The organism is Colwellia sp. BRX10-4, assembly GCF_014077465.1.
Lineage (GTDB): Bacteria > Pseudomonadota > Gammaproteobacteria > Enterobacterales > Alteromonadaceae > Colwellia_A.
The window spans coordinates 1-52,051 of the sequence record NZ_JACGVZ010000028.1 but is presented as its reverse complement, the minus strand read 5'-3'; the positions used below and the strand labels follow the sequence as shown (position 1 = coordinate 52,051).

Genomic DNA, 52,051 nt, shown 5'->3' with positions numbered 1-52,051 from the left:
TGTTTTATGTTTTATGTTTTATGTTTTATGTTTTATGTTTTATGTTTTTCAGCCCAATATTGAGCCACTCTTTCTTCTATAATGGCAACCTTAAAGCGCCCTTTTGCCACCCCTTTGACTAATTCATTTTCTAATAGAAATCAGCGCAAATAAACTTGTCATCATCAAAATAAGTATAGCCTGCTACTGAAAAATCTAAATGCCCATAAGCCATTTCTGGTTGATTGAACTCTACTGCAACATTAAGCAATGTAACAAAGTATTCTGTTATTTCAAATAAAAGAATACTCTAACATAATCAACACCAATAATTTTATCTTCAAACCAATTTGGGCTAACAACATCGAAGCCAATTTTTCCTAATTCCAATGCGGTAACCACTATTTGACCAGTAAATAGCTGGTTTTAATAGGAATGGCTGTTTGCATCATAATAAAGCTTTTTTTCGTTTTTCAAGTCAGTAATAAACGGTGGTTTAAGATAATAAACATAGACATTAACAGCACTTTTCGACGGATTGAGAACTAAAAGAACAGCAAAAATAAAAATATAACAAGAATTTTTTTTGTTATCATCCTATATTTAAAGCTTTTTGCTTTTGATAATGTTTGGTTTTTTAATAATAGTACTTAATTTAAGTTAGCTAATAAATATTAAAAATCACAGTCAAAAGTTACCACGACTTTAGATATTATTATACCTTAACGTTATGTTATGCATATAAAAAAAGGGTTAAGAGTAAAGACTTCTTGTAGAATTTAGATTATTATCCATATGAATCAAGGACCATAAAGCGAATAATTTAGTTCATTAAAGCTATTTTATTAAAATACTCTTTAGTAAATTCAATAAAAGCGTTCAGTTTATTCGACTGGTGAATTAATTGAGGATAAATCATAAAAATGGTCTGCCCTGCTGGCATTTCACTTTCAAGTATAGCCACTAACGTTCCCTCCTTAATCTCTTGGTCGACTAAATAGTCAGGTACCCTAATTATACCTTCGCCCTTTAATGCTAATGTTTTCAGCATATGGTTATCGTTTATTTTTAACCAACCATCTACGGGCACCTCAGCGTTTAAGAATGACCAGGTTAATTGCTCTTGTCCCCTTAAACATTGGTGCGTTTTTAAATCGCTAGGCTCCTTTGGTTTACTGTATTTATCTAAATACTCAGCAGAAGCACAACAGCAATGTTTATAGGGCAAAATAGCTTTTGCAACCATATTTAAAGGCGGGGAGTTAGTGGCACGAAAAGCCAAGTCAAAATCACTACGATTTAGATCAAAACGGGTGTAACTGGTATCGATAGAAAACTCAATGGCGGGATGTAAGGCGCTAAACTTAGAAAAAATGTCGAGTAAAAATCTTTTGGTAAAGAGGCTTGGTGCTGTAATTTTTATAACACCCTCAATAGCATTGCCTTTATGACCAGCATTTCGTTCTAATTCTAAAACAGAATGACGAATTTTATTTACACCCGTTAAAACACTTTCACCTTCTGCGGTTAAGCGAACACTCCGTGTCGATCGGATCAACAAAGCAAAACCCATCTCCTTTTCCAATCGACGAATTTGAGCAGATAGGTGCCCTCTTGATATTTGTAAATTTTGTGCCGCGACCGTAAAGCTTAAATGGCGGGCAACTTCACTAAATAACATTAATCGCTCAAGTTTTTTATGCTCTTTATTCATCATCTTTTGCGCTTATTGTGTGTTATATAAAACAATGAATTTTATTTTGTTATATATTCATTTGCAAATTTTTAGTGAAAAATACGAAGTCTTGTTATTACCTGCTTTATGCTTGGCTGTGATTAATTTCACCAGTAAACGCTAATGCAGTCACTAAAGTATTACAACATAAAGTGGTAAAACAAAAGACAACAAATCAATAATTTGATTAACCAATTTAAATAAAAATAGGCATAAGAATGTTAAATATAGAAAACAAATGGGCGCTAGTAACAGGTGCTAGTCGAGGGATCGGTCTTCGTGTTGCTAAAGAGCTGGCTAAACAAGGCTGTAAACTCATCATTCATTCTCGACAATTAGCCAGTACTAGAGATTTGCTTAATGAATTAACTACAGCGGGTCATGAAGTTTATGCTGTAGCGGCTGAACTTAATTCAACCTCTCAAGTAGAGAATTTAATTACTGAAGTGAAAGCCTTAAGTAATAACCACCTAGATATACTGTATAATAATGCAGCAATCATGACGACGTATCAGCCACTCTTTGCTCCAACGGCAGAGGAGTACCTACACAGTTTTATGGTTAATAGTATCGCACCGGCTAAGTTATGTGATGCTTTTCTTCCAGGGATGCTAGCACGTAACTGGGGACGTATTGTTAATGTTTCTTCAGGCATTAGTAATCAACCTGAATTGATGGCATATAGTTGTTCAAAAGCCGCTCTTGAAAGGTATGTTCGCGATATGATGCCGACGCTATTAGGCACTAACGTATTAATGAACTTACTCGACCCTGGTTGGTTAAAAACAGACCTTGGCGGCTCCTTTGCCCCTAACGATGTCGATTCAGTAATGCCCGGTGCACTTATTCCCATACTATTAGAAAAAGAGCAAGGGAGTGGTATTTTATTTTCCGCCCAAGATTATGTTGGTTAACGTTATGCTTAGTATCAGGCTTAAGTTTCGAGCTTAAGTATCGATTGGCTAATGACGCTTTATTAAAGATAGCTAGTCTGTGGAACAAAAAGTATTAGCTCAATCAGAAAATAATTTTTATTTGTACTTTTTATTTGTAATTTATTTTGAGTAATCGTTAATGAAATCACTAAAAAATAGAAACATACGTTGGGGGATTATCGGCTTAGGTAATATAGCCAATAAATTTGCAACAGACTTATTAACGGTGAAAGATGCTGAGCTATATGCCGTTGCTTCAAGAACACAGCAAAAAGCCAATGATTTTGCCGATAAATATCACGCGACTAAAGCTTACAGCAGCTATAAGGCGCTCGTGAATGACAAAAATGTTGACGCTATTTACATAGCAACACCACATTCAATGCATAAAGAAAATGCGCTGCTGTGCTTAGAGCGTGGTATCGCGGTACTATGTGAAAAACCTTTCGCCATGAATAAAGATGAAGTGCAATGCATGATTGATGCAGCAACGGCAAATAATACTCTGCTAATGGAAGGGCTCTGGACCTATTTTCTTCCCCATTATAATTTTGTTTTAAATAAACTGACTGATAAAACTTACGGCAATATACGTAAAGTTGAAGCAGATTTTGGTTTCGCAAGAGAATTTAACCAAGAAGCTAGGCTGTTTAAGAAATCATTAGGCGGAGGCAGTCTTTTAGATATTGGCATTTATCCTATTTTTGCAGCACTCACTACCCTTGGCATGCCAGAGACCATGACCGCTGAAGCAAAATTTTTTGCTAATGGCGCAGACTCTTCCTGTTCAATGGTCTTTAACTATAAAAATAACGCGGTAGCCGTATTGAAATCGACACTCTTGGAGTCGACGCCAAGTGAAGCGGTGTTTTATTGTGAACAAGGTAATATTAAAATTAACAGTGGCTTTAACAGCCCTTCAACCGTCACTTTAGTAACAGATACCAAAGAAGAAGTTATCTCTTTTAATGGCAACACATATGGCTATGATCACCAAATAAACCATTTTAACGAACTGTTACGTCAAGGGAAAAAGGAAAGCCATGTCATGACCTTTAATTTTAGTCGCCAGCTTATCGAGACTTTAGATAGCGTTAGAAAACTTATTGATTTGAAATATTAATTGTAGATATTAATTGTAGATATTAATTGTAGATATTGATTTGAAATGTTGATAATTAGCACTATTAAAGTCATGTTAATAGTATCACCCGTTTAACGCCAAGCGTCTTAAGCAATAAGCCATTATCAATGCATATAACACGATGATAATGGCTTTATTTTATTGACGTTTTATGACTGTTCTATCGGTAACAAGGTTATTTCAACACGACGGTTAAGTTCGCGACCTGCAGCTGTTTTGTTCGTTACTGCCGGTTGTGTTTCACCAAAGCCAACAGTTTCTAGACGGTCACTAAGGATTTTTTGTCCACGAAGATAATTAGCGACTGAGCCAGCTCGGTCTTCAGACAATTTTTGGTTATGCTGGGCAGAGCCACTAGAGTCAGTATGACCAGAAACAACAATAATGGTTTGATTATATTCTTCAAGCACCAAAGAAACAGAATCTAATACGCTAGTAAAATTGCTGTTAATGTTTGAGCTGTTCGAAGCAAAAGTAATGTTGCCTGGCATAACAAGGTTAATTTTGTTGCCATCACGCACAATACTCACGCCACTGTCGCGCAATTGCTTACGCAATTTAGCTTCTTGAGTGTCCATATAGTAGCCAATACCACCACCGATTGCGGCGCCACCTGATGCTGCTGCTAAAATACGTTTGTTGCGTGTTCTACTGTCTTTGTCTTTATTGTCTATAAAGGCAATAACTGCTGCTAAGCTTGCGCCCACCGTTGCGCCTATAGCTGTTTTACTGGTTTTACTTTCACCTGTGTAGGGATCAAATGTTGTACAGGCTTGTAGCAATAATATCGCAGATGCGGTGGTGATTATTTTTTTCATGGTGAATTTCCTTTATTGGCCTTATTGCTTATTGTACAAAGCTTGGGCTATTAATAAATTACTGCAGGGGCAGTCTTGCCATTATTGCTTTTCGTCTATGTATTTTAAGGCACAAAAAAACCCGATGGAGACTCGGGCCTGAATATATAACGAAAATACATATATCTAAAACAACACTAACATTATACTTAATATTTATAACATTCAAGCTTCCTAAATTAATTACTGATGTTATATTTACCGAGAAGTGTTGTACCAGGAGCGTTAACTACTATATCTTAGCGGCATGAGTATTCTATGGAAAAACCGATGCCGTTAGCAGCAGATTTTAGACATTTTATTGACGAAGCGGGTAACGTTCTCGAACTTACTGACCAAGCAAAAGTAGTTTTTGTTTTTCTGAGTAAAATTGTATTAGCCCTTTCTGAAAATATTGAGCAACCGCTCGTTCACGTTAACTTAAAATGTAATACTCGTGCTAAACAACTCTCGTGTACTGGAGAAATTCAAGCCAAATCTATAACCTTAGGGCTAATTGAATGGCATTGCGACACTTGCCAAGCTTGTGGAACGATTACTCATTGGCAAGGAAGTCGTTGGGACAAGCAGCAACACGTTATACATTAGGTCTACTTCAGTAATAAAAGTATTGCTAGATAATAAAAGAGCTAATGCTAGACACGAACGCCAGCGCTTAAAATCTTCAGAACATACGATTTTAAGAGAACGTTCGTGGTTTACATTATGGGATTTAGCTAATTAATTGTGTCGATAATAATCACTTCACAGTCAATTAACGCCCTGAGTAAAATTGTCTTTGACTGAGTGACTTCAGCACTATCTCCTGCGTTCATGGTGATAATTTTTGAGCTATCTTCTACTTTAAACATACCTGCTGAAGCTAATATATAAGCTTGATGGTCAATGTTATGCTCAATAACGGTTCCTTTCGCTAATTTCCCTCCATAGATGCGTGTTTCTTGGTTAATAAACAGCGCCTTATTTTTATCTGCTGGGTAGCCAGATACTAACAATGTCAGCGCTGATAGCTGCTCAGTAGGAAATTTCTTACTTTCCCAGTGAGGTGCCACATCAATTTTATTAGTTTCAATCCAAATTTGATAAAAAGTTAATGGATTTTTAGTGCGATTATATTCTGAATGTACAATACCTGTACCTGCACTCATCACTTGAACTTCACCCGCTTTCGTTGTGCCTTTATTGCCAGTACTGTCTTGATGAGTGAGCGCACCTGAACGAATAAAACTGATAATTTCCATATTACGGTGTGGGTGCGAAGGAAAGCCCATGCCCTGTTCAACCCAATCATCATTAACAACACGTAACTTTCCAAACCCCATCCGGCTTGGATTGTAATAATTAGCAAAGCTAAAATGATGTTTAGATTTAAGCCAGCCATGGTTAGCGCTACCTAAGCTTTTATAAAGATAATGTTTTATCATCAAATTTCCTCAGTATTTATTTATCTAGCTTCATTTACCAGTCAAACCTTTAACCTATTAACCCTTAGTATTGACGATTACGGTCATGTGGCGCATCAAAGTGTTCCGCTGCTCCCAAAGGGACAATACCTGTTGGATTAATCGTTAAATGACTCGCGTAGTAATGTGTCTTAGTGTATTCCAAGTCAACCGTCTCTTTAATGCCAGGTACTTGATAAAGGTCATTAACATAGTTCTTAATATGATGAAATTCGCTGATTTTTTGGCGATTGCACTTAAAGTGCCCATGATATACCGCATCAAAACGGATCAGTGTGGTGAACAAACGCCAATCAGCTTCGGTTATTTTGTCAGCCACTAAATACCGCTGTTTTGATAAAAGTACGTCTAGCCAATCTAAGCTGTCAAATAAGCTGTGGTATGCGTCATTATAAGCCGCTTGTGTTGTCGCAAAACCTGCTTTGTAAACACCATTATTAATAGTGTCATAAATACGCATATTTACCGTTTCTATGGCTTCTCGTTGCTCAACGGGATAGTAATTATCAATATTACCTGTTAACTCGTTGAATGCTGAATTAAACATTCTACTGATTTCAATGGATTCATTACTAACAATCGTCTGAGTTTTTTTATCCCATAAAATAGGGACAGTCACACGTCCTTCATAGCTAGGATCTGCTTTTAAATATAATTGGTAAGCATAATCTAACTGATAAAGCGGATCCCCCTTATCACCAAACGTCCAACCATTTTCCATCATTTTAGCTTCAACAACACTCACTGAAATAATTGTTTCAAGTTGCTTTAACTTTCTAAATATTAGTGTTCTGTGTGCCCAAGGGCACGCCAACGAAACATATAAATGGTAACGACCCGCTTCCGGTTTAAATTGACTATTAACATCTGATGAAATTTGACTTCTAAAACGACTATCTTGACGAACAAACTGCCCTTTACTTTTATTGGTGTCGTACCATTGGTCGACCCATTTACCGTTAACAATTAATCCCATAACAAACTCCTTAAATTTATTGATTTAGCCATTAGTACTATTAATGGCAGATAATTTAGCTATCTTACATGTTACCTATTTTTAATTAGCTTTCGGTATACGTGACGATCAATAGAGTATTTTCCGCCACCTTGCACAAATAGCGCAAGCGTTATCGCTAATAACGATAAAGCAAACTCATAACCGTTATTACTCATAAACAGGCCATTACTGATGTGAACACTAAAGATGGCCACTATCATGGTAATAGCCAAGACAAAACTGACAGGTCTAGTGAGAAAACCAATCAATAATAATATGCCACCAAAAAACTCAGCACTACCCGCCATTAATGCCATAAAGAAACCCGGCTCAAGCCCTATAGATTGCATCCACTGTCCGGTTCCCTCTAATCCATAACCACCAAACCAAGCAAATAACTTTTGCGCACCATGAGCGGTAAAAATTAACCCGGCAATTAATCGTAGCGGTAAGCTTGATAAAGATTGTTCAGTTTTAGTGATACTATTGATGGTATTTATAAATGACATTTTAATACTCTTTAATGACTGATGATTTAATATGTAGCTATTGTAAAGGTTGAGTTGATATCGAATAACCCCTATTATTTGTTTGTTATGTTCAAATAATTTGAACAATTAAATATCTGGATAATAGCCATGAAAACGCCACCTATTAGTATTGAAGCATTACTTGTATTAGATGCTATTGAAACGCGTGGCACTTATGCGGCCGCAGCAGAACAATTGAATAAAGTTCCTTCAGCGCTTTCTTATATCGTTCAAAAGTTAGAAGAACAGTTAAACGTGACACTCTTTCAACGACAAGGCCGTCGCGCCGTGTTAACGCCAGCAGGCAAGCATTTATTATCAGAGGGCCGTAAAGTACTAACGGCCATTAATACCCTTTCAGAACAAACTCAAACAATTGCTAATGGCTGGGAACCCAAGATCCGTATTGCTTGCGATTCCATTATTGATATAAAAACTATTTTTAAAGGCATAGAAGCTTTTTTACTCGCCCATCAAAATATTGAAATTGATGTGCGAGAAGAAGTAATGAACGGCACGTGGGAGGCCTTAATTGAAGACAAAGTCGACTTAGTTATTGGCGCTCCTTCACCTGTGCCTAATCAAAAAGGTATTAGGGCAATAAAAATTACAGTGTCTGAAAATGTTTTAGTGGTTAACAAAGCACATCAATTAGCCTTTATTAAAGGGCCGCTTGAATCAGCACACTTATCAAAATATAGGAATGTCGTCGTTCATGATTCTGCTCAACATGAGATCCCTTGGTCAGTTAATATTATCCAAGGCAGCCAACATTTTTTTGTTAGCTCGATTGCGATAAAAATTGAAGCGATTATTGCAGGGATTGGCATCGGATACTTACCCAGAAACCTCATCCAACATCATATTGAATCAGGCCAACTGGTGGTTATTAAATTAGCAGAAGAGCGCCCACTGCAAGACTTATTTATGGCATGGAAAATAACCAACAAAGGTAAAGGATTAAAGAAATTAATCGCTCTCTTATCAGCACAATAAACTAGCAATAATAGTTAACCTTAAGCCCTTAATTATTAATATAAATATCATTAATACAAGCGTAGACGTTTTTATCTATTTCATTTAAAGTCGCCCCACAATTTGTAGCTTAAAAGCTAATTTTTTTCTGCCGATAACTTTATTTACGGCATAAGTGTGTGAGAGACCTTTCGATGAATAATAACCTTTGGGAACAACTATTTTCTATCAGCGATACCTTAAATGAATCTGCAGAATCAAAAGAAGAAAAACTCAAAATATTAATCAAGCATTTAGCCTCTATTAATATCACCCATGAACGTTCATTTGATCCAGCCGAAAATTTTGAAGCCTATGTCGCAGTAAATTTATGTGAAGCTATACATAAAGTTTTAAAGTAAAGTGTAATGCAGTAATCTGACCTTGGTTAACGTACGTTTTTTTCACTTTAGTAGTGAGATATTATAGGGAAAAAAACGACGACTATTTGGCCAGCTAGGTTGTAAATTAACATATTAAAAATAGATACAAGTGTGCTTTACATTAATAGTTTTCAGTCATTAATGAGTTTATAAACTTCAAACAAGTGCTTTATTGATCGCTGCATGCCAGTAATGATTCCCTGGATCTGATGGAAACCCTAATGCATGCTGCCAAATATTTTTGGCCTTAGTTTCATCTCCAGCTTGTCGAAGTGCAGTGCCAAAATCGTAGTAATCTCGTGCAGCAGCTTCACGATTAGACTCTATATCTATATCATGTTCAAAAAAGTATTCTTGCCAATAAGCAACAGCTGCTTGTGAATTTTTTTTCAAACAAGCTAATCTAGCCTAATAAGGTAGTAGTTCTTTGATATTTCTATCAGATTTTAATCAACGATTTTTTATTCAATGGTTTAACAAACAACATTAAATTGAAAGCGCTATAATAAGTCACTTATCTTGACATAGACTATATTTTTGCTTCTTTACCTGAGCTTATGGTTAAATGTGCGAAAGCGATATGAATATACTCAAAACTTGTCAGTCGATTAATGGTATTGATTCAAGTAACTGGCTAGCTAAACAATATAACTAGCGCGATATAATAACCCCACAAATAAATTATTAAGAATATTATGGCAAAAGATAAAACAACTTATGTGTGCACTGAGTGTGGTGAAAATCATCCTCGATGGTTAGGTCAATGTTCAAGTTGTTCAGCTTGGAACAGCATCACAGAGTTTAAAGAGTCCAAGGTAATAACCCAGCGTACACCAAGTAAAAACGCTCACCGAGGTTATTCTAAAGAAGATGCAAAGATAGATAAGTTGAGTGAAGTCTCTGATATGGACTTAACTCGGTTTGACACTGGTAGCTCTGAATTCAATCGAGTGTTGGGCGGTGGTATTGTTGAAGGTTCTGTTATTCTTGTAGCAGGTGACCCCGGTGCGGGTAAAAGTACATTATTGTTAAAAACATGTGCTCATTTAAGTCAAATAGGAAAATCTTTATATACCTCAGGCGAAGAATCTAAAGGCCAAGTAAGAGACCGCGGTTTAAGGCTACAAGCCGACATTTCTAAAATTGACATAATGAACTCCGGTGACGTTGAGCTTATCTGTAATGTCATGGTCACCGATGGTTATAAATTCCTTGTTGTTGATTCTATCCAGACGGCATTTATTAGTTCACTGCCCAATTCTCCTGGCGGTGTTACTCAAGTCAAAGAATCCGCTGCTATGCTTAACCGACTAGCGAAAGAGCATGGCGTTACCGTAATATTAGTTTGTCACGTTTCTAAATCCGGAGATATGGCGGGACCTAGAGTACTTGAGCACATCGGCGATTGTATGTGTAAAATAGAGCCGGAAGCTGACAGTAAATACCGAACGCTTAGAACCTCTAAAAACCGCTTTGGTGACACCACAGAAATAGCCACTTTTGCCATGACAGCCAAAGGTATGCAAGATGTTGTAAACCCGTCGGCCATCTTCTTAGATAAAGATGGTGCTGAATCGAGTGGGAATATGGCCTACGCATCAAACGATACCGGAAGAACTTTATTAATCAATATTCAATCGCTGGTCACCGAATCTCAGGCTGAAAACCCTATTAGAGGTGGTGTCGGCTTTGATTATAAACGCATGCAAATGCTGTTAGCCATATTGAGAAGTCGTATGGGAGTCAATATTGGCGGTAATGATATTTACGTAAACGTGGTATCAGGTGTTAACTTAACCAAAGATGTTGGCTCAGATCTGCCTTTGATCCTCGCAATGATATCGTCATCAAGAGAGCATAAGTTTTCGGTCAATACTATTGCCTTTGGAGAAATAGGGTTAGACGGCAGTGTAAGACCCGTACCTTCAGGTGAAGAGCGTGTCAAAGAAGCGATTCGTAACGACTTTAAAGTTATTATATTACCCAAACGTAATTACAATAAACGTTTAGAAACTAAAGGGGTTACCTTGATACCCGTGTCTCATGTTAAAGACGTGCTAGAAATTTTCTGACACTTGTCTTTGTATGTAAAAATAAAGGTCAGCAGCCTAGTTAACTAATAATGTAGTTTGCTGATCTCTGTTTTTGTGGTGAGTAGTAGATGCAGCATCTTATACAAACTAAGATGATGACAATGGCTGGAGTATGAAATTTTTCAGTATTTCATCATGCTATTTAGAGCGACATATCACTTTTCAGATATCCTGGAACTAATAAAGTACTAAATTAAAAAGGATTTTAATGAATCAAACTGGACTCTATGAACGGCTATTATCGTTATTAGAAATATGATGGCTAAATAAATAGAGAATTCATTGGCTTTTTTAGCTGACTTTTTATTTAATTTTTCACCCAAAAAGTATCTTCGCTAGCACAATAACGGCCAGCTTTATGTGTATTCCATTTTACAAACTTTCCTTTTAAACGCATTTATTCATCCTTGAACTGGTAACTGGTAACTGGTAACTGGTAACTGCCAACTAATTATAGTAGTTCCTAAAATATAACTTATTGCTTTTACTTATGAAAATTTATTATTTTATTCGTTAACAGCTACAAAACTCATTGGCTAATTTATAGTAAAATATTTTCAAACTATAGGTGTTCATAGCTATTTCGCGTTATTTAATTTACCAATGCTGGCCATTTTATTTTGGCGGTATCGAGACCATTTTTACAGCTCATTGGTTCATTACCTTTATAGTTTTTACATCCCCAAAAATCACCACTTTTACTTGAGCGTAACACCATTTCAGCATGACATTTTTCACACGTCGGTATGACGCTTTTACAGGCGTCATTCAAACAGAACTTAAAACCTGGGTGACGTTTTCGTGTCATTGGACTTTGGCAGCTAGCACAGGATTTCTCTTTATGCTCGCAGCGAGGAAAATGTGAACATGAGTAAAAATCGCCAAAGCGCCCTGTTCGTTTCTTTAAGGTGCCTGTTTCACAAACCAAGCAGTTAATCTCATCTATAAATAATTGACTGGCTGTGCTGTCAAATTCATCAAGTTCGATGTTATGATCGCTGGCAAGCTCTTTAACAAAAAAGCTAGCTTCAGTCATATCGGCAATAACATAAACCCTATCTTTAGCCCTTGTTAGGGCAACATAAAATAATCGTCGTTCCTCGGCATAAGCAAAGGCTTCTTTTTTCGCGAGTAAGGCGTCGAGTAATGCTGGCGTTACTTTTTCTGAAGGGAAACCATGAGCACCTTTTTTGAGTCCGAGAATAATGACATAATCGGCTTCCTTTCCTTTAGAGGCATGAAAAGATTGAGATCCAATAGTTAATAGCGGATATTGATTATTTAATCGATTTAGATCGACTTTATCTGGTAATTGAAACCAAAAACGCGCTAATAAATAAACACTTACCGGCTTACACGCTTTAGCTGAAATAGCCGCTAAAACATCATCGATTGCACCATTGGCCATTTCATCAACAATACCTTTTTTTGAAGAGTTTAATGCGCCATTCTCCCGTTTAAGTAATGAAACTGCAGGTGCTTTAACTTGTTTTAACGATTTTATTTTTTTCTTAATTTGTGCTGGATTTTGGCTAATAAAATCTGTTGCCACCTTGCCTATTTGGTTATTAAATCGAAAGGTTTGGTCTAAAGCTGATTGAGTGGTAACGCCAAAGTAATGTGCAAACCCTGTGGTTAAGGTAATGTCAGCGCCACTAAAGCGATATATCGCCTGCCAATCATCACCAACAGCAAAAACTGAACAGGCTTTATTATTGTCACGTAAGGCTTTAACTAACCGTGCTCTTGGCTCTGATATATCTTGAAATTCATCGACCATGATGTAACGCCATGGCGAATTAAATTTCCCCTCTTGCACATACCCTAATGCTTTATTAATCATATCTTCAAAATCAATTTCAGCGCGAGATGTTAAGTGTTCATCATAAGCAATTAAAATCGGTTTAAGCAACGTTAATGCTTTCGTGGTCTGCTTTGGGTCAGAAGAATTGATGATCACATTATTTTCTAACGAATGGTCTAAACACGCGGTTTTATAAAGTCCTACTAGCTGACAAAACATTTGGGCAAGTGTTGTTATCCGCCCACTTTCTTTTAAATTTTCGAGTATCGCTTCATCAGGGAGTAATTCAAATTTAACTTGATGATCATTAAAAAATGATTCTAAAGCGCTAATTAATTGCCCTTTTTTATGATGGGCATAGGTAAATTCAAGACAAAGAGTGTTAAATTTCTTATGGGTGTCTCGTTTCCACTGTATAGAGGTGTGATATTCATCTTTATTGATGTAAGACGCTGTATTCCCGTTCTCATCTACCCCGTAATATTCAATATAGACATTAAGTTCAGGTAGAAAAAAGTCTGGTTGGTATTGTCTGCGCTCGATTGTTTTTACATCATGAACGTAGCTAGCTTCATACTGATATTCTATTCCGTGGTTAAATAACCAATTGGCAATATAGAGCTCACCAAAACTTTTAACTTTATCTCCTTTTAAACTACGAATATCATTATCGTTTAAATATTGATAATACTCACCTAGGCTTTCAAAGTCAGAATAATTACGTTCAACGTAATAGTATTTACTGAAATACTCTATGATAAGTTGACGATATTGGCCTTGCTCATTAATTAAGGTTTCAAAACACGTTTGGATCCACTTAGCTTTTGCTTTTTCATCTTCGGCGAATACCGATAAACTAGGCTTTTTCCCCTCAACTTGAGCAATAATATTAAGACCTAAACGATGAAAGGTCGTTGCACTAATTTTATCAGTCGATAATTTTTCTTTTATTCTTGTATCCATTTCATCAGCCGCTTTTCGACCATAAGCTAATAATAAAATGTCACTATGCTGCGCTTGTTGGCTGTTAAGTAAATAACCGGCTCGGCCAACCATCACACTGGTTTTACCTGTTCCTGCGCCAGCTAACAAAAAGTTATTATCATTGTCGATAATACAGGCGCGCCGTTGACATAATGTTAAAGAATTAGTCTCGACACGATCAAAAAAGGCTTGGTGGGCTTGAAGCTGTTGCTTGATATAACGTTCACGACAATCGTCTATAGCCTGCTCTTGCCAGTGGTGGTAATTCGACAGCTGCTGCAGCTGCTTAGCAACCAATGGCAGTGCTTTGCTGGTATTGATCCAAGGAAACCAACGCTTGAGTTCTTTATTAACTAACGACTGAATAACATCAATATTTGACTGACGTAAGTAGCGAGTGGTAATAATTTTTTTGATGGTCGTTAATAAGGCCTCAGCTGGCTTAATGTTGGCTAACGCCCAAAGTTTCTCACACTCACTCTTCTGTTCGCGTTTAGCATTGAAGGCAAGCATACTATAAGCATAACTTTTATCTGCCGTTTGCAGTGTCATTATGTGCCCAAAAAAGCTGATATGAAACATTGGCGGTGTTATGAGTTCTTGCCATTTAATTTGGCTTAAGGTGTTTTCAACATCAATAGATAAGCCGATCTCAGTAATATTAATTTTCGTAGTTTTACCAATAAAGCGCCCAAAAACACTTGAAGATATACATTTCATTTACAGCACAGACCTAGATATAGAAAAATTCGACTTACCCTAAGCTGCAATTCTACCACTAGTGTAAAGGTAATTCTGTGTTCAGCAGACCAAATCTCATATACGCTCAACAAATACTCGCGTTTAAATTTTATAAAATACCGCTGATCTGTTTATTATTGACCCTTCTCCATTAACCATTAACCATATAATTTCTTAGGCCACTAGGAACCGTTTATAGTAGATAAAACAATTAACAAAAATTAACAAGAAAATTAACAAGACACTCATTCTAAACAGAAGAAACAATAACAAGACACTCATCATAAACTGAAGTAGTTTGAAGCTTTTTTTCATTATCAAAGACAAAAAACAATTAACAAGACACTCATTCTAAAATGAAGAAGCTTGAAGTTTATTTTCATTATCAAAAACAAAAAATGACATACTTTCCTTTAAGTTCAAACCTTAATTGGCTTAATTTTCTAGGTAAGACATGTTTAATATCATAGTACTCAACCTCAACCTTCCATATAAGGTATTCAAATTCCCTCCGTTTGTTCCTGTAAATAGATCGAGGTGTTCAACAAGAGTTACAAATTTGTCATCACCTAACCTACAAACTAAATCTTATTTAATGTCATTGTAATTATTTGCTTCCCACCCTACACTCGGTTTCACAATAAAATAAAAATAACAAGAACAACAATGGCTCAGAATAATAAATTCACTACGCTGTTTGTTAACTACACGGCTAATATTAAGCGCTATATCAATAAAATCGCCAGCCCTGATGACATTGATGATATTATACAAGAGACGTTTATTCGAACTTATGAAGCCGATCTCAAAGAAGAAATAAAATACGCTCGTAGTTTTATTCTTAAAACAGCTAAAAATCTTGCGCTAAATCACGTAAATAAGTGGGATAATAAATACAGTGATTCATTAGATGATTCTGCTGACGCTTCGATTGGATTAACCTCGCTGAAATTTGAAGAACAATTTGAGAGTAAGGAACGTTTCTTATTATTTTGCCGAGCCACAGAGCAATTATCTAACGTAGTCCGCAAAACATTTATATTAAAAAAAGTTTACGGTTTCAGCCAAAAGGAAATAGCTAACTATTTAAACCTTAGTGAAAGTACGGTTGAGAAACATGTCGCTAAGGGCTTATTAAAGTGCGCTGAATATATGGAAAGGATTGAGCAAAATAGTACACCAAAAGCTTCAACCTTAAAAAATAACGCACGTTCAATTATAAAATAAAGTATAAATTAAAAAAGAATATTGTATGACAAAAGTTAAACCATTCACCAGTAAAGCCGACATCAAAGCACAAGCAAGTCTTTGGGTAAGCAAAATTGATCGGGGTCTTTCCAACAAGGATAAACTCGATTTTCAACTATGGGTGAATCAAAGTGATTTTCATCGTAAAACCTTATTTTCTTTAGCCGCACTTTGGGATGATTTAAGTGTACTCAATGAGTTAAGTGCACTATTTACATTAGAAAAACCGATTCAAAAAAACCATAATGTTATCGCTAAATATTCCGTTGCAGCAGGCATTGCCTTTATTCTGTTATTTGCGGGTAACTTCTTTGTGAACATCATACCTTTTGTGAATGACAATATCGAAAAAAGATTTGTTGAAGTAAGAACGTTGCAAACAGAAATAGGACAGCAAACCCGGTTTTCACTGTCCGATGGCTCCAGAATTAAACTTAATACCAATAGTTTAGTCGAAGTCAGTTATTCAAAAAACAATCGCTTATTAACATTAATTAAAGGCGAAGCAAACTTTGATGTTGCCAAAGATAAAAGTAGACCTTTTACCGTAACAGTTGGCGAAAAATCATTTACCGCGCTAGGCACAATCTTTAATGTAAAAAGAAAATCTAATGAAAACATGGAGCTTGTTGTCACTGAAGGTCAAGTATTAATGACCAAATCGGACCAACCATTAAATAAAATAGCAAAGATGTTATCTACTTTACCTAAAGAAAAATTACCTGGTTTATTGATAACATCTGGTGAAATTGCCACCATAGAAAACAATATTCAAACATCAAATATAAAAACTTCATTTGAGCAAATTCAACGAGAACTTGCTTGGCAACAAGGTATGTTAGTTTTTAATGGCAAACCACTCGATGAAGCATTAGCCGAAATCAGTCGTTATACCACCACAACCTTTGAAATTAAGGATATTGAACTCAATAACATAAAAGTGGCCGGTTACTTCAAGGCGAATGATATTGATGGACTTCTTAAATCGTTAAGTAGTAACTTTAATATTCAATTTGAAAAAGTAAATGAAAACTCAATTCATTTGAGCTTAAATACAACGAAATAATTTTAAATACTCCCTGTCTTTTAACTCAATATATTTTTTATAAAATATTATAGAGGAATTTTCCTTCTGAACTGTTTATTAACACTGCAAGGTTGGCAAAAGTTATTTTGTTGGTTTCAACTTTCTGTATTTCGGCCGTTAACAAGCGCTACATTTTTTATATGTACCTGTCTTATATTCACGTCTGGAGCATTTGCCGAAAACTTGATCAACTTTACAGTGAAAGAACAGCGTGCTGATAAAGCGCTCATTTCATTTGCATTACAGGCAAATAAAACGATTTTATTTTCCTATGACTTAACAAAAGAACATTATGCAAATGAGTTAAAGGGCAAATATTCGGTGAAAGACGGTTTACAACAACTTTTACAAAACACCAACTTAACCGCTGTTATAGATAACGCTGGTCAACTGAGCATAAAACTAAATAAACATCTCAGGAGTAATATAACAATGAATAAAAGCACAATGCTCAAAGCCGCTTTAGTTCCACTAATGCTAAGCGCAGCAAGTCAAACAGCACTTGCCCAAGAGCCTGCTCAAGTCAGTGAGCAAGAAGTAGAAAAAATTTCAGTTATAGGAAGCCGTGTTGCTGGTCGTTCTGCAGAAGATTTACCTGTTCCCGTAGATATTTTGTCTGCTGAAGCTTTGCTTAACACTGGGCAAACAGAAGTCGGTAGAATGTTACAAGCCATAGCCCCATCATTTAACTTTTCAAGCTCATCGATTAGTGATGGAACTGATGCATTGCGCCCTGCTACCTTGCGTGGCTTAGGTCCTGATCAAACATTAGTGTTAATCAACGGAAAACGCCGCCATCAAGCGAGTTTAATTCACATTAACACCTCAGTTGGACGTGGTACTGCTGGTACAGATATGAATGCTATTCCTGCCGCATCTATTAAGCGTATTGAAGTATTACGTGACGGCGCCGCTGCGCAATATGGTTCAGATGCAATTGCCGGTGTCATTAATATTATTCTTAAAGATCAGAGTGAAGGTGGAAGCGTTGGTGTTTCTTATGGCGAGAACTCAGCTGGCGATGGTGAAACTACGAATATCGATATTTCTAAGGGTTTTGCTCTTGGCGATAATGGCTTCCTAAATACCACATTAAATATACGTGATAGAGGCTACTCTGACAGAGCAGGCTTACATGGTTCATGTCAATTTTCAGGTTGTACCCAGCTTGATAATGGCGATTTCTTATTAGGCGACCCGCGTGAAGCTACCGCGACTCGTGAAACATTTCGTATTGGCGACGCAGACTCAGAGCAAATAGGGCTAACAATAAATACTGGCTACGATTTAGCTGATGGTCATTTGTATGGTTTTGTGACTTATTCAAGCCGTGATAACGAATCAGCAGCTTTCTTTCGCCATAATGCAAACGGCGGAGGTAACGCACAGCTTCAAGATGGTGATGCAACTATTCCTGCTGGATTTTTACCTAAAATCAATACTGAAATAAAAGATATTTCATACAACTTTGGTTATAAAACTGAATTTAGTAATGATTCATCATTAGATTTATCATATACCTATGGTGAAAATAATATTGATTACACGACTCGGGATACAATAAATTCATCTTATGCTAATTCACTCATTTACACCTCTGCACTATCCGCTAATGAGATTCGTAGTTCAATTCCTCGCGAAGCGTTTGCTTACGGCTTAGAACTCACCTTACAAACAATTAATATGGATTACACTCAAAATTTTGATTGGTTTTCTTTAGCTATGGGTACCGAGTTTCGCACGGATGAATTCAGAGTAAAAGCAGGTGATGAATATTCATACCGAGACTATGATACCGATGAACTCGGTAATAGCATATATGAGACAGACCGCAGTGCAGGAACACAAGGATTTGGTGGTACAGCCCCACTACAATCTGTTGATGAATCTCGTGATGTAATTTCTTTTTATATTGACACAGAAGCAGAAGTCACTGATAACCTAATTATTAGCACAGCAGTTCGCTACGATGATTACGACGGTTTTGGTGATAGTACTAATTTCAAACTTGCTGCTAATTGGTCAATTACTGATGATGTATCATTACGTGGCGCCACAAGTACTGGCTTTAGAGCTCCGTCAATGCAACAACTTTATACTGATAATATTAGTACTCAATTCCAGACAAATCCTAATGGTGGTGACCAGATTGCAGTACAAATTGGTACTTTCCGAAATGACAGTATTCTAGCGCAAGCTATTGGTATTCCTGAGCTAAAAGAAGAAGTATCAACCAACTTTAGTATTGGCTCTGTTGTGAGAGTTACCGAAGAGATTAATTTAACTGTTGATTTTTATTCTATCGAAATTGAAGACCGCATTGTGTTAAGTAACTCATTAGGTAACGGATTGTCGTCAGCACTTGATGCGGCATTAGTTTCATCTGGAGCAGGTGCAGGGCAATTCTTTTTAAATGGTGCTGACACAAAAACAACAGGTGTTGATATTATAGCAACATGGAATACAGAAGTGATGTCTGGCACATTAGACTTAACATTTGCCGCAAATTTCTCGGAAACAGAAGTTACCGATACTTATACTCCAGCAGGTAGTGCATTAGGTGGAATTTCACCTGAGGATGTTTTTTCAGAGCAAGCAATTTCTATTATTGAAGAATGGCAACCTCAAGACCGCATAAGTTTAAGTGGATTATATAAAATTGGTGATTTCACAGTTAACTTAGCCTTTAATCGTTACGGTGAATACACGGTTCTTGATGGTGAAAGACAAACGTATGGCGCTGAAGTATTAACAGATTTACGCGTGAATTATCAATTTAACGATGAGCTTTCATTTAACTTCGGTGGAAATAACATTTTTGATGTGTACCCTGATAAAAATGAAATAGGAAATTCTCGCTCTGGCACTATTATTGACGCCAATGGTAATGTTGTCGTTAGTAGTCCTGGTGTGTTTACTTATTCACGCCGTTCAGCACCTTTTGGTTTTAATGGTGCCTATTTCTACGCCGGTGCTGAATACCGTTTCTAGTTGTATACTTAAACTATATACTGGTTTCAAATAATTTAGTTATAAGTAAGTTATTACAATCAAAAAAGCAAAGTGATCACACTTTGCTTTTTTTAATTTATTTAATACACAAACGAAACATCTTAGAACAAATTTAAATAACCTCCTCAATCGCTGTTTCTTTAAACAACAAATTAACAAGACACTCATCTTAAATTGAACAAGTTTTACCTTTGTACTAAGCTAGAGTAACCAAGCTATTTTATCTTAGGTGAGTTATGGCCACGCCAAGGAAACAACAAATCAGTTTAGTAGACACGCCTTATTACCATTGTGTGGCGCGTTGTGTTCGACGCGCTTTCTTATGTGGTGAAGATACCTTTTCAGGTCAAAGTTTTGAGCACCGGCGAGGTTGGGTGGAAGACAAACTGCATTTTCTAACGCAAGTTTTTGCGATTGAGGTTTGTGCCTATGCGGTGATGAGTAATCACTATCATGTGGTGTTATTTATTGATGAAGAAAAAGCGAAGCAGTGGACAATGACTGACGTACTTGTGCGCTGGCACCGCATACACAAAGGTACGTTACTGACCAAACAATATTGCAACGGTGAGCTCTTAGCTCAACCCTTACTTGATGAGGTTAATGCAACCGCTGAGGTCTATCGAAAACGCCTGATGAAAATCAGTTGGTTTATGGGGTATATCAATGAAAGTATTGCAAGAGCGGCTAACCAAGAAGATAACTGCACCGGTAGATTTTGGGAAGGACGCTTTAAATCCCAAGCGTTATTGGATGAAGCTGCTCTAGCGTCTTGTATGGCCTATGTTGATTTAAACCCTATTCGAGCTAATATAGCAAAGACACCAGAGAGCTCAGCCCACACCAGCATAAAACGTCGTTGTAAAGAGGCAAAAAAGGGCCAACAGCCCAATACCTTGCTTCCCTTTATTGGTAACCCTAGAAAAAACATGCCCAAGGGGCTACCTTTTGAACTCGCCGACTATCTTCAATTAATTGCGTTAACTGGCCGCTGTATTAGCGGGGATAAACGGGGTTTCATCGAACAAAAACAACCGGAGATACTGAAGCGATTAAATATTTCAGCGGACAACTGGTTAATCATCACTACCGAATTTAGAACACAATTTCATGGTGCTATCGGCCACGAAGATGTGCTGAGTGATTACTGCGAGCATCAGCAATTAAAGCGACGACATAATTTAAGCCATTGCAATAAACTCTTTGCTTGAAGACATTGAAAGAGGTGTGAATTATTAATCCATGACTTTGGGTGAATAACCTTGCCAAAAAATTGTTATTTTGGGAGAAAATTGACTACATCTTTCTTTAACACACGAATATATTGTCAAAATATTTCTTATAGGTGAGAACTCCATAAATGTTGGAGTTTATTTGTCATCTATTTAGCTTTTTATCATGAGTGTCTTATTAATTCATTTCAGTGGACAACTGGTTAATCATCACCACCGAATTTAAAACACAATTTCATGGTGCTATCGGCCACGAAAATGTGCTGAGTGATTACTGCGAGCATCAGCAATTTAAACGACGACATAATTTAAGCCATTGCAGTAAACTCTTTGCTTGAAAACATTAAAACAGGTGTGAATTATGAAACCATGACGTTGGGGAAATAACCTTGCCAAAAAATGTTATTTAGGGAGAAAATTGACTACATCTTTCTTTAACACACAAATATATTGTCAAAATATCTCTTATAGGTGAGGATTCCATAAATATTGGAGTATGTTTAGCTTTTTACCACGAGTGTCATATTAATTCTTTCTTTAATTCTTCTGATGATTATTAGCTCACGGCTAGATTTAACCTCTTCTTTACAATGAAATAAAAGTTATTTTATTAGTTCTGAATAAATTAAAAAACAAAGAATATACGGTTGAATATGGTGTTGAAATTGATGATGATGTCTGGAGAGAAATTAATACTACAGATTTTAGTGTAATGGTTGAAAACACTGAGCGTTCGAGAAAATATGCTTGAGGTAATTAAAAACCTTACTGGTCCTATTGTATAATAGAATAGCTTTGTCGATAGTATGGCAAAGCGCCACTCTTTTAAGATAAAAACACTTTGGAGAATTTTATTATAGAGCATCTTAACTGCACTAAAAAAATTGCTGAACTTCCTCAGAAAGAGTTGCATCAAGCGCAGCTTACTGAGGCAGCTATTGCAATTAGTATTAATGGCATTAGCCAAGCGGTAATGATGGCATCTCCTGAGCATTTGAAAGACTTTGCACTTGGTTTTAGTCTAAGTGAAGGCTTAATTCATTCGGTTAACGAAGTTTTAGATATCATTGTTCATTCACATGTCTCTGGATGGCAAGTTGATATTATGGTTTTAGCACGAGTTCAACATCGATTAAAGCAACGACGTAGAACGATGGCTGGGCCAAGTGGCTGTGGGCTTTGTGGCCTTGACTCTATTGAAGCTGCTATGTCATTACATCAGCCTCATCAAAATGAGGTAAAATCGTTTCAATTACCCTCTGAGAAAATTATTATTCAAGCAAGAGATGCCTTACCTAGTATTTTAAAAAAATCGGGGAGTGTCCGAGGAAATCATTGCGCTGCATTTTTTGATTTATCTGCTAAAATGATCGCCTTTCGAGAAGATGTGGGTCGCCATTCAGCGTTAGATAAATTGCTGGGTTGTTTGTCGCATAAAAAACTACTGACTCATGATGGTTTTGCTTTAATAACAAGCCGCTGCAGTCATGATTTAATTGCCAAGGCAGCTCGCTTATATCTAACAACGTTAGTCACGCTAGCACAGCCGACTGACTTAGCTGTTAATTCAGCTCGCAAATCACAAATAGCCTTATTTTGCTTCCAACATGGGCAACTAAAACGTTACGCCTAATAAAGGATTTATATGTCTAAGTCATCAAAAAACAATCCTGCCTATTCTTCACCTGCTGGTGGTTGGGGAGCACTAAGAAGCTCAGCTAAACACTTAATTCAAAGTGAAAATGCCGCGAAAAGTGTTAAAGCATTACTCAGAGCAAATCAGCCAGGTGGTTTTGATTGTCCTGGTTGTGCATGGGGTGATTCTACCACTGCCGGAAAAGTAGACTTCTGTGAAAATGGTGTTAAAGCCATTGCATGGGAAGCCACCAGTAAACGTGTTGATAGCAATTTTTTCAAACAGTATTCAATAACAGAATTACAACAATGGGATGATCATTCACTAGAGAAAAGTGGCCGTTTAACCCAACCTATGTATTACGATGGAATAAGTGATCACTACCAGCCAATTGATTGGCAAGAGGCTTTTAAAGTAATTGGCACTAGCCTGCAGCAACTTTCCTCCCCTAATGAAGCATTATTGTATACCTCTGGTCGAGCGAGTAATGAAGTGGCCTACTTATATCAGTTATTTGGTCGAGTATTAGGCACAAATAACTTTCCTGACTGCTCTAATATGTGTCATGAAGCCTCTGGCATAGGCATGACAAATAGTCTAGGTACAGGTAAAGGTACGGTGACTATGGACGATTTTTCTAAAGCTGACGCCATTTTTGTCTTCGGCCAAAACCCAGGCACTAATCATCCTCGTATGTTGGGAACCTTGCGTGAAGCAAGTAAACGCGGAGCTAAAATTGTCTCCGTTAACAATTTAAAAGAACGTGGATTGCAAAAGTTTTCAGACCCACAAAGCCCAAAAGAAATGATCTTCTTAACGGGGACTACCATCAGTCAATATTATTTCACCCCTCGCTTAGGCGGAGACATGGCGTTATTACGTGGCGTCGCTAAATGTTTATTTGAAAAATTTGAGCATGATAAATCAGTGCTCGATATCGACTTTATCAATAAACATTGCCATGGTTTTGAAGCATATCAACAAAGTGTTGCGGCAAGTGAATGGGACAAAATTCTTGATCAATGTAGTTTAACTCGAGAAAATATTGAACAGATAGCAACAATATATGCCAGCAGTAATAAGGTTATTTTCACTTGGGCGATGGGTATTACCCAACACCGCCACTCTGTCGCTACAGTGCGAGAGTTATTGAACGTACTAATGCTCAGGGGTAATATTGGCAAAGCAGGGGCTGGCGCATGTCCGGTACGCGGTCATTCAAATGTGCAAGGTAATCGTACTATGGGGATCAATGAAAATCCGTCAATGGACTTTCTTGATGCACTAGAGAATCGTTACTCCTTTAATGTTCCTCGTGATAATGGCTTTAATACTGTTGAGTCTATTCATGCCATGCTTGAGGGTAAGGCTAAGGTATTTATTGCCTTAGGCGGTAATTTTTCAGCGGCAACACCCGATACCACGCGTACTCACAAGGCCTTAAAAAAGTGTGACTTAACCGTACAAATCAGTACTAAATTAAATCGAAGCCATGTGATAACAGGTAAACGTGCGCTAATTCTCCCGTGCTTGGGCCGTACAGAAATAGATCGTCAATCTAGCGGTGAGCAATGTATTACGGTAGAAGACTCAATGAGTATGGTACACAGTTCAACGGGTCAAAATGAACCAGCAGCTAACACTCTACGTTCAGAAACAGCTATTGTTGCTGCAATAGCCTTGGCATCAGTAGGCGATAAAATAGTCGACTGGAATACGCTGGCCGGTAATTACGGGTTAATTCGTAAAGAAATAAGTGCTGTTATACCCGGTTTTGATGACTATAACTCCCGAATAAAAGCAGGTAGAGGTTTCCACCTAGAAAATTCAGCAGCAAAACGCCATTGGCGTACTCCAATAAAAAAAGCCATTTTTAGTGATGCTAGATTACCAGACCAATTAGTACATGAACGTGCACAGTTAATGACTAAAAAGCCGGTACTAACGCTGCAAACACTGCGTTCACACGATCAATACAACACCACTATTTATGGAATGGATGATCGTTACCGTGGTGTATATGGTGAACGTAATATCATCTTTATGAGTGCAAAAGATATAGCTAAACAGGCATTAAAAAATGGAGATTATGTTAAAATAACAACGGTATCAAACGATGGCATAGAACGTTCGCTCTCTAATTTTAAAATTGTTGAATACCTTATCCCCTCAGGGTGTGTGGCTGCCTATTATCCAGAAACAAATCCCTTAGTGCCGTTAGAAAGTATCGCTGACGAATGCGGTACCCCAACATATAAATCGATACCAATATCTATTGAAAAAATGAATAACCATCAATAGGTCTTAGCTAGATATATCGGTTACCTATCAAGAACGATAAAATATGCTTATTGATTGATAACCGATAGAGTTAAATTCATATAGCTGAATTAAAACTACGAGGCGCGACTGGTGTGACCTAATAACAAATCTTTAAGTGATGTACTTTACTTCGTACCTCACTCAATGACATGCTAGGGTAATATCTAATGTTAAGCGAATAGACTGATTATTAAATTTATATCTATATTGCTAAACAACTTTACCTATTTAGATACCCTAAAACTTATAGAGTCTCGGTCGGTGACATCAGTGGGTTATCTTATGTTTGTCCAGTAGCTTCTTTAATTATTTTTCTGTAAGCTTCATATTTTCTACAGACACATAAAAACTTTATGTAGGCAGCTGTGTGTATAAAAATTTAAAACATCATTTAATGACAATAAAAAAACAATAACAAACAACAGTAGATTGATTAAAGGCCAGTAAATACGGATGACTAAACAATATTCTCCAGTAAAGAACGATTCCAGCAACCAAGCTACGATCCTTTGGCACGATTATGAAACTTTCGGTATATCGCCGAAGTTTGATAAACCGTCTCAGTTCGCCGGTATACGTACCGATCATGATTTAAACATTATTGGTAAACCAGAAATGTTTTATTGTCGGCCGCCACAAGATTATCTTCCGCAGCCGGAAGCTTGTTTAGTTACGGGTATTACTCCGCAGAAAGCTCAGCAAGAAGGTTTATCTGAGGTTGAGTTCGCTAAACGTATTCATACCTTATTTACCCAACCTGATACCTGCGTTGCTGGCTATAACAGTATTCGTTTTGATGATGAATTTACCCGTTATCTGCTTTATCGTAATTTTTACGACCCTTATGCCCGGGAATGGCAAAATGGTAATTCTCGTTGGGATATTATTGATATGGTACGAGCTTGTTATGCCCTTCGCCCTGAAGGTATCAACTGGCCAACCGTTGAGAGAGATGGTGAACAAGTGGTTAGTTTTCGTCTTGAGTTACTAACTAAAGCCAATGATATTGCTCATGAAGCCGCCCATGATGCAATGAGCGATGTTTATGCCACTATTGCGATGGCAAAGTTGATTAAAGAAAAACAGCCTAAACTTTATGATTTTATTTTTAATCTGAGAAATAAAAAGCAGGTTGCTGAATTAATTGACGTTTATAATATGACGCCGATTGTGCATACCTCGAGTAAAATTTCATCTGAGCACGGTTGTACCAGCTGGTTCGCCCCTTTTGCTTATCATCCAGTTAATAAAAATGCCATTATCGCCGTAGACTTAGCGTTAGATCCACAGCCATTATTTGATTTAAGTAGCGATGAAATCAAAGCGCGATTGTATACTCGACACGATGAATTAGCCGATGACGAATTACCCATTCCCATAAAACTTATTCATCTCAACAAGTGCCCTATTGTTGCGCCAGCAAAAACATTATTACCTGAAAATGCCGAACGTTTGAAGATCCCTCGCGAGCTTTGTTTAACAAATTTAGCTAAGTTAAAACAGCATTTAGAAGTAAGAGATAAATTAGCGGAAGTATTTGCTGCCAAAGACTATAGCGACCAAGCAAAGCCAGACGCTGAGCACTCTCTGTATGGTGGTAATTTCTTTTCGCACGGTGACAAAGCACAAATGGATATTCTACGTGAGCTTTCACCTGAACAATTAGCGACTCACCCGTTTATTTTTCAAGATGAACGATTAATGCCTTTATTGTTTTTATATCGAGCCAGAAATTATCCATTAACCTTAAGCAGTGCTGAACAACAAAAGTGGCAGCAACGTTGCCAAGACAAAATTCAGTTTGGTGGTAAAGGCTTATTAAGTGCTGATGAGTTTATGATCACGTTAGAAAATTTAGCGCATGAGCATGAGAGCGATGCAGGGAAAATGAAGGTGCTTAAAGCACTTTATCAATACTTACAGTCTTAAGGTTACCTTGTTATTTATGTTGTATTTCATATGAGGTAATTACTTAATAAAAATGGAGCCTAATCGCTCCATTTTTATTGATAGCATGAAAGGCGCTTAACTAAAATGAATCGCCAGGAATACGTACCCAACCTTCCATTAATACCCGAGCACTTCGGCTCATTACGGCTTTATCAACAATCCAGGCACCATTAACTTCACTGGCTTGTGCGCCCACTTTAAGCGTGCCTGATGGATGACCAAAAGTCACAGATTCTGAGCCTTCACCTGCAGCATTAGCCGTAGCAAGAGCAACTAATGTGCGCGGAATAGCGGCTGCTGCGCCAATAGCAACTGCCGCTGTGCCCATCATCGCATGGTGTAATTTACCCATAGACAATGCGCGCACGTGTAAGTCAATATCGCTTGATAAAACAGCTTTACCACTTGAGGTAACATAATCTTTAGCTGGTGCAACAAAAGCAACTTTAGGCGTATGTTGGCGAGCCTCTGCTTCTGAAATTTCAGTAATTAAGCCCATTTTAATCGCGCCATAAGCACGAATCGTTTCAAAGCGTTCTAATGCTGCAGTGTCGCCATTAATGGCTTCTTGTAACTCGGTGCCGGTATAACCAATTTCATCTGCATTTAAAAAGATGGTTGGAATACCTGCGGTGATCATCGTTGCTTTAAAAACGCCAACACCGGGTACCTCTAAGTCATCAACAATATTTCCCGTTGGAAACATCGCCTCTGATGGATCAACGGGCGCGATAAATTCAACCGGTACTTCTGCCGCAGGGAAAGTAACCCCGTCGAGCTCGAAATCACCAGTTTCTTGTACTTCACCGTTGGTAATAGGTACTTGAGCAATAATCGTTTTTGAGATATTTTTTTGCCAGATACGTACGGTACAAATTCCGTTTTCAGGAATACGCGTTGCATCAACAAGGCCAGAATTAATCGCAAATGAGCCAACTGCAGCGGTTAAGTTACCGCAGTTACCACTCCAATCAACAAATGCTTTATCGATTGCTACTTGACCAAATAAATAATCAACATCGTGATCGGCTTGGTTTGATTTTGCTAAGATAACGGTTTTGCTGGTACTTGAGGTTGCGCCGCCCATACCATCGGTCTGTTTGCCGTAAGGATCTGGACTACCAATAACACGTAGCAGCATATTATCGCGTGCTTCGCCGGCAACCTGACAACGTTCAGGTAAATCAGTTAAATTAAAAAATACACCTTTTGAAGTACCGCCGCGCATATAAGTAGCAGGAATTTTTACTTGTGGTATGTGTATTTGGGGAGTATGAATCATCAGTTTTCCTTCAATGTTTTTCGCTTCTCGCAAGACGCTTTAGCTAGGTTAGATGGTGTCACATAGCTTTCTATGCTGCTGCCATTATCCTTATTAAAAAGCTTTTTGCTTTGCGATTTTGTCACTAATAAAAAGCAGCAAATTAGTTACCTAAATTGCTGCTTTAATTAAAATTACACCGAGTTGATTTTTATAAGAAGTGTTTTATCAAGGCCAGCGCGCAGTTAACTAAGGTCAATGAGCATTTCAAGCCTAGATAAAACATTAAAAATCAATTACTTATTAGACGCCAAGAAGTCATTCGCAAACTTTTGCAATACGCCACCCGCATTGTAAACTGACACTTCTTCGGCGGTATCTAAACGACACTTAACCGGTATCGTTAATAATTCGCCGTTGGTACGGGTCATTAACACGTTCATTTCAGCGCCCGGTGACATTTCACCGTTACCTGCAACATCAAAGGTTTCGGTACCATCAATATTATAGGTATGACGTGTTTCGTTATTAACAAATTGCAAAGGTAAAACGCCCATGCCCACTAAGTTAGTACGATGAATACGCTCAAAACCTTCGGCAACGATCACTTCAACCCCAGCTAAACGAACACCTTTAGCCGCCCAATCACGTGATGAACCTTGACCATAGTCAGCGCCAGCAATGATAATTAACGGTTGCTTACGCTCCATGTAGGTTTCAATCGCTTCCCACATACGTGACTCAGTGCCCTCTGGCTCTATACGCGCCAGTGAACCTTGTTTAATGTCACCCTTGTCATCACGACACATTTCATTTAACAATTTAGGGTTAGCAAAAGTTGCTCGTTGCGCGGTTAAATGATCGCCGCGATGCGTTGCATAAGAGTTAAAGTCGACTTCGGGTAAGCCCATTTTATCTAAATAAGCCCCTGCAGCACTATCGAGTTGAATAGCATTTGAGGGTGATAAATGATCTGTGGTGATGTTGTCACCTAAAACCGCTAACGGACGCATTCCTTTCATGGTACGTTCACCCGCTAAGGCGCCTTCCCAATAAGGTGGACGACGAATGTAAGTGCTCATTTCTCGCCAATCGTAAAGCGGAGACTCAGCCGGCTCAAAAGCGCCTAAATCAAACATCGGCGTATAAATTTTCTTGAACTGCTCTGGCTTAACACAGCTGGCAACTATCGCATCTATGGCTTCGTCAGTTGGCCAAATATCTTTTAAGGTAATATCATTACCTTGTTGATCTTGTCCGAGTACATCTTTTTCAATATCGAAACGCATCGTGCCCGCAATAGCATAAGCAACCACTAACGGTGGTGAAGCTAAAAAGGCTTGTTTAGCATACGGATGAATACGTCCGTCAAAGTTACGATTACCCGATAAAACAGCCGTTGAATAAAGATCACGGTCGATAATTTCTTGTTGAATTTTTGGATCTAACGCGCCCGACATGCCGTTACAAGTTGTACAAGCATAACCGACAATACCAAAACCCATTTTTTCCATTTCAGATAATAAACCGGCTTCTTCTAAATAAAGTTTCGCGACTTTTGAACCTGGTGCAAAAGATGATTTAACCCAAGGTTTGCGCAATAAGCCAAGCTCGTTAGCGCGTTTAGCCACTAAGCCTGCCGCCACAACGTTGCGAGGGTTTGAGGTGTTAGTACAACTGGTTATAGCAGCAATAATAACCGCGCCATCTGGCATCTCTCCGGCTTTTTCTTGTGCTTTACAGGCATCAAGGTCTTTCGCTATGCCTTTTGACGACAATTCGCTGGTCGGTAAACGACTGTGCGGATTAGATGGGCCAGCCATATTACGACCAACTGATGATAAATCAAACTCGATAACGCGGTCATATTCAACGTCAGCTAAATCATCAGCCCATAAACCAGTATGTTTAGCATAGGTTTCTACCAGTTCAACTTGCTCAGGCTCACGGCCGGTCAGTTTTAAATAATCAATGGTTTGTTGATCAATATAAAACATTCCTGCTGAAGCGCCATATTCTGGTGTCATGTTCGAAATAGTAGCGCGGTCACCTATAGTTAAACCTTTGGTACCTTCACCAAAAAATTCTAAGTAACTTGATACCACTTTTTGATTACGCAAAAATTCAGTAATAGCTAAAACCAAATCAGTAGCCGTAATACCCGGTTGGCGTTTACCTACCAGTTTTACGCCGATAATATCAGGTAAGCGCATCATCGACGGGCGACCTAACATGACAGTTTCAGCTTCTAAACCACCAACACCAATAGCTATAACACCCAAGCAATCGATATGTGGGGTATGGCTGTCGGTGCCAACACAAGTATCAGGAAAAGCAACACCGTCACGCAATTGAATAACCGGTGACATTTTTTCCAAATTGATTTGGTGCATAATGCCATTACCCGCAGGAATAACATCAACATTTTTAAACGCTGTTTTGGTCCATTCAATAAAATGGAAACGGTCTTCGTTGCGGCGGTCTTCAATGGCACGATTTTTCTCAAACGCATCACTTTCAAAACCAGCATGTTCAACAGCAACAGAATGATCAACAATTAATTGCGTTGGCACAACCGGGTTTACTTTTGAAGGATCACCACCTTGCTCAGCAATCGCATCACGCAGTCCCGCTAAATCAACCAAAGCCGTTTGACCTAAAATATCATGACAAACAACACGTGCCGGATACCATGGAAAATCAAGATCTTGCTTACGCTCAATTAATTGCTTAAGTGAATCTATTAAAGTTTCAGGTGAACAACGGCGTACCAATTGTTCCGCTAATACGCGTGAGGTATAAGGTAGTTTTGCGTAACTACCGGCGCTTATTGCTTCAACCGCCCCTCGAGTATCAAAATAATCTATATTGATGCCGCCAATTTTATAACCGGGCAACGGTTTGCGATGTTCATAATTCATAGTCATTACCTTTCGCTGATAGGTGGAACCGTTCTCGGCTTAGCGCCTTTGTAGTCAGCACTTGGACGAATAATACGGTTATTTGAACGTTGCTCCATAATGTGAGCAGACCAACCTGTTACGCGTGAACAGACAAAAATAGGGGTAAACAATTTAGTGGGAATACCCATGTAGCTGTACGTTGAAGCATGGAAAAAATCAGCGTTACAGAATAATTTTTTGGTATCCCACATGAATTCTTCACAGGCCACTGAAATATCGTAAAGTGAGGTATCACCATTTTCAGCCGCTAACTTTTCAGACCATGCTTTAATAATGACATTACGTGGGTCTGAAGTACGGTAAATTGCGTGACCAAAGCCCATAATTTTTTCTTTACGTTCAAGCATACCCGCCATTTTTTCTTTAGCGTCGCTTGGCGATGAGAATGATTCAATCATATCCATTGCGGCTTCGTTAGCACCACCATGAAGTGGACCACGTAATGTGCCAATAGCGCCGGTAACACATGAAAACATATCAGACAAAGTTGAAGCACATACACGCGCCGTGAAGGTTGAAGCATTAAACTCATGTTCTGCATATAAAATTAATGATACGTCCATAACACGTTGATGCTGTGCTGATGGGCTTTCACCATTGAGTAAGCGCAAGAAATGTCCGCCTAAAGAGTCTTCGGTTGAGGTACAGTCAATTTCTACACCGTCATGAGAGAATTTATACCAGTAACACATAATGGCAGGAAATGCGGCTAATAAGCGATTGGCGGCTTGGTTTTGCTCGCTAAAATCATTTTCTGGCTCTAAATTACCTAAGAATGAACAACCGGTGCGCATAACATCCATTGGATGAGTTTCTTTTGGAATAAGTTTTAATACCGCTTTTAATGCTTGCGGTAAGTCGCGCATGGCAAACAACTCAGCTTTATAAGTGGCGAGTTCTTTTTCATTAGGGAGTTCGCCATGGAAGAGTAAATAAGCAACTTCTTCAAAGGTACTGTTTTCAGCTAAATCAGCAATATCATAACCACAATAGGTTAAACCTGAGCCTGACTCACCAACGGTACAAAGCGAAGTTTCACCCGCACTTTGACCACGTAAGCCTGCACCACCAATTTTTTTATCTGCTACTTTTACATCTGACATACTATTTTCCTCATATTCTTTTGTTGGGTTAGTCGCTTGTATCGCTGCTAACTTAGTTTTATTTTATTATAATATCTGTTACTTATTTTTGCCTTCTGTGAACAAAGCATCAAGCTTTTGCTCGTAGTCGTGGTACCCCAAGTAATCGTATAAATCCATACGCGTTTGCATATTGTCTATTTCAGCTTTTTGGTCACCATCATCAAGTAAGGTTTTGTAAACCGACTCAGCCGCTTTATTCATCGCACGAAATGCTGATAATGGGTAAAGTACCATCGCACAACCCCACTCACCTAGTTGCGCTTTGTTCCATAATTCAGTTTGGCCAAATTCGGTAATATTAGCGAGCACTGGCACATCTAACGCTTCGGTAAAAGCGCGATAATGTTCTTCTGTTTTAACTGCTTCGGCAAAAATACCATCAGCCCCCACGGCAACATAAGCTTTAGCTCTTTCAAGTGCCGCTGCTAAGCCTTCTTGAGCAAAAGCATCAGTACGAGCCATGATAAAGAAGTCTTTATCAATACGCGCATCTACAGCGGCTTTAATACGGTCAACCATTTCTTGAGTTGAAACAATTTCTTTATTTGGACGATGTCCACAACGTTTCTGCGCCACTTGGTCTTCAAGATGAACCGCGGCTGCCCCTGCTTTTTCCATATCGCGAATAGTTTTAGCGATGTTAAATGCACCACCCCAACCGGTATCTATATCAACCAACAAAGGTAAACTTGAAGCAGCAGTAATACGTTGAACGTCAGCAATAACATCATTTAAAGAGGTCATACCTAAATCTGGTAAACCATATGAAGCATTGGCAACACCACCACCTGAAAGGTAAATCGCTTGGTGACCTAATTGCTCAGCCATCATCGCGCAATAAGCGTTGATAGTACCCACTACTTGTAAAGGTTTATTGTTTACTAGTGCTTGACGGAATTTAGCGCCAGGTGAAAGTTGCGTAGACATAGGGTTTCCTCTTAGTTTTGTTAAATAATTGTTGTGCTATTTGTTAAAGCCACTTGTCAGCTTTACTTTTATTTATTGTGTTGCGCTATTTTGTAGCGCTATTTTCTTTTCGATATTTTTTCTTGATGCGGCAATATGACGTCTCATCAAAATTTCAGCAAGTTCGCCATCTCGGTCACAAATCGCTTGGATAATATGTGAATGTTCTTCAAAGGCACGGGTTGCGCGTGGGCTATGCATGCCAAATTGAATACGGTACATACGCACTAAGTGGTAAAGCTGCCCGCAAAGAATATTGATTAATTGTTGATTATGGCTACCTAAAATCACTTTATAGTGAAAGTCTAAGTCGCCCTCTTCTTGATAATAAGCAACACCATCGATAAGGTCTTGTGAGTTGGCGTGTTGAGCGAGCATATCTTGCATTTCGGCTATTTCATCATCGCTCATATTAATTGCCGCTTCTCGACAAGCCATGCCTTCAAGCGCTTCACGAACCACGTATATTTCTAATAAGCCTTCGATGGTGCAATCAACAACTCTTGAGCCAACATTGGCTTTACGCTCAATTAAATGACATTTTTCTAAACGATTGAGGGCTTCTCGCAAAGTAGAGCGACTGATTTCATATTGCTTAGCTAACCCGGGCTCACTAATTTTGCTGCCTGCTGCTATTTTTCCATCAACAATCGCATGAAGTATGGCATAAAAAACTTTGTCTGCAGTGGTCACTGGTTCTTGTAAGGTTGGATTGTCTAATGCCATAAGTATGCTAGCGCCATAATTGTCTTAACGAGGTAATTGTCGACATTTACCGATTTTAAAAATCATACTAAAGCACACAGCTTAAAAGTCAAGTAGACCAAAGTATAATTGTCGACAATTTAGTTATTGAATTAGGTGTAGGCGCTGAGGGAATTAACCAAAAAACCAATAGCAAACCGCTATTGCTGCAGTAATCCCAGCTAAATCAGCAAGTAAGCCACAGGCAATGGCATGTCGACTATATCGAATACCCACAGAGCCAAAATAAACGGCTAGTACATAAAAAGTTGTTTCTGTTGATCCTTGAAAAATTGATGCTAATCGACCGGCAAAAGAATCGGCACCATGGGTTTTCATCGTTTCAATCATCATAGCTCTGGCACCAGAGCCACTTAACGGTTGCATTAACGCGGTAGGCATCGCATCAACAAAGCGGGTGTCAAACCCTAAAATCATCACTAACTCCCTAAAACTGTCGACAATTAGTGTTAATGCGCCACTGGCACGAAAGACGCCAATAGCGACCAACATCGCCAATAAATAAGGAATAAGTTTAATACTGGTATCGAAACCTTCTTTAGCCCCTTCTATAAAGCTGTCGTAGACATCGACCTTTTTTCGAACTGCTGCCAAGATAAAAATAATTAAGGTCGAAAAAATTAAAAAATTGCCTAAAAATGACGACTGTTCGGCAAGTGCTTGTGAGGTCAGCATCGAGAAATACACCACTAAACCTCCTACTAAAGCAATCGCTGCAGATAAATAGAGTAAAATAATTGAGTTATACAGCTTAATTTTTTGCACTGTGGCTACCGCTAATAAACCAGCGAAAGTTGAAGCAAACGTTGCCAGTATAATAGGGACAAAAACATCGGTAGGGCTAGCAGCTCCCTGCTGAGCGCGATAAACAAACACAGCAACGGGAAAAAGTGTAACGCTTGAGGTATTTAAAACCAGGAATAATATTTGTGCATTGGTCGCGGTATCTTTTTGGGGATTTAATTGCTGAAGATCTTGCATGGCCTTTAAACCAAGCGGCGTTGCTGCATTGTCTAAACCCAAAAAGTTAGCCGATAAATTCATCGTCATTGAAGCAATAGCCGGATGACCTTTAGGGACGCCTGGCATTAAACGGGTGAATAACGGCGAAATAGCGCGCGCAAGCTTATCCATTAAACCGGCGTTTTCAGCAATTTTCATCATGCCCAACCAAAAGCTTAAAATACCAATTAAGCCAATCGCAATATCAACGGTTACTTTTGACATTGAAAAAAGCGCTTGCACGAGTTCTTCAAAGATTAAAAGATTATCAAGAAAAAACCATTGATAAAGCGCCGAGCCAAAAGCAATAAAAAAGAAACTGATCCACAAACGATTTAACACAAAGATAATCTTATTAGTCATAGATAATGAAATTATCATGACATATTAGCCGCAGTAATTACAGTCAAATAGGCTTGTAGACAGGTGGAGAGAAATAACGGCACACTAGCGGTGTGGGTATTAGCCATAAAATACAAGACAACAAAACAAATACTATTTATCAGTAACTTATAATAAATTAAATTTAAATTAGCTTTTAAAAAAGTTTACACTACAATTAATCACACAGTGTAAATATCAATCAATTGCTCGCGATTTTTAATTTTTATTTTACTGATTTTTATCGATGTAAATAGTGTTTATTAGCGCACGGCTCATGCTTTACGAGCCATTCCCTTGGGCCCGAGCTAGCAATAGTTTCGGGCACTTTTTTGCCTTTATTTTAGCTTAAAAAGTCGTTTGAAATTTGCCGTTGAAAGCTCGGCTATCGTTTCAACTGACTGACCACGAACGCTGGCTAAAAATTTAGCAACATCGACTACATAAGCGGGTTGATTTTGCTTTCCTCTGTGAGGAACTGGCGCTAAGTAAGGTGCATCTGTTTCAATTAAAAATCGATCATCGGGGACAAGTTTAGCAACTTCACGTAATTCACTGGCATTTTTAAAGGTAACGATACCAGAAAATGAAATATAAAAACCAAGGTCAATCGCTTGCTTTGCCATATCCCAAGTTTCGGTAAAGCAATGTAAAATACCACCAACATTTGCGGCATTTTCTTCACGAAGAATATCTAAGGTATCTTGCTGAGCATCACGAGTATGAATAATTAGCGGTTTATTTAATTGATTCGCAACACGGACATGTTTGCGAAAAGAATCGAGTTGCACCGCTTTAGTTTCAGGTGCATAAAAATAGTCTAAGCCAGTTTCACCAATCGCAATAACTTTGTCGGTTTGTGATAAACGGGCAAGCTCTTCTTGGTCGATTAAATCATCTTGATTTAGTGGGTGAGCGCCACACGACAACCAAACATTATCATATTTAGCCGTTTTTTCTACCATGCTAGGAAATTCTGCTAAGGTTACGCTAACACACAAAATCTCGTCTACTTGAGCGGCGGCGGCGGCTTTTAAAACATTGTCTAACTCGCCATCAAACTCGGTTAAATCCAGCCTATCTAAGTGGCAATGTGAATCTATAAACAAACAACTTTCTCCAATAATTTTTTAATTAAAACAAAATTCTACATTGACAATGTTGGCTCTGAAGAGCTCAATAGGCGCCCTATCAACTTTTCAATTTGATTACGCACATTGTCATTATCTTCTTCAAAACTCACACCAATACCCGCTGGTGTACCATTTTGAGCGCCTATTGGCGTTAACCAGCATACTTTACCTACAACACTTGATGGCTCTAAGGCGTCAGGCAAGGTGACTTCAAGTGTTACTTCATCGCCCAGATTAACCTGTTCCTGACTGCGGACAAATAGCCCTCCATTTTTAACAAAGGGCATATAGTATTGATATAATTCTCTGTCAGATAAAAATTCTAAGCTAAATTGTTTCATCGTTATTCCTCAAATTTATCTTATGAGTTAGTTATTATAATCTTATTTTTCTTCGGTAACTGCTGTTATGTCAACGAGTAGCTTTTCAAAGATGAATTGAGCTAGTATTGCTTGCTATTCGCATGCACTTATTTTTCTATTTTTCTTCTATAACGGCTGTTATGTCAACCAGTAGCTTTTCAAAGATGAATTGTTTGTTTGCTTGTATTAACAATTTAAGTTGTTTAATAGCAGATAAAACTAATTGATATATTGACCATATTACCTGCTCATTCAAGATAATGTCGCCTTTTAACCAATTATATTGTTGGCGCATCAACTTAACCATGACTTTTTCTAACCAACGAACGCTATTGGTGTTATCAACCAGTAAACTTAATATTTCACTACGTTTAATAGTTTTATTTTGCAAAAAAGTAAAGAAACAGCTCTCAAAATGTTGGTATTGGTCATTAACAAAACTGTCAGAGAGTTCTTTTAAGTGACTCAAGTTAACAAAAGGGTCGCTACCAGATTGCTTAAGCTCAGCTAATAATTTTTCACCAACCGGCGGCCGAATATCAATCACATAACAACGACTAATAATGGTCGGTAATAACGTTTCAACTTCAGAGGTTAATAAAACAATATAGTTATTAGCATTAGGTTCTTCAAGAGTTTTCAATAAGGCATTGGCCGCAGAGATTGTCATATGATGTGCTGCGGTTATTAATGTCGTTTTACAATGACCTATTTGCGCTGTTTTTTCGAAAAAACGACTCGCTTGTCTCACTTGATCAACACCAATACTTTTTCCGCCACTTTCAATAAGCAAATGGTCTGGGTAAGTATGACTTTTATGCAGTAAGCACGCCTTACAGACGTTACACGGTAAGATAATACCCTGCGAGTTTTGGGGTTTAGTACAAGACAAAACCTGAATAAGCCACAGCGAAAGATCACTTTTACCCGCGCCTTCGACACCATTGATCAAGATGGCATGCGGTAATTTTATTTGCGTTATTTGCTTTGATAACAAAAGTTGCTGTTGCTCTAACCAACTGTGCATTAGTGTTTCCTGCTAACGGTGATAGTCATTAATAGCTTTTTAAAAATTCGTTTACCGCTAATCGAATATTATTATGTACAACAGGCATAGGCGCACTGGCATCAATAATTTTAATCGTTTCATCGGCTAACGCAATTTCAAGATACTTATTACGGACACGATGAAAGAATTCTATTTTTTCTAATTCGATACGATCCAATGCCCCTCGAGCTTGCGCTCTTGCTAAACCTAGCTCAGGAGATATATCTAAATAGAGTGTTAACTGCGGCTTAAAGCCTTTTAAGGTCACTTGGGCAATTGTGTCCATAAGTTCATCGTTAAATTGCCTGCCACCCCCTTGATAAGCCCTTGAGCTTAAATCATGGCGGTCACCGATGACCCATTGACCTTTTTCTAATGCCGGAAGAATTCGATTCGCCATTAGCTGACTGCGGCTAGCGTACATCAATAATAATTCAGTTTCTTGTGTCAATATTTCTTGGTGATCGGCAGATTTCACGATATCGCGCAATGACTCCGCTAAAGGAGTGCCTCCTGGCTCTCGAGTATTAATAAAATCAATACCATGCTCGGTGAGTATTTTTTTAACCACTGAAATAGCTGAAGATTTTCCTGCTCCTTCAATACCTTCAATGACAATAAATTGACCTTTATTCATTTTTTACTTCTTATGCAATTTTTAGTTCAACTGATATTTTTTTACTGCCGCATTATGATCTTTTAAATTAGTTGAAAAGATATGCTGACCTTTGCCATTACTGACAAAATATAAATAATCTGTTGTTAATGGGTTTAACGCGGCATGTATGGCACTTTTACCAGGCATAGCGATAGGTGTAGGTGGCAAACCATTAATTCGGTAAGTATTATACGGTGTTTTCTCGCGCAAGTGACGATATTTGATGTCTCCTTGGTAACGTTCACCTAAACCGTAAATAACGGTTGGGTCAGTTTGTAGGCGCATCTTTTTGTTTAAACGGTTAAAAAATACCGATGAAATAATGCCATGCTCGGCATTTTTGCCACTTTCTTTCTCAATTATTGATGCCATGATCAACGCTTGATACTTATTTTTATAAGGTAAAGGTTCGGCGCGATTTTGCCACGCTAGATTTAATTCAACGGACATTTGTTGTTGAGCACGTTTTAACAATTCTATATCGGTAGTACCGGCAGTAAACGCGTAAGTTTCTGGGTAGAACAGCCCTTCGGGATTAACGTGTTCAATATTGAGTTTACTCGCGATGTCAGCCACCGAAGTTTGCTGAAGCGTGTGCACTAGGTTATCTGTTTCACTCAACTGCACTAACCATTCCTTAAAGGTTGTTCCTTCAATAAAAGTCACAGTAAATTGATGCTCTTTACCGGCAACTAATTGCGCCAACAAATCCTCGACAGAAACGTCTTTATTAATTTGATAAGTGCCCGCTTTTATATTCGCATACTCGGGCTTAAGCCGAACATAATTACGTATCCAAAAACGCGTATTGAGCCAGCCCTTTTTGATCAGTTGTTCTGAAAAGCGACTAAACGAGGTACCGTCTTTAATGGTTAATAGTTGGGTGGATGAAATATTGAGCGGCTGTTTCATTTGATAAAAGGTATAGGCAACTAAAGAGGCGCTTAACATCACCACGGTGAAAAACGACACAGCAAATATTATCTTAATTTTTTTCATTTTTAGCTAATATCCTCAATAAACTTAGCCATATCACGACAAGGCATTAATGCTAATTTTTGATGTTGAAATTGTCTAACCGGCATAATACCCATAACACTGTTGCAAATAAACATCGCTTGGATATTAATAAGCGCGGCAAGTTTTACGTTAACGACCTCAATTTTACAATAATTACCCGTAGTCTGTAAGATATGATTACGCATTAACCCTTCGACACCTGACTCTTTTAATTTTGGTGTGTACCAAACATTATTTTTCAGCCAAAAGACATTCGCCGCACTTGCTTCAACAATATCATCAAAATAATTTAGTACTAATAAATCATCTTCTGCTCGGTTATCAACTTCCTGGCGAACAAGCACCTGCTCAAGACGATTAAGGTGTTTTATCCCTGAGAGTAAAGGGCTAATACCTAACTTTAATGAAGATACGCCCAAGTGAAGACCTTGTTGTTGCATGTTTGCATAATGCTCTGGAAAAGGGTGAAAAGTAATAATAACGTTACTTGTTTGGCAGCCTTGTCGAGAATATCCTCGCCCACCATCACCTGCCGTTATAATCACTTTTGTTACAGACAAAGTATAACGCTCTGCTACAGCCATTAATTCAATAATGACTTTGTTCATATCTGGCAAGGGAATATTGAGCGTTTTACAGCTCATGGTTAATCGTTCAATGTGAGACGCTAATCGTTCAACTTTACCATCAAGCACTTTCGCAGTAGTAAAAACGCCGTCACCATAAGCTAAGCCACGGTTATTGATTGAAGGGTGTTGCTCTACTTGACCATTAACACTTTGATAATACATATTGGGTTTCATTAGAAATAGAAAAGCCTGAATACTGATGACTAGTATTCAGGCTTAAACAATTAACTGCAAGGTTTAGTTGATGATATTTCTCGGTTATTGCGCTTAAACTTTTTTAAAGATTAATGAACCGTTCGTGCCACCAAAGCCAAAAGAATTACATAAAGCATATTCTAAATTGGCATCACGTGCTGTATGAGCAATATAATCTAAATCACAACCTTCGCTGGGATTATCTAAATTTATTGTTGGTGGTACCACATTATTCATTAAGGCTTGCACCGTAAAAATAGTTTCAATCGCACCTGCTGCGCCCAACAAATGACCGGTCATTGACTTTGTAGAGCCCATCATAAGTTTATAAGCATTGTCACCAAATACCGATTTTACTGCGTTGGTTTCGGCAATATCGCCTGCGGGTGTTGATGTACCATGAGCGTTAATATAACCAATTTTACTTTGGTCAACTTTTGCATCATTAATCGCATTAATCATCGCGCGCGCACCACCTTCGCCATTGGCCGGTGGCGAGGTCATATGGTAAGCATCAGCACTCATACCAAAACCAACCAGCTCAGCATAAATTTTTGCACCACGCGCTTTTGCATGTTCAAATTCTTCAAGCACTAAAACACCTGCGCCATCACCTAGTACAAAACCGTCGCGGTCTTTGTCCCAAGGACGTGAAGCTTGCTCTGGTGAATCATTGCGCGTTGATAACGCTCGTGCAGCACCAAAACCGCCAATACCCGTTCGTGTTGAAGCTTTCTCAGCTCCACCGGCTAACATAGCGTCAGCATCGCCATAGGATATCATACGAGCCGCATGACCAATATTATGCACACCACTTGTACAAGCCGTTGCAATAGAAATGTTAGGACCTCTTAAGCCGTGCATCATCGACAAGTGACCAGAAATCATATTTATAATAGTAGAAGGCACAAAAAATGGTGATAATTTGCGAGGACCTGCATTAAGCATTTTCTCAACATTTTCTTCAATTAATCCTAGGCCACCAATACCAGCACCAACAGCAACACCAATTCTATGGGTGTTTACATCATCAACTTCAAGACCTGAGTCTTTAAAAGCCTGCATACCCGCGGCAACACCATATTGAATAAAAAGATCCATTTTCTTGGCTTCTTTTCGTGCAATATAATCTTCTGCATTAAAGTTTTTAATTAAACCTGCAAACTTAGTGGTGTATACAGAGGTATCAAAATGTTCAATATTACTAATGCCACTTTTACCCAGCAATAAATTTTGCCAAGTAGATTCAGGACAGTTGCCCAAAGGGCTCAACATACCAAGACCGGTAACAACAACGCGTCTCATGACTATGTGCCTCCGCTAAGAGTTTATAAGGAAAAAGAAATCGTTATATTCTCATATTGAGAAAGTAACAATATATACCCGATCCACTTCAAGATGCAGTTTCAGAATTAAGCTAGGAAATCAGTTCAAGGCGCGATACGAGGATAATCGTTATTCCCTTACCAAGTATTGCAACGCTGAGCTCGCTTTATAGCTTATCTGCAACGTTATTGATTTCAACAATAGAATAACTATTCTCTTCAATCAATGTTTTGCCCATACAGATATAAGTACTTGGGTTATGTACGGAATGTATAACCTGTGCTGCTTACTCTTTATCGACTGCTGAGACCTACATCTTGAAGTGGTACGAGTATGAATCGGAGATAAAAAAACAGGCGGTAAAAACCGCCTGAATGTGTACTTTAAATTCTCATTTAAAAGCCTGGCTTGGAAACCAGTAACTAAAAACTAATAATTAACGTTGTAATTATTGGTTAGCAGTAACGTAATCAACAGCTGCTTGCACAGTTGTGATTTTTTCAGCTTCTTCATCTGGAATTTCAGTATCAAATTCTTCTTCTAACGCCATGACTAATTCAACAGTGTCTAAAGAGTCAGCACCTAGGTCGTCAACAAAAGAAGAGCTGATTTTAACTTCTTCTTCACTTACACCTAATTGTTCAACTGTAATTTTTCTTACGCGTTCTTCAATAGTACTCATTTTTTTTCCTTTCTAGAAAATATAATTTTTCGTAATTGTGTGTAGTTTATTCGTCAACAGCCTAGCTTGCAAGCTTCTAATTTTAATTTTCGTCTGGTCTAACCTGTTGACTGCTCTAAATTTGTTCAATTTGTTGGTTCAATAATATTAAGCCAACTAATTAAACCATATACATACCGCCGTTTACATGCAATGTTTCGCCAGTAATATATGCTGCACCATCGGAAGCTAGAAAAACAACTGCGTTAGCAATTTCTTCTGGCTTACCTAAGCGATTTGCCGGTACTTGAGAAAAAATACCTTCTTTTTGCTCATCTGTTAAGGTTTGTGTCATATCGGTATCGATAAATCCCGGCGACACAGTATTAACAGTTATGCCACGAGATGCAACCTCACGCGCTAATGATTTTGTAAAACCAATCAATCCAGCTTTTGCGGTTGCATAGTTTACTTGCCCTGCATTGCCCATAGTGCCTACTACTGAGCCAATATTAATAATGCGACCATTGCGTTTTTTCATCATAGCGCGAATAACCGCTTTACTGATTTTAAACACAGATGAAAGATTAGTATCAATAATATCTTGCCATTCATCATCTTTCATTCGCATAAATAAATTGTCACGCGTAATACCCGCATTATTGACTAATATATCAATGCCACCATGATTCTCTTTGATCGCTACAAACATAGCGGCAATAGAATCATTGTCAGTAACGTTAAGCACTAAACCATGGCCTTCGCCTAGATATTCGCTAATGTTATCAGCGCCATGTGCAGATGTTGCTGTACCTAATACCGTTGCACCTAAAGCTTTAAATTGGCTTGCAATGGCTTTGCCGATACCGCGACTTGCGCCAGTAACTAAGACGACTTTTCCTTCAAAAGAAAACATAATTTACCCTATCTAATTGTTTCTAATGCTTCAGTTAATGATGCTTGATCATTAACTGAAACACTGGTGATTGTTTTGTCGATACGTTTAATTAACCCTAGTAACACTTTACCTGGGCCAGCTTCTACAACGAATGAAACACCGTTTTTTGCGAGTAGCTCTATCGTTTCTGTCCAACGTACAGGACTGTACAACTGCTTTATCAAGGCTAATTTTATTGCTTCAACATCTGTTTCTGCAACAACATCAACATTATTTACCACGGGAATTTCTGGTGTATTAAAAGTGATATTATTAAATGCTTCCGCGAGCTTGTCAGCGGCATCTTTCATCAATGCGCAATGCGATGGCACGCTTACCGGTAAAGGTAGCACACGTTTTGCGCCCGCTTCTTTACATAAGACACCGGCACGTTCTACCGCAGCTTTATGACCGGCAATAACGACTTGTCCTGGCGAGTTAAAATTAACAGCCGCAACCACCTCGTTATCTTGTGCTTTTTCACAGGCATCAATAATCGCTTGATCATCTAGACCAATAATAGCAGCCATAGCGCCAACGCCCTCAGGTACAGAGGCCTGCATAAATTCGCCACGTTTCTCAACTAACTTTACACCTTCTGTTAAAGAGATAACACCCGCACAAACTAATGCCGAATATTCCCCTAAACTGTGACCCGCTAACATTGCCGGTTTACAATCAGACTGTGATGACCATAAACGCCATAATGCAACACTGGCGGTTAATAGTGCCGGTTGGGTAAAGTTTGTTTGATTGAGCTTTTCTACGGGACCCTGCGCAACTAATTGCCAAAGGTTATAACCTAAAGCAGCAGACGCTTCTGAAAAAGTATTTTGTACGACTTCATTGTCAGCAAAATCAGCTAACATACCGACAGTTTGTGAACCTTGACCGGGAAAAACAAACGCTAAATTATTTTGCATTTTATTACCTAATGTTTATTTGTGTTTTAATTAAAGGTGTATTGATGATACTTAATGGATTATTTTCTTGATAAAAAGATAATGCTTTAAATACGCTTTATGTTAACTCAATACTAATAATTTATTTGCGACCACAAGCAAAACCATTTTCAAGTTTGTCTTTTATTTTTTCTGGCACTTGACGTTCAATTTCTTTTATCGCCTCTAATATCGCCATATAAAAAGCTTTTGAACTGGCATCACCGTGACTCTTGACCACAATACCGCGTAATCCTATCAGACTTGCGCCGTTATACTGGTCGGGGTTCAGGGGTTTAAAGAGTTTTTTTAACGTTGAGGACAATAAACGTCCAACAATTCGGGTAAAAATGTTGCGAGACAACACAGTATTCATTTTTTGGTAGACTAAACGAGCAACACCTTCACAGGTTTTCAGCGCAACATTACCGACAAACCCATCACAAACAATCACATCTGCTTTGTTCGTGAAAATATCATTACCTTCGACAAAGCCGATATAATTAATATCACTGTTTTGCGCTAATTTTGCTGCGGTTTGTTTTATATGGTCACTGCCCTTCATTTCTTCTTCACCCATATTCAACAAGGCTATACGTGGCGACTTAATGCCATCGACCTGCTCTGCCATAACAGAGCCCATAACAGCAAACTGGTACAAAACATTAGAGTCACAAAAAACATTTGCACCTAAGTCGAGCATAAAAACATGTTTGTTTTCATCATGGGTAGGAAGAGAAGAAATTAATGCTGGACGTTCAACACCAACGAGTGTTTTCAAAACGAAATGGGCCATTGAAAAAAGTGCACCGGTATTGCCAGCACTTACACAGGCTTGTGCTTTTTTTTCATGAACAAGATCAAGAGACTTTCGCATTGAAGAATTTTTTTTGTTACGCAAAGCAACAATAGGTTTATCGTCCATTGCCACTATTTCAGTGGTTGGAAAGATGGTCAATTGGGGATGGTTAGCACACTGGCATTTGGATAATTCAGCGTTAATAATATCGACATCACCGCAAAGAATAAGATGAAGTTCTGGAATGTTTTTCACTGCTAAGATGGCAGCAGGAATTGTTATAAGGGGGCCTTTATCGCCCCCCATAACATCTAACGCTATGGTTAGATTTTTCAAAGCAATCAGCTTACTTGTTGATTACTTGAACACCTTTGTAAAAGCCATCAGCTGTTACATGATGACGACGGTGTGTTTCACCAGATACTGGATCTACTGATAAGTTTTCTGTTGTTACTGCGTCATGTGAACGGCGCATGCCACGTCTTGAACGAGACTTTTTGCTCTTTTGAACTGCCATTAGCTACTCCTAAAAATCGGTTAATCGTTATTAATTAAATAAGTTGTTTATTTAAATTTCTGTAATATATCAAATGGGTTTGGTTTCTCAAGCTCTTCAGGCAATTCGCCCCATACACTGTCAACTGATGCCTGACACTGACTGGGCTCATGCATTGCAATTAACGGAATTGCGAGTAATAACTCTTCTTCCACTAATTCTAGCAGGTTAACTTCACCATTTTCATCTAATTCTATTGCGTCATAATATGACGGCAATGCTTCAGCGGCTTCATCATCTTTAGCAGGACTTAGAGTAAACTCTACATCCAAATCTATTATCAATGGTTCAGTACAACGCTGACAAATTAATGCTACTGATACGGATCCTGTTCCTGATATGACATTCAAGCCGAGATCGTCCACATCAAAATTAACATTAACCTGCATCTGCTCATTGCATGGAGTACACACTTCAAGCAATCTATTCATCCCCGACACTTCAAAGAAGCCGTCACACACCAACCTGCGTTGGGCGCTCTTTCGGGGGTTTATCATTATCGGGAGTTTAAGATTTTGCATAAGGCGCGCATATTAATGTGCTTGCCCCCTGCTGTCAAAAGAAAAATAACAATTTTTCTTTAAAAATTAAAGAAAGCCCACATATTATTGTATAACTGTTTATATTTTGAGTAATTCCTGTGAAAACTTTAGTTTTAGCTTCTACATCACCTTTTCGAAAAATTATTTTAGAAAAGTTAAATTTAGCTTTTGATTGTGCAAAACCTAATGTCAATGAAACACCATTAATTAACGAAACAGCCATTGAACTTGTGGAACGTTTAGCCGTAGAAAAAGCAAAGGCAGTTGCCAGTCAATTTCCGAATGCGCTGATTATTGGTTCAGATCAAGTGGCTTTGTCTGCAGGAAAGATATTAGGTAAACCGCACAATTTTGAAAATGGCTTTAAACAACTGAGCAGTTTTAGTGGCAAAGCGGTAGAGTTTCATACGGGTTTATGTGTGTTCGACAGTTCAACAGGAAGAAGCCTCTCGTTGGTTGATTTATTCACCGTACACTTTAAAGAACTCTCTGCACAAGAAATTACTGCCTATTTACATGCAGAAGTGCCTTATAACTGCGCAGGGAGTTTTAAAAGTGAAGGACTAGGTATTTGCTTATTTGAAAAGCTTGAGGGGGATGATCCTAATACTCTAATAGGTTTACCGTTAATTAGACTGATTAGTTTACTTAAAGCCCAGGGGTTAGATGTGTTACAAGAGCAAAAAACAGCAATAGCATCCGTCGTTTAATCGGTGTGTGTAATAGCCGAATTAATTTAGCTTAGTTGCCGGCAGCAACGTTTGCTATTTGACTAAGCAATCAAATAACAAACAGTTAATGACAATAGCGACAGGTATTACCCCTTAACCGCCCTATTTAACAATAATTGATGTAGTTCAGCCAATGAGCCAACAATCGCCTTTGGTTGATACGTTGACAGCACTTTTTCATCGTGGACACCATAAGTTACTCCAATACTATCAACCCCTGCTCTTTGCGCCATTTCAAGGTCAAAAGAAGTATCACCTATCATCACCGCTTGATGCTTTTCAATCTTTAATTCTTTTAACAAACTATTGATCATATCTGGATCAGGTTTAGAAATACTTTCATCGGCACATCGAGAGGCATGGAAAAAGTGCTCGGTATCACTCGCTAACCAAACACGTTGTAAACCTGCTCGTGCTTTTCCTGTCGCAACCGCTAAAATTTTATCTTCATTTGTTAAATTTACTAATAATTCAAGCGCATGATCAAATAAAGGGGTTGGCGTAGTATTTACTTCAACATATTGATGCTTATATTGTGCCGTTAATAATTGTACCTGCTCTTCATTAGCCTCAGGAAATAATGTTGCAATCGCTTTAGGTAAACTTAAACCAATAATTTGTTTCGCTTGATGATAAGCAGGTGGTGCAAGTGATAATGCAACAGCCGTGGCTTGCATTGAGAAAACAATACGATCGACAGAGTCCATTAAGGTGCCGTCCCAGTCAAAAATCACTAATTTATAGTTGTGCATATTTTCTCTTTTGGTCATTTAATAATTGAGGTCTTATTTGCTCATAAGTGTTTAGCTTGTATAACCAAGATAACGGCGTGAAGCTAAATTTACTTTAGTATCACGCCGGGGGAATTACTTTAGTTTTGTTAGTAAATTTTGTAACGAATGCTCTAACGGTGCTTCTATTTTAATTCTTTCATCGGTACTTGGATGGGTAAACTCGATACTAGCCGCATGTAAAAATAAGCGCTTAAGTCCTAGTTTTCTCATGTCTTCATCAAAGTTTTCATAGCCATATTTTGAATCACAAGCGATAGGGTGACCTTTAATTTGACAATGCACACGAATTTGGTGAGTACGACCCGTAACAGGAAAGGCGCGAATGAGTGTGGCATTTTCAAAGTTTTTTAACACTTTAAAACGCGTTTCTGATTCTTTACCATTAATGTTATCGACAACAACGACACGTTCACCCGATTTTAAATCATTCTTTTTCAAGCCTTCCGTTACACGGGTTAATTTAGTCGACCATTGCCCCTTCACTAAGGCATGATAAAATTTCTGCACCGTTTTATTACGCAACTGCTCATGTAAGTGACGTAAAGCTGAACGTTTTTTAGCAATAACTAAACAGCCTGAAGTATCTCTATCGAGTCGATGAACAAGTTCAAGCATTCTTGCGTCGGGGCGTAAAGCTCGCATGGCTTCAATTAAACCAAAACTTAAACCACTACCACCATGAACTGCCATGCCGGAAGGTTTGTTAATAACAATTAAACGGTCATCTTCGAACAATATTTGTTTTTCTAAATTAGCGACAATATTTAACTTAGTAGACACTTCATTAGTATTTTCAGAAATACGAATGGGCGCAACACGAATCAGATCCTCATCTTGTATTTTGTATTCTGGTTTAGTCCGTTTTTTATTAGCCCTTATCTCGCCTTTTCTTAATAGGCGATAAATCATGCTTTTCGGCACACCTTTTAAGGTTTTTAATAAAAAGTTATCTATTCTTTGACCAGCGTCTTCGCTATCGATTGTATAAAATCGAACTTGGGGTTTTGTATTTTCATTCATAAAAGCGAGTTTAACATATATATTTTCATTTTAGCGTAATTAACTCAGCGATTTAATTGCCTTTTGCCTCAATTAAGTGGGATAATCTTGGCGTTATTGTTTATTTAAGACAATAAGGTAAAAAATAGAAGCTTTTAGCGAAACGTAAGAGGCAAAATGCGGCCACATTAATGTGCGTTATCACGATAAATTATTATCGACGACACATTAACCGAACGGCCTATTGCAAGAATTGACCTGAATAACAAGTCAAAAAACGGCATAAACATTTTAGTCCCGCGCAACGAAAGCTATTTTGTAATGATATAAACCAAATTAGATAAATTTCCATCGAGCAACAAACCGAATAGTAAGCCAAAACGCCGAATTTCAAACTGCTCAACAAATATCAATTTGATAATATCGAGCACAGCACAATTTGCTGCGCGCATGAAGAAACAATTTTTCTTGGGTGAATATCACCTGAGGGTACAATCAGATTAAATAACAGCTTACAGCGCACTATGGCGCTGTAATATGACACCCGAGAGGCTGACAAATTGCTGTTACCATAGCGATAAATTGCTTTGTGTTCGAAGCTTATAGTGTTGTGACTAAAATGAGTCACTAAAACTATGAAACGTATGTTAATTAACGCTACACAATCGGAAGAGTTACGTGTAGCACTTGTCGATGGTCAACAACTTTATGATTTAGATATCGAAAGTCCTGGTCATCAACAAAAGAAATCAAATATTTATAAAGCAAAAATTACGCGTATAGAGCCGTCTCTAGAAGCTGCATTTGTTGACTATGGCGCCGAACGTCATGGTTTCCTACCGATGAAAGAAATCGCACGCGAATATTTCCCTAAAGGTTATACCTTTCAGGGTCGTCCTAATATCAAAGAAGTCTTGCGCGAAGGCCAAGAAGTTATAGTTCAAATTGATAAAGAAGAACGCGGCCAGAAAGGCGCAGCGCTAACGACTTTTATCAGTTTAGCCGGTAGTTACTTGGTATTAATGCCAAATAATCCTCGTGCTGGTGGTATTTCTCGTCGCATTGAAGGCGATGAACGCACAGATTTAAAAACCTCTTTAAACAAATTAGAATTACCTAAAGGCATGGGCTTAATTGTTCGCACTGCTGGTGTAGGTAAAGACTATGAAGAATTAGACTGGGATTTAAACGTTCTTTTACACCATTGGAAAGCCATTTCAGAAGCGGCAGAAACTAAACCTGCTCCCTTTCTGATCCACCAAGAAACTAACGTTATCCTTCGTGCTATTCGTGACTATTTACGCCGCGATATCGGTGAAGTATTAATTGATCGCCCGAAAACATTCGAAAGTGTTAAAAAACATATAGAAGTGGTTCGTCCTGATTTTTTAAGTAAAATAAAACTCTACACGAACGATGTTCCCCTATTTACTCATTACCAAATTGAAACACAAATCGAATCTGCGTTTCAGCGTGAAGTAAGACTTCCTTCTGGTGGCTCAATTGTTATTGACCCAACTGAAGCGATGACATCGATCGATGTTAACTCTGCCCGCGCAACTAAAGGTAGTGATATAGAAGAGACAGCATTTAACACTAACTTAGAAGCTGCTGAAGAAGTTGCTCGTCAATTACGTTTACGTGATTTGGGTGGTTTAGTCGTTATTGATTTTATTGACATGACACCTGTGCGTCATCAACGTGAAGTTGAAAATCGCATGCGTGATGCTGTAAAACAAGATAGAGCTCGTATTCAATTAGGTCGAATTTCTCGTTTTGGTTTATTAGAAATGTCGCGTCAACGTTTACGCCCTTCTATCGGTGAAACTAGCCAAGGCGTTTGTCCTCGTTGTAATGGTACTGGACACGTACGTAGTGTTGAATCATTGGCCTTGTCTATTTTGCGTTTAATGGAAGAAGAAGCCATTAAAGAAAATACGCAACATGTACAAGCTCAAGTGCCTGTACCTGTAGCGACTTACCTTTTGAATGAAAAGCGTCGTTCAGTATTTCATATCGAAAAACATCACGGCGTTAATATTCTTATTATTCCTAATCCTCATATGGACACACCACAATATGAAGTCATTAGAGTAAGAACTGACGAAAGTGTTGAAGAAGCAAGCTACGAAAGAACCATTACTGAAGCTTCAGTTGAAGAAGCTGTAATGCCTAAATTCGATAAGCAAGCCGCTAAACGTGACGAGCCAGCATTACAAGGCATGTCTTCACCTAAGCAATCAGCACCGTTAACCGCAGTAAAACCTGTAGCGCCTGTCGCTCCAGTTAAAGAATCTGCGGGCTTATTTGATGGTTTAATTAAGTGGGGTAAATCACTCTTCGCTGCCGAAGAGGAAGTTGCACCTAAAGTTGTTGAACCTGCAAAGAAACCTGAAAGCAACAACAGTGAACGTCGTCCGCAACGTGGTCGTCAAGGTCAACGTCGTAACAATAATAATCGTAACGAAAACCGCAACGATAACAGAAATGCTAATCGTAACGACAAACGTAATGATACTCAAAATGAAGATCGTGCTGATATCAAGCCAGTCATTAATGACAATAAAGACAACATTAATGAAAATAAAGATAACAAGCCGAATAAACAGCCTCGTAAAGCGCCAGTAGAGCGTAATACTAAGCCTAAAGAAGAAAAAACTACAGTACGTCGTCAACGTCGTAACAACAGTAAAAAAGTACGTATTGTTGATGAAAACTCAACGGTTGTTAATAACGCTGCGTTAAGCAAAATAGCCGCAGAAGAAAAGGCTCAAGTAGTCGCGACTATCGATGAAGCGGTAACCGTTGAAACAGTAGCTACACAAGCCGACGCTGCACAGCCAGAGCTTAGTGAGACTAAAACTAGTGATGAACAACGTCCTAGAAACCGTCGTTCACCTAGACATTTACGCTCTAATGGACAACGACGTCGTCAACCTGCTGAAAATCAGGCTGTTGATGTTAACGCAGCAGCAGTAACAACTGAAGTTAGTGAAGACCCTGTTGAAGCAAGATATCCTGAAACGCCTGTAGTTGAAGCACCAGTAGTTCAAACACCTGTTGCTGAAACGCCTGTTGTTGAAACGCCTGT

At 38.3% G+C, this 52,051-nt stretch carries 43 protein-coding genes; 15 read left to right on the top strand and 28 right to left on the bottom strand.

Features of this window, described 5'->3' with window-relative positions; genetic code table 11:
- Positions 1 to 802 precede the first annotated feature (802 nt).
- Entirely contained in the window at positions 803 to 1,696 is an 894-nt protein-coding gene (locus H4J67_RS17265; RefSeq protein WP_310650613.1) for a LysR substrate-binding domain-containing protein, read from the bottom strand.
- 236 nt (positions 1,697 to 1,932) lie between these two features.
- Here H4J67_RS17265 and H4J67_RS17260 point away from each other — a divergent pair, with 236 nt between their 5' ends.
- A complete protein-coding gene (locus tag H4J67_RS17260) occupies positions 1,933 to 2,628 on the top strand; it encodes an SDR family oxidoreductase (RefSeq protein ID WP_182170045.1) in 696 nt (231 codons plus the stop codon).
- Positions 2,629 to 2,788: 160 nt separating this feature from the next.
- The gene (locus H4J67_RS17255) at positions 2,789 to 3,772 is read left to right on the top strand and encodes a Gfo/Idh/MocA family protein (RefSeq protein WP_182170042.1); all 984 of its coding nucleotides are present in this window, start codon (positions 2,789 to 2,791) and stop codon (positions 3,770 to 3,772) included.
- Positions 3,773 to 3,942: 170 nt separating this feature from the next.
- On the opposite strand, the gene H4J67_RS17250 is transcribed toward H4J67_RS17255, so the two are convergent.
- Complete coding sequence (locus H4J67_RS17250; protein WP_182170039.1) at positions 3,943 to 4,611, bottom strand: OmpA family protein; 669 nt, start codon at positions 4,609 to 4,611, stop codon at positions 3,943 to 3,945.
- 309 nt (positions 4,612 to 4,920) lie between these two features.
- Here H4J67_RS17250 and H4J67_RS17245 point away from each other — a divergent pair, with 309 nt between their 5' ends.
- Entirely contained in the window at positions 4,921 to 5,238 is a 318-nt protein-coding gene (locus H4J67_RS17245; protein ID WP_182170036.1) for a hypothetical protein, read from the top strand.
- A 128-nt stretch (positions 5,239 to 5,366) separates the two neighbouring features.
- Here the strand turns inward: H4J67_RS17245 and H4J67_RS17240 are convergent, their stop codons facing one another.
- The 3 genes from H4J67_RS17240 to H4J67_RS17230 all read right to left on the bottom strand — a co-directional run bounded on the left by H4J67_RS17240 (position 5,367) and on the right by H4J67_RS17230 (position 7,619).
- A complete protein-coding gene (locus H4J67_RS17240) occupies positions 5,367 to 6,074 on the bottom strand; it encodes a pirin-like bicupin family protein (RefSeq protein ID WP_182204467.1) in 708 nt (235 codons plus the stop codon).
- Positions 6,075 to 6,138: 64 nt separating this feature from the next.
- A complete protein-coding gene (locus H4J67_RS17235) occupies positions 6,139 to 7,089 on the bottom strand; it encodes a glutathione S-transferase family protein (protein ID WP_182170030.1) in 951 nt (316 codons plus the stop codon).
- A 71-nt stretch (positions 7,090 to 7,160) separates the two neighbouring features.
- On the bottom strand, positions 7,161 to 7,619 hold the full coding sequence (locus tag H4J67_RS17230; RefSeq protein WP_182170027.1) for a DoxX family protein: 459 nt from the start codon (positions 7,617 to 7,619) through the stop codon (positions 7,161 to 7,163).
- Positions 7,620 to 7,748: 129 nt separating this feature from the next.
- Between H4J67_RS17230 and H4J67_RS17225 the strand changes: the two genes are divergently transcribed.
- Both H4J67_RS17225 and H4J67_RS17220 read left to right on the top strand, forming a co-directional pair.
- The gene (locus H4J67_RS17225) at positions 7,749 to 8,636 is read left to right on the top strand and encodes a LysR substrate-binding domain-containing protein (RefSeq protein WP_182170024.1); all 888 of its coding nucleotides are present in this window, start codon (positions 7,749 to 7,751) and stop codon (positions 8,634 to 8,636) included.
- A gap of 173 nt (positions 8,637 to 8,809) precedes the next feature.
- Positions 8,810 to 9,016 (top strand): hypothetical protein, encoded by a 207-nt coding sequence (locus H4J67_RS17220; RefSeq protein WP_182170021.1) that lies wholly within the window; start codon positions 8,810 to 8,812, stop codon positions 9,014 to 9,016.
- 177 nt (positions 9,017 to 9,193) lie between these two features.
- Here H4J67_RS17220 and H4J67_RS17215 read toward each other — a convergent pair whose 3' ends face one another.
- Positions 9,194 to 9,430, bottom strand: coding sequence for a hypothetical protein (locus tag H4J67_RS17215; RefSeq protein WP_182170018.1), 237 nt, complete (start codon positions 9,428 to 9,430; stop codon positions 9,194 to 9,196).
- Positions 9,431 to 9,732: 302 nt separating this feature from the next.
- Between H4J67_RS17215 and radA the strand changes: the two genes are divergently transcribed.
- Positions 9,733 to 11,109: a DNA repair protein RadA gene (radA, locus tag H4J67_RS17210; protein WP_070376542.1), complete on the top strand. Its 1,377-nt coding sequence runs from the start codon at positions 9,733 to 9,735 to the stop codon at positions 11,107 to 11,109.
- Between the two features lie 613 nt (positions 11,110 to 11,722).
- On the opposite strand, the gene H4J67_RS17205 is transcribed toward radA, so the two are convergent.
- On the bottom strand, positions 11,723 to 14,638 hold the full coding sequence (locus H4J67_RS17205; protein WP_182204465.1) for a UvrD-helicase domain-containing protein: 2,916 nt from the start codon (positions 14,636 to 14,638) through the stop codon (positions 11,723 to 11,725).
- 687 nt (positions 14,639 to 15,325) lie between these two features.
- Here H4J67_RS17205 and H4J67_RS17200 point away from each other — a divergent pair.
- The 7 genes from H4J67_RS17200 (at position 15,326) to sbcB (ending at position 27,125) form a co-directional block, all read left to right on the top strand.
- Positions 15,326 to 15,886, top strand: coding sequence for an RNA polymerase sigma factor (locus H4J67_RS17200; protein WP_182170008.1), 561 nt, complete (start codon positions 15,326 to 15,328; stop codon positions 15,884 to 15,886).
- A gap of 25 nt (positions 15,887 to 15,911) precedes the next feature.
- Positions 15,912 to 16,973 carry a FecR family protein gene (locus H4J67_RS17195; RefSeq protein WP_182204464.1) on the top strand — a complete coding sequence of 354 codons (1,062 nt, stop codon included), beginning with the start codon at positions 15,912 to 15,914 and terminating at the stop codon, positions 16,971 to 16,973.
- Between the two features lie 468 nt (positions 16,974 to 17,441).
- Positions 17,442 to 19,985: a TonB-dependent siderophore receptor gene (locus H4J67_RS17190; RefSeq protein WP_259368660.1), complete on the top strand. Its 2,544-nt coding sequence runs from the start codon at positions 17,442 to 17,444 to the stop codon at positions 19,983 to 19,985.
- Between the two features lie 257 nt (positions 19,986 to 20,242).
- The gene (locus tag H4J67_RS17185; RefSeq protein WP_182170002.1) at positions 20,243 to 21,217 is read left to right on the top strand and encodes a transposase; all 975 of its coding nucleotides are present in this window, start codon (positions 20,243 to 20,245) and stop codon (positions 21,215 to 21,217) included.
- 862 nt (positions 21,218 to 22,079) lie between these two features.
- Positions 22,080 to 22,871, top strand: a complete 792-nt coding sequence (gene fdhD / locus H4J67_RS17180; protein WP_182169999.1) for a formate dehydrogenase accessory sulfurtransferase FdhD — start codon at positions 22,080 to 22,082, stop codon at positions 22,869 to 22,871.
- Positions 22,872 to 22,883: 12 nt separating this feature from the next.
- Positions 22,884 to 25,175, top strand: coding sequence for an FdhF/YdeP family oxidoreductase (locus tag H4J67_RS17175; RefSeq protein WP_182204462.1), 2,292 nt, complete (start codon positions 22,884 to 22,886; stop codon positions 25,173 to 25,175).
- Between the two features lie 474 nt (positions 25,176 to 25,649).
- The gene (sbcB, locus tag H4J67_RS17170; protein ID WP_182204460.1) at positions 25,650 to 27,125 is read left to right on the top strand and encodes an exodeoxyribonuclease I; all 1,476 of its coding nucleotides are present in this window, start codon (positions 25,650 to 25,652) and stop codon (positions 27,123 to 27,125) included.
- Positions 27,126 to 27,225: 100 nt separating this feature from the next.
- On the opposite strand, the gene prpF is transcribed toward sbcB, so the two are convergent.
- The 19 genes from prpF to yceD all read right to left on the bottom strand — a co-directional run bounded on the left by prpF (position 27,226) and on the right by yceD (position 46,415).
- Positions 27,226 to 28,428: a 2-methylaconitate cis-trans isomerase PrpF gene (prpF, locus tag H4J67_RS17165; protein WP_182204459.1), complete on the bottom strand. Its 1,203-nt coding sequence runs from the start codon at positions 28,426 to 28,428 to the stop codon at positions 27,226 to 27,228.
- 275 nt (positions 28,429 to 28,703) lie between these two features.
- Positions 28,704 to 31,328, bottom strand: coding sequence for a Fe/S-dependent 2-methylisocitrate dehydratase AcnD (acnD, locus tag H4J67_RS17160; protein WP_182169916.1), 2,625 nt, complete (start codon positions 31,326 to 31,328; stop codon positions 28,704 to 28,706).
- Positions 31,329 to 31,333: 5 nt separating this feature from the next.
- A complete protein-coding gene (gene prpC / locus H4J67_RS17155; protein ID WP_182169913.1) occupies positions 31,334 to 32,473 on the bottom strand; it encodes a 2-methylcitrate synthase in 1,140 nt (379 codons plus the stop codon).
- Positions 32,474 to 32,551: 78 nt separating this feature from the next.
- Positions 32,552 to 33,442, bottom strand: coding sequence for a methylisocitrate lyase (prpB, locus tag H4J67_RS17150; RefSeq protein ID WP_182204457.1), 891 nt, complete (start codon positions 33,440 to 33,442; stop codon positions 32,552 to 32,554).
- A gap of 72 nt (positions 33,443 to 33,514) precedes the next feature.
- Positions 33,515 to 34,207, bottom strand: a complete 693-nt coding sequence (locus H4J67_RS17145) for a GntR family transcriptional regulator (RefSeq protein ID WP_182169907.1) — start codon at positions 34,205 to 34,207, stop codon at positions 33,515 to 33,517.
- Between the two features lie 153 nt (positions 34,208 to 34,360).
- Positions 34,361 to 35,590 carry a nucleoside recognition domain-containing protein gene (locus tag H4J67_RS17140; RefSeq protein WP_182204455.1) on the bottom strand — a complete coding sequence of 410 codons (1,230 nt, stop codon included), beginning with the start codon at positions 35,588 to 35,590 and terminating at the stop codon, positions 34,361 to 34,363.
- A gap of 377 nt (positions 35,591 to 35,967) precedes the next feature.
- Positions 35,968 to 36,738: a TatD family hydrolase gene (locus tag H4J67_RS17135; RefSeq protein WP_182169905.1), complete on the bottom strand. Its 771-nt coding sequence runs from the start codon at positions 36,736 to 36,738 to the stop codon at positions 35,968 to 35,970.
- Positions 36,739 to 36,776: 38 nt separating this feature from the next.
- Positions 36,777 to 37,103: a PilZ domain-containing protein gene (locus H4J67_RS17130; protein WP_182169902.1), complete on the bottom strand. Its 327-nt coding sequence runs from the start codon at positions 37,101 to 37,103 to the stop codon at positions 36,777 to 36,779.
- Positions 37,104 to 37,239: 136 nt separating this feature from the next.
- Complete coding sequence (locus H4J67_RS17125) at positions 37,240 to 38,151, bottom strand: DNA polymerase III subunit delta' (protein ID WP_182169900.1); 912 nt, start codon at positions 38,149 to 38,151, stop codon at positions 37,240 to 37,242.
- Between the two features lie 28 nt (positions 38,152 to 38,179).
- Entirely contained in the window at positions 38,180 to 38,809 is a 630-nt protein-coding gene (gene tmk, locus H4J67_RS17120; RefSeq protein WP_182169898.1) for a dTMP kinase, read from the bottom strand.
- Positions 38,810 to 38,830: 21 nt separating this feature from the next.
- Positions 38,831 to 39,829, bottom strand: coding sequence for an endolytic transglycosylase MltG (gene mltG / locus H4J67_RS17115; RefSeq protein ID WP_182204453.1), 999 nt, complete (start codon positions 39,827 to 39,829; stop codon positions 38,831 to 38,833).
- Positions 39,830 to 39,831: 2 nt separating this feature from the next.
- Positions 39,832 to 40,653 (bottom strand): aminodeoxychorismate lyase, encoded by an 822-nt coding sequence (gene pabC / locus H4J67_RS17110; protein WP_182204451.1) that lies wholly within the window; start codon positions 40,651 to 40,653, stop codon positions 39,832 to 39,834.
- 93 nt (positions 40,654 to 40,746) lie between these two features.
- Entirely contained in the window at positions 40,747 to 41,985 is a 1,239-nt protein-coding gene (gene fabF / locus H4J67_RS17105) for a beta-ketoacyl-ACP synthase II (protein ID WP_182170302.1), read from the bottom strand.
- 463 nt (positions 41,986 to 42,448) lie between these two features.
- Positions 42,449 to 42,682 carry an acyl carrier protein gene (gene acpP, locus H4J67_RS17100; protein ID WP_070376501.1) on the bottom strand — a complete coding sequence of 78 codons (234 nt, stop codon included), beginning with the start codon at positions 42,680 to 42,682 and terminating at the stop codon, positions 42,449 to 42,451.
- Positions 42,683 to 42,842: 160 nt separating this feature from the next.
- A complete protein-coding gene (gene fabG, locus H4J67_RS17095; RefSeq protein WP_070376500.1) occupies positions 42,843 to 43,577 on the bottom strand; it encodes a 3-oxoacyl-ACP reductase FabG in 735 nt (244 codons plus the stop codon).
- 8 nt (positions 43,578 to 43,585) lie between these two features.
- A complete protein-coding gene (fabD, locus tag H4J67_RS17090) occupies positions 43,586 to 44,521 on the bottom strand; it encodes an ACP S-malonyltransferase (protein ID WP_182169894.1) in 936 nt (311 codons plus the stop codon).
- A 121-nt stretch (positions 44,522 to 44,642) separates the two neighbouring features.
- The gene (plsX, locus tag H4J67_RS17085) at positions 44,643 to 45,644 is read right to left on the bottom strand and encodes a phosphate acyltransferase PlsX (protein ID WP_404842806.1); all 1,002 of its coding nucleotides are present in this window, start codon (positions 45,642 to 45,644) and stop codon (positions 44,643 to 44,645) included.
- A 40-nt stretch (positions 45,645 to 45,684) separates the two neighbouring features.
- Positions 45,685 to 45,855, bottom strand: coding sequence for a 50S ribosomal protein L32 (gene rpmF, locus H4J67_RS17080; RefSeq protein WP_070376498.1), 171 nt, complete (start codon positions 45,853 to 45,855; stop codon positions 45,685 to 45,687).
- Positions 45,856 to 45,902: 47 nt separating this feature from the next.
- Positions 45,903 to 46,415 (bottom strand): 23S rRNA accumulation protein YceD, encoded by a 513-nt coding sequence (gene yceD / locus H4J67_RS17075; protein WP_182169892.1) that lies wholly within the window; start codon positions 46,413 to 46,415, stop codon positions 45,903 to 45,905.
- 119 nt (positions 46,416 to 46,534) lie between these two features.
- Between yceD and H4J67_RS17070 the strand changes: the two genes are divergently transcribed.
- Positions 46,535 to 47,146: a nucleoside triphosphate pyrophosphatase gene (locus H4J67_RS17070; RefSeq protein WP_182169890.1), complete on the top strand. Its 612-nt coding sequence runs from the start codon at positions 46,535 to 46,537 to the stop codon at positions 47,144 to 47,146.
- Positions 47,147 to 47,253: 107 nt separating this feature from the next.
- Here the strand turns inward: H4J67_RS17070 and H4J67_RS17065 are convergent, their stop codons facing one another.
- Complete coding sequence (locus tag H4J67_RS17065) at positions 47,254 to 47,919, bottom strand: HAD-IA family hydrolase (protein ID WP_182169888.1); 666 nt, start codon at positions 47,917 to 47,919, stop codon at positions 47,254 to 47,256.
- Positions 47,920 to 48,033: 114 nt separating this feature from the next.
- Positions 48,034 to 48,981 (bottom strand): 23S rRNA pseudouridine(955/2504/2580) synthase RluC, encoded by a 948-nt coding sequence (gene rluC / locus H4J67_RS17060; protein ID WP_070376494.1) that lies wholly within the window; start codon positions 48,979 to 48,981, stop codon positions 48,034 to 48,036.
- A gap of 614 nt (positions 48,982 to 49,595) precedes the next feature.
- Between rluC and rne the strand changes: the two genes are divergently transcribed.
- On the top strand, positions 49,596 to 52,051 hold a 2,456-nt coding region (rne, locus tag H4J67_RS17055; RefSeq protein ID WP_182204450.1), incomplete at its 3' end, for a ribonuclease E.

What these genes read in the sequence shown, in the direction of transcription:
- sbcB (WP_182204460.1), top strand. Translation starts at nt 25,650, where the DNA reads ATGACTAAACAATATTCTCCAGTAAAGAACGATTCCAGCAACCAAGCT.
- H4J67_RS17245 (WP_182170036.1), top strand. Translation starts at nt 4,921, where the DNA reads ATGCCGTTAGCAGCAGATTTTAGACATTTTATTGACGAAGCGGGTAAC.
- H4J67_RS17200 (WP_182170008.1), top strand. Translation starts at nt 15,326, where the DNA reads ATGGCTCAGAATAATAAATTCACTACGCTGTTTGTTAACTACACGGCT.
- H4J67_RS17255 (WP_182170042.1), top strand. Translation starts at nt 2,789, where the DNA reads ATGAAATCACTAAAAAATAGAAACATACGTTGGGGGATTATCGGCTTA.
- prpB (WP_182204457.1), bottom strand. Translation starts at nt 33,442, where the DNA reads ATGTCTACGCAACTTTCACCTGGCGCTAAATTCCGTCAAGCACTAGTA.
- plsX (WP_404842806.1), bottom strand. Translation starts at nt 45,644, where the DNA reads ATGGGGGGCGATAAAGGCCCCCTTATAACAATTCCTGCTGCCATCTTA.
- H4J67_RS17225 (WP_182170024.1), top strand. Translation starts at nt 7,749, where the DNA reads ATGAAAACGCCACCTATTAGTATTGAAGCATTACTTGTATTAGATGCT.
- H4J67_RS17240 (WP_182204467.1), bottom strand. Translation starts at nt 6,074, where the DNA reads ATGATAAAACATTATCTTTATAAAAGCTTAGGTAGCGCTAACCATGGC.
- rluC (WP_070376494.1), bottom strand. Translation starts at nt 48,981, where the DNA reads ATGAATGAAAATACAAAACCCCAAGTTCGATTTTATACAATCGATAGC.
- H4J67_RS17220 (WP_182170021.1), top strand. Translation starts at nt 8,810, where the DNA reads ATGAATAATAACCTTTGGGAACAACTATTTTCTATCAGCGATACCTTA.
- fabD (WP_182169894.1), bottom strand. Translation starts at nt 44,521, where the DNA reads ATGCAAAATAATTTAGCGTTTGTTTTTCCCGGTCAAGGTTCACAAACT.
- mltG (WP_182204453.1), bottom strand. Translation starts at nt 39,829, where the DNA reads ATGAAAAAAATTAAGATAATATTTGCTGTGTCGTTTTTCACCGTGGTG.
- H4J67_RS17265 (WP_310650613.1), bottom strand. Translation starts at nt 1,696, where the DNA reads ATGATGAATAAAGAGCATAAAAAACTTGAGCGATTAATGTTATTTAGT.
- fabG (WP_070376500.1), bottom strand. Translation starts at nt 43,577, where the DNA reads ATGTTTTCTTTTGAAGGAAAAGTCGTCTTAGTTACTGGCGCAAGTCGC.
- H4J67_RS17065 (WP_182169888.1), bottom strand. Translation starts at nt 47,919, where the DNA reads ATGCACAACTATAAATTAGTGATTTTTGACTGGGACGGCACCTTAATG.
- H4J67_RS17205 (WP_182204465.1), bottom strand. Translation starts at nt 14,638, where the DNA reads ATGAAATGTATATCTTCAAGTGTTTTTGGGCGCTTTATTGGTAAAACT.
- pabC (WP_182204451.1), bottom strand. Translation starts at nt 40,653, where the DNA reads ATGAAACCCAATATGTATTATCAAAGTGTTAATGGTCAAGTAGAGCAA.
- yceD (WP_182169892.1), bottom strand. Translation starts at nt 46,415, where the DNA reads ATGCAAAATCTTAAACTCCCGATAATGATAAACCCCCGAAAGAGCGCC.
- radA (WP_070376542.1), top strand. Translation starts at nt 9,733, where the DNA reads ATGGCAAAAGATAAAACAACTTATGTGTGCACTGAGTGTGGTGAAAAT.
- H4J67_RS17195 (WP_182204464.1), top strand. Translation starts at nt 15,912, where the DNA reads ATGACAAAAGTTAAACCATTCACCAGTAAAGCCGACATCAAAGCACAA.
- H4J67_RS17175 (WP_182204462.1), top strand. Translation starts at nt 22,884, where the DNA reads ATGTCTAAGTCATCAAAAAACAATCCTGCCTATTCTTCACCTGCTGGT.
- H4J67_RS17260 (WP_182170045.1), top strand. Translation starts at nt 1,933, where the DNA reads ATGTTAAATATAGAAAACAAATGGGCGCTAGTAACAGGTGCTAGTCGA.
- H4J67_RS17145 (WP_182169907.1), bottom strand. Translation starts at nt 34,207, where the DNA reads ATGGCATTAGACAATCCAACCTTACAAGAACCAGTGACCACTGCAGAC.
- H4J67_RS17130 (WP_182169902.1), bottom strand. Translation starts at nt 37,103, where the DNA reads ATGAAACAATTTAGCTTAGAATTTTTATCTGACAGAGAATTATATCAA.
- H4J67_RS17185 (WP_182170002.1), top strand. Translation starts at nt 20,243, where the DNA reads ATGGCCACGCCAAGGAAACAACAAATCAGTTTAGTAGACACGCCTTAT.
- rpmF (WP_070376498.1), bottom strand. Translation starts at nt 45,855, where the DNA reads ATGGCAGTTCAAAAGAGCAAAAAGTCTCGTTCAAGACGTGGCATGCGC.
- tmk (WP_182169898.1), bottom strand. Translation starts at nt 38,809, where the DNA reads ATGAATAAAGGTCAATTTATTGTCATTGAAGGTATTGAAGGAGCAGGA.
- H4J67_RS17190 (WP_259368660.1), top strand. Translation starts at nt 17,442, where the DNA reads ATGCTCAAAGCCGCTTTAGTTCCACTAATGCTAAGCGCAGCAAGTCAA.
- prpF (WP_182204459.1), bottom strand. Translation starts at nt 28,428, where the DNA reads ATGATTCATACTCCCCAAATACACATACCACAAGTAAAAATTCCTGCT.
- H4J67_RS17125 (WP_182169900.1), bottom strand. Translation starts at nt 38,151, where the DNA reads ATGCACAGTTGGTTAGAGCAACAGCAACTTTTGTTATCAAAGCAAATA.
- acnD (WP_182169916.1), bottom strand. Translation starts at nt 31,328, where the DNA reads ATGAATTATGAACATCGCAAACCGTTGCCCGGTTATAAAATTGGCGGC.
- acpP (WP_070376501.1), bottom strand. Translation starts at nt 42,682, where the DNA reads ATGAGTACTATTGAAGAACGCGTAAGAAAAATTACAGTTGAACAATTA.
- H4J67_RS17250 (WP_182170039.1), bottom strand. Translation starts at nt 4,611, where the DNA reads ATGAAAAAAATAATCACCACCGCATCTGCGATATTATTGCTACAAGCC.
- prpC (WP_182169913.1), bottom strand. Translation starts at nt 32,473, where the DNA reads ATGTCAGATGTAAAAGTAGCAGATAAAAAAATTGGTGGTGCAGGCTTA.
- H4J67_RS17230 (WP_182170027.1), bottom strand. Translation starts at nt 7,619, where the DNA reads ATGTCATTTATAAATACCATCAATAGTATCACTAAAACTGAACAATCT.
- H4J67_RS17235 (WP_182170030.1), bottom strand. Translation starts at nt 7,089, where the DNA reads ATGGGATTAATTGTTAACGGTAAATGGGTCGACCAATGGTACGACACC.